At 53.5% G+C, this 57,671-nt stretch carries 44 protein-coding genes (1 of these 44 cut by a window edge); 22 read left to right on the top strand and 22 right to left on the bottom strand.

From position 1 onward, the window contains the following. Window positions 1-6 precede the first annotated feature (6 nt). The 5 genes from OH144_RS11225 (at window position 7) to OH144_RS11205 (ending at window position 6,585) form a co-directional block, all read left to right on the top strand. Window positions 7-996, top strand: coding sequence for a hypothetical protein (locus tag OH144_RS11225; RefSeq protein WP_266202331.1), 990 nt, complete (start codon window positions 7-9; stop codon window positions 994-996). 65 nt (window positions 997-1,061) lie between these two features. Further along, complete coding sequence (locus tag OH144_RS11220) at window positions 1,062-1,742, top strand: tetratricopeptide repeat protein (protein WP_266202330.1); 681 nt, start codon at window positions 1,062-1,064, stop codon at window positions 1,740-1,742. 83 nt (window positions 1,743-1,825) lie between these two features. Next, a complete protein-coding gene (locus tag OH144_RS11215; protein WP_266202329.1) occupies window positions 1,826-2,194 on the top strand; it encodes a hypothetical protein in 369 nt (122 codons plus the stop codon). 471 nt (window positions 2,195-2,665) lie between these two features. Continuing rightward, window positions 2,666-4,597: a M13 family metallopeptidase gene (locus tag OH144_RS11210; protein WP_266206331.1), complete on the top strand. Its 1,932-nt coding sequence runs from the start codon at window positions 2,666-2,668 to the stop codon at window positions 4,595-4,597. Between the two features lie 1,145 nt (window positions 4,598-5,742). Continuing rightward, window positions 5,743-6,585, top strand: coding sequence for a 1,4-dihydroxy-2-naphthoyl-CoA synthase (locus OH144_RS11205; RefSeq protein ID WP_266202328.1), 843 nt, complete (start codon window positions 5,743-5,745; stop codon window positions 6,583-6,585). Window positions 6,586-6,920: 335 nt separating this feature from the next. On the opposite strand, the gene OH144_RS11200 is transcribed toward OH144_RS11205, so the two are convergent. The 3 genes from OH144_RS11200 to OH144_RS11190 form a co-directional block, all read right to left on the bottom strand. Beyond that, a complete protein-coding gene (locus OH144_RS11200) occupies window positions 6,921-8,063 on the bottom strand; it encodes a DEAD/DEAH box helicase (RefSeq protein ID WP_266202327.1) in 1,143 nt (380 codons plus the stop codon). 630 nt (window positions 8,064-8,693) lie between these two features. Further along, window positions 8,694-9,746, bottom strand: a complete 1,053-nt coding sequence (locus OH144_RS11195) for an acyloxyacyl hydrolase (protein ID WP_266202326.1) — start codon at window positions 9,744-9,746, stop codon at window positions 8,694-8,696. A gap of 158 nt (window positions 9,747-9,904) precedes the next feature. Beyond that, window positions 9,905-10,846 carry a DUF5996 family protein gene (locus OH144_RS11190; protein ID WP_266202325.1) on the bottom strand — a complete coding sequence of 314 codons (942 nt, stop codon included), beginning with the start codon at window positions 10,844-10,846 and terminating at the stop codon, window positions 9,905-9,907. A gap of 182 nt (window positions 10,847-11,028) precedes the next feature. Here OH144_RS11190 and ppk1 point away from each other — a divergent pair, with 182 nt between their 5' ends. Further along, window positions 11,029-13,128, top strand: a complete 2,100-nt coding sequence (gene ppk1 / locus OH144_RS11185) for a polyphosphate kinase 1 (RefSeq protein ID WP_266202324.1) — start codon at window positions 11,029-11,031, stop codon at window positions 13,126-13,128. Between the two features lie 143 nt (window positions 13,129-13,271). On the opposite strand, the gene OH144_RS11180 is transcribed toward ppk1, so the two are convergent. The 3 genes from OH144_RS11180 to OH144_RS11170 all read right to left on the bottom strand — a co-directional run bounded on the left by OH144_RS11180 (window position 13,272) and on the right by OH144_RS11170 (window position 16,402). Continuing rightward, the gene (locus OH144_RS11180; protein ID WP_266202323.1) at window positions 13,272-14,171 is read right to left on the bottom strand and encodes a Ppx/GppA phosphatase family protein; all 900 of its coding nucleotides are present in this window, start codon (window positions 14,169-14,171) and stop codon (window positions 13,272-13,274) included. A 110-nt stretch (window positions 14,172-14,281) separates the two neighbouring features. Further along, entirely contained in the window at window positions 14,282-14,485 is a 204-nt protein-coding gene (locus OH144_RS11175; RefSeq protein WP_266202322.1) for a hypothetical protein, read from the bottom strand. Between the two features lie 558 nt (window positions 14,486-15,043). Next, window positions 15,044-16,402: a M23 family metallopeptidase gene (locus OH144_RS11170; protein ID WP_266202321.1), complete on the bottom strand. Its 1,359-nt coding sequence runs from the start codon at window positions 16,400-16,402 to the stop codon at window positions 15,044-15,046. Window positions 16,403-16,581: 179 nt separating this feature from the next. Between OH144_RS11170 and OH144_RS11165 the strand changes: the two genes are divergently transcribed. Beyond that, window positions 16,582-17,415, top strand: a complete 834-nt coding sequence (locus OH144_RS11165; protein WP_266202320.1) for a murein L,D-transpeptidase catalytic domain family protein — start codon at window positions 16,582-16,584, stop codon at window positions 17,413-17,415. Here the strand turns inward: OH144_RS11165 and OH144_RS11160 are convergent. From OH144_RS11160 to treZ, 8 genes are all read right to left on the bottom strand, one after another. After that, window positions 17,402-17,968, bottom strand: coding sequence for a thioredoxin family protein (locus tag OH144_RS11160; protein WP_266202318.1), 567 nt, complete (start codon window positions 17,966-17,968; stop codon window positions 17,402-17,404). The two genes, OH144_RS11165 and OH144_RS11160, sit on opposite strands and share 14 nt — an antisense overlap. Window positions 17,969-18,223: 255 nt before the next feature. Beyond that, window positions 18,224-19,111: a dienelactone hydrolase family protein gene (locus OH144_RS11155; RefSeq protein WP_266202317.1), complete on the bottom strand. Its 888-nt coding sequence runs from the start codon at window positions 19,109-19,111 to the stop codon at window positions 18,224-18,226. A gap of 153 nt (window positions 19,112-19,264) precedes the next feature. Then, the gene (locus OH144_RS11150; RefSeq protein WP_266202316.1) at window positions 19,265-19,765 is read right to left on the bottom strand and encodes a hypothetical protein; all 501 of its coding nucleotides are present in this window, start codon (window positions 19,763-19,765) and stop codon (window positions 19,265-19,267) included. Between the two features lie 96 nt (window positions 19,766-19,861). Next, window positions 19,862-20,584: a hypothetical protein gene (locus OH144_RS11145; RefSeq protein WP_266202315.1), complete on the bottom strand. Its 723-nt coding sequence runs from the start codon at window positions 20,582-20,584 to the stop codon at window positions 19,862-19,864. A gap of 191 nt (window positions 20,585-20,775) precedes the next feature. After that, the gene (gene malQ / locus OH144_RS11140) at window positions 20,776-22,308 is read right to left on the bottom strand and encodes a 4-alpha-glucanotransferase (RefSeq protein WP_266202314.1); all 1,533 of its coding nucleotides are present in this window, start codon (window positions 22,306-22,308) and stop codon (window positions 20,776-20,778) included. Window positions 22,309-22,403: 95 nt separating this feature from the next. Beyond that, window positions 22,404-25,109, bottom strand: a complete 2,706-nt coding sequence (treY, locus tag OH144_RS11135) for a malto-oligosyltrehalose synthase (RefSeq protein ID WP_266202313.1) — start codon at window positions 25,107-25,109, stop codon at window positions 22,404-22,406. 2 nt (window positions 25,110-25,111) lie between these two features. Further along, complete coding sequence (locus OH144_RS11130) at window positions 25,112-27,535, bottom strand: DUF3536 domain-containing protein (RefSeq protein WP_266202312.1); 2,424 nt, start codon at window positions 27,533-27,535, stop codon at window positions 25,112-25,114. A gap of 3 nt (window positions 27,536-27,538) precedes the next feature. After that, window positions 27,539-29,389 carry a malto-oligosyltrehalose trehalohydrolase gene (gene treZ / locus OH144_RS11125; protein ID WP_266202311.1) on the bottom strand — a complete coding sequence of 617 codons (1,851 nt, stop codon included), beginning with the start codon at window positions 29,387-29,389 and terminating at the stop codon, window positions 27,539-27,541. Window positions 29,390-29,603: 214 nt separating this feature from the next. Between treZ and OH144_RS11120 the strand changes: the two genes are divergently transcribed. The 3 genes from OH144_RS11120 to glgB are packed head-to-tail and all read left to right on the top strand — an operon-like array spanning window position 29,604 to window position 37,280. After that, window positions 29,604-31,625 carry an alpha-1,4-glucan--maltose-1-phosphate maltosyltransferase gene (locus OH144_RS11120; RefSeq protein WP_266202310.1) on the top strand — a complete coding sequence of 674 codons (2,022 nt, stop codon included), beginning with the start codon at window positions 29,604-29,606 and terminating at the stop codon, window positions 31,623-31,625. Window positions 31,626-31,648: 23 nt separating this feature from the next. Continuing rightward, entirely contained in the window at window positions 31,649-34,984 is a 3,336-nt protein-coding gene (treS, locus tag OH144_RS11115; protein ID WP_266202309.1) for a maltose alpha-D-glucosyltransferase, read from the top strand. Beyond that, the gene (glgB, locus tag OH144_RS11110) at window positions 34,977-37,280 is read left to right on the top strand and encodes a 1,4-alpha-glucan branching protein GlgB (RefSeq protein WP_266202308.1); all 2,304 of its coding nucleotides are present in this window, start codon (window positions 34,977-34,979) and stop codon (window positions 37,278-37,280) included. The genes treS and glgB overlap by 8 nt, the downstream gene beginning before the upstream one ends. 166 nt (window positions 37,281-37,446) lie before the next feature. On the opposite strand, the gene OH144_RS11105 is transcribed toward glgB, so the two are convergent. Together OH144_RS11105 and OH144_RS11100 are read right to left on the bottom strand one after the other, a co-directional pair. Beyond that, entirely contained in the window at window positions 37,447-38,046 is a 600-nt protein-coding gene (locus OH144_RS11105; protein WP_266202306.1) for a DUF2179 domain-containing protein, read from the bottom strand. Window positions 38,047-38,049: 3 nt separating this feature from the next. Continuing rightward, window positions 38,050-38,337 carry a hypothetical protein gene (locus OH144_RS11100; RefSeq protein WP_266202304.1) on the bottom strand — a complete coding sequence of 96 codons (288 nt, stop codon included), beginning with the start codon at window positions 38,335-38,337 and terminating at the stop codon, window positions 38,050-38,052. A 279-nt stretch (window positions 38,338-38,616) separates the two neighbouring features. On the opposite strand from OH144_RS11100, the gene OH144_RS11095 reads away from it, so the two are divergent. Both OH144_RS11095 and OH144_RS11090 read left to right on the top strand, forming a co-directional pair. Beyond that, window positions 38,617-40,833: a bifunctional alpha,alpha-trehalose-phosphate synthase (UDP-forming)/trehalose-phosphatase gene (locus tag OH144_RS11095; protein WP_266202303.1), complete on the top strand. Its 2,217-nt coding sequence runs from the start codon at window positions 38,617-38,619 to the stop codon at window positions 40,831-40,833. Between the two features lie 264 nt (window positions 40,834-41,097). After that, window positions 41,098-41,955, top strand: a complete 858-nt coding sequence (locus tag OH144_RS11090; protein WP_266202301.1) for a universal stress protein — start codon at window positions 41,098-41,100, stop codon at window positions 41,953-41,955. A 61-nt stretch (window positions 41,956-42,016) separates the two neighbouring features. On the opposite strand, the gene OH144_RS11085 is transcribed toward OH144_RS11090, so the two are convergent. Together OH144_RS11085 and OH144_RS11080 are read right to left on the bottom strand one after the other, a co-directional pair. Beyond that, window positions 42,017-42,433 carry a hypothetical protein gene (locus OH144_RS11085; protein ID WP_266202300.1) on the bottom strand — a complete coding sequence of 139 codons (417 nt, stop codon included), beginning with the start codon at window positions 42,431-42,433 and terminating at the stop codon, window positions 42,017-42,019. Between the two features lie 69 nt (window positions 42,434-42,502). Beyond that, window positions 42,503-43,789, bottom strand: a complete 1,287-nt coding sequence (locus tag OH144_RS11080) for a T9SS type A sorting domain-containing protein (protein WP_266202299.1) — start codon at window positions 43,787-43,789, stop codon at window positions 42,503-42,505. Window positions 43,790-44,078: 289 nt separating this feature from the next. Between OH144_RS11080 and OH144_RS11075 the strand changes: the two genes are divergently transcribed. The 8 genes from OH144_RS11075 to OH144_RS11040 all read left to right on the top strand — a co-directional run bounded on the left by OH144_RS11075 (window position 44,079) and on the right by OH144_RS11040 (window position 54,224). Then, complete coding sequence (locus OH144_RS11075) at window positions 44,079-44,384, top strand: ArsR/SmtB family transcription factor (RefSeq protein WP_266202298.1); 306 nt, start codon at window positions 44,079-44,081, stop codon at window positions 44,382-44,384. 90 nt (window positions 44,385-44,474) lie between these two features. Next, complete coding sequence (locus OH144_RS11070; RefSeq protein ID WP_266202297.1) at window positions 44,475-44,873, top strand: rhodanese-like domain-containing protein; 399 nt, start codon at window positions 44,475-44,477, stop codon at window positions 44,871-44,873. 193 nt (window positions 44,874-45,066) lie between these two features. Further along, complete coding sequence (locus tag OH144_RS11065) at window positions 45,067-46,296, top strand: exonuclease SbcCD subunit D C-terminal domain-containing protein (protein WP_266202296.1); 1,230 nt, start codon at window positions 45,067-45,069, stop codon at window positions 46,294-46,296. Window positions 46,297-46,435: 139 nt separating this feature from the next. Then, on the top strand, window positions 46,436-47,050 hold the full coding sequence (locus tag OH144_RS11060) for a hypothetical protein (protein WP_266202295.1): 615 nt from the start codon (window positions 46,436-46,438) through the stop codon (window positions 47,048-47,050). 36 nt (window positions 47,051-47,086) lie between these two features. Next, window positions 47,087-50,740: an AAA family ATPase gene (locus OH144_RS11055; RefSeq protein WP_266202294.1), complete on the top strand. Its 3,654-nt coding sequence runs from the start codon at window positions 47,087-47,089 to the stop codon at window positions 50,738-50,740. Between the two features lie 160 nt (window positions 50,741-50,900). Beyond that, complete coding sequence (locus OH144_RS11050; protein ID WP_266202293.1) at window positions 50,901-51,119, top strand: hypothetical protein; 219 nt, start codon at window positions 50,901-50,903, stop codon at window positions 51,117-51,119. A gap of 160 nt (window positions 51,120-51,279) precedes the next feature. After that, window positions 51,280-53,286 (top strand): tetratricopeptide repeat-containing sensor histidine kinase, encoded by a 2,007-nt coding sequence (locus OH144_RS11045; protein WP_266202292.1) that lies wholly within the window; start codon window positions 51,280-51,282, stop codon window positions 53,284-53,286. 98 nt (window positions 53,287-53,384) lie between these two features. Then, window positions 53,385-54,224 carry a thermonuclease family protein gene (locus OH144_RS11040; protein WP_266202291.1) on the top strand — a complete coding sequence of 280 codons (840 nt, stop codon included), beginning with the start codon at window positions 53,385-53,387 and terminating at the stop codon, window positions 54,222-54,224. A gap of 88 nt (window positions 54,225-54,312) precedes the next feature. On the opposite strand, the gene OH144_RS11035 is transcribed toward OH144_RS11040, so the two are convergent. The 4 genes from OH144_RS11035 to OH144_RS11020 all read right to left on the bottom strand — a co-directional run bounded on the left by OH144_RS11035 (window position 54,313) and on the right by OH144_RS11020 (window position 56,791). Further along, on the bottom strand, window positions 54,313-54,639 hold the full coding sequence (locus OH144_RS11035) for a HesB/IscA family protein (protein WP_242928515.1): 327 nt from the start codon (window positions 54,637-54,639) through the stop codon (window positions 54,313-54,315). Window positions 54,640-54,651: 12 nt separating this feature from the next. After that, complete coding sequence (locus OH144_RS11030) at window positions 54,652-55,059, bottom strand: hypothetical protein (RefSeq protein WP_266202290.1); 408 nt, start codon at window positions 55,057-55,059, stop codon at window positions 54,652-54,654. Between the two features lie 14 nt (window positions 55,060-55,073). Continuing rightward, window positions 55,074-55,487, bottom strand: a complete 414-nt coding sequence (gene iscU / locus OH144_RS11025) for a Fe-S cluster assembly scaffold IscU (RefSeq protein WP_266202289.1) — start codon at window positions 55,485-55,487, stop codon at window positions 55,074-55,076. An 89-nt stretch (window positions 55,488-55,576) separates the two neighbouring features. Beyond that, complete coding sequence (locus OH144_RS11020; protein WP_266202288.1) at window positions 55,577-56,791, bottom strand: IscS subfamily cysteine desulfurase; 1,215 nt, start codon at window positions 56,789-56,791, stop codon at window positions 55,577-55,579. A gap of 177 nt (window positions 56,792-56,968) precedes the next feature. Between OH144_RS11020 and mce the strand changes: the two genes are divergently transcribed. Continuing rightward, a complete protein-coding gene (gene mce, locus OH144_RS11015; protein WP_266202287.1) occupies window positions 56,969-57,370 on the top strand; it encodes a methylmalonyl-CoA epimerase in 402 nt (133 codons plus the stop codon). Window positions 57,371-57,460: 90 nt separating this feature from the next. Next, window positions 57,461-57,671: the start of an L-threonylcarbamoyladenylate synthase gene (locus OH144_RS11010; protein ID WP_266202286.1), read on the top strand. 365 nt of this gene lie beyond the right edge of the window; the window shows 211 of its 576 coding nt (coding positions 1-211); its start codon is at window positions 57,461-57,463; its stop codon lies off the right edge, out of view.

Raw genomic sequence — 57,671 nt, 5'->3', positions numbered from 1 at the left:
GAATCTATGAAGGATAGCTCAAGCAAATGGAAGGATTTTTTATTGAAGTCAAGCGTCCCACTTGAGTATGAAGTAAAAAGGCTTCTCGATAATTATGGTTGTTTAAGCACGTTTGAATACACTTACTTAAGAAAGGATGAGAATCAAATTCTTAATGAGTTCTCATATGATATTGATGCGTCTTTCATCAAAGGTGCACACTTCTTTGAGTTAATGATAGAGTGTAAATATCGCGACCCTTCCACAAATTGGATTTTCACTCCTGAAAATTATGAAGGCTTTCAAGAAGTGAAACCTTATTCCTTTATAAATCCCGTTGATGCGTTTACAGATTTTCATAAGTTTCGAGATTTAGATTATGAGCCTTTAGCACCTCTTTGCGGGAAAGGGATAGAAATAACATCGGATGGACAAAATCCCAAAACAATTAGCCAAGCAATATATCAGTTAAGCTACGCAATGGCAGAAAAAGTTGTCATTGGGATGGAACATCAATACGAAAAGCTTTTAGGTAATATTGATATGGTTTTTTATCCTACACCAATCATAGTAACTACCGCGAACTTATTTCGCTTGAAGGAAAATGTGACTATAGAGGATATAAAAAAATCAAAGTCTATAGATGAAATAAGTACTAAAGAAGATTGCCTTATTCTTAATAATAATATAGGAAAGAGCTTAGAAGATTTTAACCTCAAGATATTTGATGATTTTATAAGCAAGTATGGTAGGGAAAATCTTAATAAAAAACTTAAGTCCTTTAATAAGGATATAGAATTTGTATGTTCTGTGTTTGCAAAAAATTATTGTCCCTCAGCAATAGCAATTATTCACTTCTCTGAGCTAAATACAGGATTTGAAAAACTATTTAATTTTTTTGAAGAGGTTATTAAACCCTCTGAAAGGATACTTAAAAAGCTCGAAGAGAAGAACAATAAATTGAAAGAGATGTCTGAAAAGTTTGAAGCACTAAAGCAAAATAAAAACAAAGCATAACAAGACCTATAAGTTAGCTACGCCACCTTATAGGCGAGTACGTTGGAGATAACAAAAACAACAAAATGAAGAAAATTATACTTTCAGTTTTAGCAGTACTTGCTACTACAACCCAACTTCTTGCCCAACAGAAAAATCAAGTTGAAGAAACCTACGCACGTGCACTCCAGCTTTATGAGCAGCAGCAAACTGAAGCCGCTGTCTCTGAGTTCGAGAAGGTAATCACACTAAACCCGAGGCACAAAGACGCAATGTATAATTTGGCGGTAATCAATCTTGGTCTTGGTAACAAAGGTAAAGCAGTTGAGCTTCTGCAAGCTTGTGTAAGGTTACGTGATAGAGATGCTGCTAATCTTTTGAAGGAGCAGTTACAGCAGAAGATTGCTTATGCCGACACAATGTTTTTTGAGGATGTGGATGTAATGCCAAAGGTAGTGGTGAACGCTATTCATGAGGATGTGTTAGACGGCAAAGGCTTGAACAAGGCGGTTGAGAAGTCAATACTCAGCGAGCTAAAAAAGTCAAAGTTGCTTCGAAAGCAATTCGGAACGGGCACCATGCTCCCTCTGTCCTTATACTTCGGGAAGGACGGAAGGCTTAATGCTGAGATATTGGGTACAAAAAAAAGTGAAGCCGCTCAACTAGAGATCACAGAAGCGTTCAATAGGGCAATCCAGATTGTCCCTGGCAAACATGAAGGTAAAGAAGTTGTTGTTTGGGGCCTGACACTACCAGTTACCCTGTAAAAATTACTCCAATCAACCCGGCACAGGCTTCCTACTCGGCTACGCCTTTCTCATCTCATGTACGAGACCTTCAAACCCACTCCATGAAAACAGCAGTTCAAATAGCCAGAGTCTTATTAGGGCTGATCTTCCTGGTGATTGGCCTGAATGGGTTTTATACTTTCATCCCAGTGCCGGAGTACCACCCTTTTATGGAAATATTGGTTACGAGTGGTCTCATTCTCTTTATAAAAGCCATTGAGGTTATTGCAGGGCTGTTGCTTTTGCTCAATAGGTTTGTGCTGGCCGCCCTGGTGCTCTTAGGTCCGGTGGTGGTGAATATCGCACTTTACCACCTGCTGATAGACCACCGGAACTGGCCTATCGCTATCGTTAACCTGCTGCTGTACGGCATCCTGGTCGGCAACTACCGGCAGTATTTCAAAGTGTTCCTCAAGCCCAAAGTTAACTGACCGGAATTTTGCCATACCTGAAGCGGCATCCCCCGTTCATACTTATCACCAACCCCGTGTGGCTGGGGCAGCGTCAGAAATTATACTTCCGGATTAAACTTTATACTTCAAAACCACTCTAAGAGCACAGACTGATTTATACTTGCGGGACGCCGAACAAAGTATGGCTATACCTGAAAGTATGAATTTTATGGTAGCCGTTCTTGTTAAAGACGAATAAAAGCTGCTGAAAGACGATTGTGCGCGTCCGTTTTATATTAAAATACTATTTTTAGAGCCGGAAACTGATCTACAAAATCACTCCGGCATTTATCCTTACTTTATAACCTATAACAACCTTCGATGAAAAACATGTCGAACTGGAAGAATCACCTGAGACTACTACTCTTCGGTGCCGCTGTGCTGTATGGCGCAGAAGGTACCGCCCAGCAAAGCGCTGAAACAAAAACACCGTTTATCGACAAGGCCAACATGGACCTTTCGGTAAAGCCAGGCGACGACTTTTATACTTACGCCGGCGGTGCCTGGGTTAAAAACAACCCCGTGCCGGCCAAGGAAACCCGTTGGGGAAGCTTTAACCTGCTGCGAGAGTTTAACATCCAGGCTGTAAAAGACATTCTGGAGGAGGCAGCAGCCGACAAGAGCGCTGCAACCGGCTCTGTGAACAAGCGCGTGGGCGATTTCTATGCTTCTGCCATGGACAGCGCTGCTATTGACAAGCTGGGTTATAAGCCTATCAAAAAAGACTTGAAAAGAGCCGGCAAAGTGAAGAACGTGCAAGGCGTTCTGAATGAGGTGGCTTACCAGAGAACCTCCGGCGTGGGCTCCCCGATGTTCGGCTTCTATGTGGGCCAGGACCGTAAGGACCCTAACACCATGATCCCGCAGTTCAGCCAGGGCGGTACCACACTGCCGGACCGCGACTACTACCTGAAGGATGATGCTCGCACGCAGAAGATCCAGGAGGCTTACAAAACCTACATCACCAAACTGTTTACGCTAACCGGTACTTCTGAAGCCAAAGCCAAGCAGCATGCAGAGACCATCTTTAACCTGGAGAAGAAGATGGCTGAGGCACAGATGGCACGCGTAGAGATGCGCGACCCATACAAAACCTACAACAAGTTTGCCGTTGCCGATTTCAGCAAAACCACCTCTAACATAGACTGGCAGCCGCTGATGGCCAAGATGAAGGTAACTGGCGAGGACACCATCCTGGTGAACAACCCGAAGTTCTTCTCTGAATTAAACGGTCTGTTGGGCTCTACACCGATTACAGATTGGCAGACCTACCTGCAGTGGAACGTGCTGAAGCAGGCTGCGCCATACCTGAGCACCCCGTTTGCAGATGCTAACTTTGCTTATAACCAAGCATTGAGCGGCCAGAAAGTACAGACGCCACGCTGGCAGCGCATGTCGCAGCTGACTGACCGCACCATTGGTGAGTTGCTGGGCCAGCTGTATGTGCAGAAGCACTTTAAGCCGGAGGCTAAGGCCAGGATGAACGAGATGATCGCCAACCTGATCAAGGCTTACGAGATCCGCATCAACAAACTGGACTGGATGAGTGCCGAGACAAAAGAGAAAGCGCTTGCCAAGCTACATGCTTTCCGTCCGAAGGTGGGTTACCCGGATAAGTGGGAGACTTATGAAGGGCTGGAGATCAAGCGTGATGCTTTCTTTGCCAACGTGCGCAACTCCGGCGAGTGGGGCTACAACAAAATGGTGAGCCAATTGGGCAAGCCGGTAGACCGTGAGCGTTGGGGCATGACACCTCCGACCGTTAACGCTTACTACAGCCCGGTGATGAACGAGATCGTGTTTCCGGCTGGTATCCTGCAGTTCCCGTTCTTCGACCCGAAGGCGGATGACGCGGTGAACTACGGCGGTATTGGTGCCGTTATAGGCCACGAGATCTCCCACGGTTTCGACGACTCCGGCAGCCAGTACGACAAAGACGGTACGCTGCGCAACTGGTGGCAGGAAGAAGACCTGGCTAAGTTCAAGGCAAAAGCGAAGCTGCTGAAAGAGCAGTATGACGGCTATACGGTGCTGGACTCTATCAACGTAAACGGCCAGCTGACGCTGGGTGAGAACATTGGTGACCTGGGTGGCCTGGCCGGTGCTTACGAAGCCTTCAAAATGACCGAGCAGGGTCAGTCAGATGAGAAGATCGACGGCTTTACGCCGGATCAGCGTTTCTTCCTGTCCTGGGCACAGGTATGGAGAGGCAACATTCTGCCAGAGGCCGCTGCCCAGCAGATCGTAACAGACCCGCATTCACCTGGCCAGTACAGAACGGTTGGCCCGTTGGTGAACATGGATGCCTGGTACGAAGCGTTCAACGTGCAGCCTGGCGACAAGCTGTACAAAGCTCCGGAAGAGAGAATCAGAATCTGGTAATCCGGATCTGACGCAAGTATAAAGTATGAGAAGCCGCTCTGGAAGTATAACCGGAGCGGCTTTTCTGTTTTGGGTATATCGTAAGTTTACCAGTAGCATAACTTGTGGCTGCATTTGGCGCAAGTTTATAACCTTTTCTTGTCCCGTAACTTTTTCAGATTCCGACCTCTTAGGGTCAACAGTACCAACAGTAGTGAATAACTATCCCCTTGAGGACAAGTGAGAACGAGAGTTTGAAACTCGCGACCATAGGTCATAGGGGTGTTTACACCTGCAGGTTCATCACTTATTACTAGCAACAGCAGTTTGCTTCGTAGCATTATACCCCTGTAGTCCCCTCAAGGGGACAATTCTAGTATATTGGGTTCAATTCCAAGAAAAAAATGAGACAGAATAAGGCTTTAACTTGCTTTCTGCGGGAGCAGGAAAGTATAAATTAGCAGGTTATTCCCCACTTCGGAAGGCCAGGGCCGTTTCACATTCTCTTTCTTTTGTCATCCTGAAAGGATCTTGTTAGCAAATAGCAAAAGCTTAACCTCCCGGCGAAGGGGCCCTCTTTTCAATCAAGTTTCTTAACAGGAAAACAAAGGGGCTGGGGCGTTTCATTCTCCATTAAGTTCTATCCTGATAGCGCGAGCGTCCACGCTCGTGACTGGCTATCGTTGGGCCTCTGGCCCAGTCGGATTGCAAATCCGACAGTATAAGGAGACACGGGTTACATACCCGCGCCAGCAAATGGGAGGGGGTGGGTTATGCTTTGTAGGGACAGGTCGCGACCTGTCCGTGCGAAGGCATAAGCTATGGAACTTATACTTTGAACAAAAATAAATGCAGATTCCCCTCCTTTGATAAGGAGGGGCAGGGGTGGTTGGATATTTTAGGAAGCATAAATGAACACCATCGGCATCGCATACCAAAGTATAGCCATAGTCTTGGCAGCCCTTGCTTTATTAAAGCAAGGCAGTTACAAACTGCCCTCATGTATAGCTACAAGGTACGCTTCGCTAAACTTGCGGCATGTGATGTGGATTTTATACTTTGGCAATGTTCCAGGTATAGCCTAAGTCACCGCTTCTCCCTTAAATCACCAGCGGCATTGTGCACCAAAGTATGAAAAGCCGTATTTTTACAAAAAATCTGAAGACATGAGCAAAGCAAACTGGACAACTGTCAAAGAATACGAAGATATCACCTACAAAAAATCGGGTGGGGTGGCCCGTATCGCGTTTAACAGGCCAAATGTGCGCAACGCCTTCCGCCCTAAAACGGTGGCAGAGCTTTTTGAGGCCTTCCTGGATGCCCGCGAGGATACTTCGATAGGCGTGGTGCTGCTTTCTGCCGAAGGGCCCTCGACTAAAGACGGCGTTTACTCGTTCTGCAGCGGCGGCGACCAGAATGCCCGCGGCTTCCAGGGCTATGTGGATGAGGCCGGTATGCCACGCCTGAACATCCTGGAGGTGCAGCGCCTGATCCGCTTCATGCCAAAGGTAGTGATCGCCGTAGTGCCAGGCTGGGCAGTAGGTGGTGGCCACTCGCTGCACGTAGTCTGCGACCTGACGCTGGCCAGCAAGGAGCACGCGATCTTTAAGCAAACCGATGCCGACGTGACCAGCTTCGACGGTGGCTACGGCTCGGCTTACCTGGCCAAAATGGTAGGGCAGAAGCGCGCCCGCGAGATCTTCTTCCTAGGCCGTAACTACTCCGCACAGGATGCTTACGATATGGGTATGGTGAACGCCGTAATTCCGCACGACGAGCTGGAGGATACCGCTTACCAGTGGGCGCAGGAGATCCTGGCAAAATCGCCAACGTCTATCAAAATGCTTAAGTTCGCCTTTAACCTCACCGACGACGGAATGGTAGGGCAGCAGGTATTTGCCGGAGAGGCCACCCGACTGGCTTATATGACAGAGGAGGCCAAAGAAGGCCGCAATGCGTTCCTGGAGAAGCGCAAGCCTGATTTCTCTGATATCAAGTGGATTCCGTAGCAGGAAGTATGTCCGTAAACAAAGACAGGCGAACCGCAAGGCTCGCCTGTCTTTGTTTACGGACATTTTACAAGCTAACTAATGTGTGCTCATTGTCATCCTGAAAGAATCTTGTGGGCGAGTCAGGTAGACGAAGATGATGCGCCACTACTGCTTGCCACCAGGATTCTTCCGGAACGACAAAGTTAAAAGACTCATCTCTCGGCTTATTATCCCTTGCCATTGTTGGTGTTATTCACCAACAACTTATACTGCAACAGCTGTTTTCTTGTAGGTGATAACACCTGCAAGGGCCTAGTCTCAGGCAACTGTAAAATTCTTAACAGCATCCTTGCTTAAAACCCAGCCAGATCAATCTCATCTGTCGGTGTCATGGGAACGCGCTTGCCCATCTTCTTCTGGATTACCTTAAAATGGTGCTCCTCATCCGGCGAAATCAGCGAAATAGCTTCTCCGGAGGCTTCTGCACGTCCGGTTCGGCCAATGCGGTGCACATAATCTTTTGGTGAGCGCGGCAGCTCATAATTGATCACATGGGGAAGGTATTTAATGTCGATGCCACGGGAGGCCAGATCGGTGGCTACCAGCACGCGCAGCTTGCCGGCCTTGAACTGGCGGAGTGCCTCGGTTCTGGCTCCCTGGCTTTTATCGCCGTGGAAAGCGGTCGCCTCGATGCCATTTTTCACCAGCTTTGCCGCCACGTTGTTTGCGGTGCGGATAGAGGAAGCGAACACCAGCACCTGCTGCATAACATTTTGCTTGATGAGGTAGCGCAGCAGGGGGCCTTTACGCTCCGCCGCCACCTGGTAGGCTGTCTGGTTGATCAGCTCCGGCACCACGGCCTCTTCCTCAATTTTGATCTTGACCGGGTTGTGCAGCATGTCAGCTACAATAAAAGCTACTTCTTCGTGCAGAGTGGCGGAGAACAGGACATTCTGGCGCTTTGCTGGTAGTAAAGAAAAGATCTTTTCAACCTCCTCCTTAAAACCCAGGTTCAGCATTTTATCTGCCTCGTCGAGCACCAGCAGCTTTACCTCCGACAACTGAACCGCCTTGTGCTCCACCAAGTCCAGCAAGCGGCCGGGTGTGGCGATGAGCACGTCTGTTCCATGCAGCTTCATCATTTGGGGGTTGATAGATACACCGCCAAACACAGCCATGGACTTAACCTGGCGTGGCAGCTCCCTGGCAAAGGAGCGCAGCACCTCGTTTACCTGCACGGCCAGCTCCCGGGTGGGTACCAGTATCAGCACCGGCACCGCTCTGCTCTGGCTCGGAGATGCACGCTGCAGCTTCTCCAGGACAGGCAGCACATAGCTGGCCGTTTTACCCGAGCCGGTTTGCGCGAGCCCAAGAATATCCTTGCCCTGAAGCATGGCAGGTATAGCTTCCTGCTGTATGGGATAGGGAGTAGTATACTGTTGCGCTTCAATAGCTCTAACTAGCGGTGCTGAGAGGCCCAGGGATGAGAATGACATATTGCTTTAAATAATGTATTGGGCAAAGGTACGATATAATATTCGCATCAGGATTTTCTGCAGTACCGGATCAAACCACCCCTGCCCCTCCTTAACCAAGGAGGGGAGCCTGTAATTGCTCATGCTGAAGTATAAGTTTCATAGTTGATGCCGGAAGCGGGCAGGTCGCGATCTGTCCCTACAAGTATAAACCCACCCCTGAGAGCTTCGCACGCTAGCTAAAAACTCACGTTTTGGCTAGTCCAGAGGAGGGGAATTGTCAGCAGACGGTTACATCCTCCTACCCTCTTCAAAGGGGGACTTGGCTGAGGCTTCGTCAGCAGCGGCTATCGAACGATTCCCAGTCCTTGGGTTGAGCGCCTTCTATTGATGCGGTGCTGAGCTTGCTCAGCAGCCCGGAGCGAAGCGAGGAGCAGCTTCAATAGACAGCGCGATGCCCGAGGACGAGGCCTCCCGGCCATGAGGGAGCCAAAGTAGGAGATGAAACGAGCAGGTTGTAAAGCCGTGGATGAACGGTGGCTAATAAGGATAGCTTGTGTCCAGTTGCAGAAAGCAGCGGCTAAGTGAAGGCACAAGCGGACGTTGGCGCCAGAGAAGTATAAAGTATGGCCGAAGCAAGTATAACAGTAATTACGTTCCAAGGCGCCACCCCACCCGTACATCCATAAAATCCGCCACATGCCGGTGTGCTTTCAGGTTGATACCGACATACAGGCCGTCGGCAGTATGGTACTCCAGCCCCCAGCGCTGGTACACCGGGTCGCGCGCTTTGTGCGGAGCGTAAATGTAGATACCGAGCATCTGGTTAAACCGGAACCTGCCTATGTACAGTTCGTGACCGGCCAGCATGGCGCCCCGCTGGAAGTCTGTATCATCCTTTTTCTGCTCCAACTCCCTCTTAATAGAGTAATCTGCCACCCACTCGGCCCCGGCTGCCAAGGCGCTAAGCCTGCCGATACGCTGGCTGGCGTACGTTGTGAGGCCCCAGAGCGGCTGCTTGTCCTCAGGGTCTGCCCGTTCGTCTTTTAGGGTGCCCAGCAGCGCCAGCAGGTAATACCGCTCCTGCCTCAGCGGGCCATGCTTTTGCAGGTGCCGTTCGGGAAACGCAGCAGTGCGTAGGGCGTAGTCCACCCCGAGGGTAGCCATGGGGTAGTTTATACCTTTGTTGGGTTGCCGGATGCCGCCGTTGGAGATGTGGCTGTAGGTGGCACCAGCCCGGAGTAGCCAGGTGTCGCTGAGGCGGTAGTTGCTCATCAGGTTCACCGTTAGCGGAAAAGCTATCTTGGTGCTGTAAAACTGGTTTTGCGGATTGCTGATGGAGTCGTACACGTTATCCTGGTGTGAAATCCCCCCACCCAAACGGAACGAAAGGCTGAACCGCTTATGCGCCGACAGAAATGGCTCCACGTATAGCAGGAGCACATAGGCATTGCCCAGCACCTCCGGGTTGTCGAAGCTGGTATAGGCCAAAGAGACGCCCAACCGCGGGTAGCCCTGGATGTACTGCCAGGCCTGCTCGCTGGTAAAGTGCAGGCTCAGGTCCAGCTCCAAGGCCCTGGGGTGGGAAAAGGACACCTCGCGTATGGCCGCCGAATGCGGTATGATGAAGCCGTAATGCGTGCGCAGTCCAATGTGGAGGGCAGGCGCTGAGGCATCGGTTTGTGCAAGGGCAGGTGCAGCCATACCAGGCAGAAACAAGAGCGACACTAACCATCCTAAAAAGCAAACGCTACTCCGGCCTTTGTGCATAGTTAATCGGGTTTGTACTGCTTTACGGCAACTCAGGATAAAATAAGGCGCTAGGGCAGCGCTGGCTATATTTTTATACTTTATCAGTGGACCTACAGCTCACTCAGCGGCTTTACCACCAGTTCCTCGACAGGCCACTTTGCCAGCTTTGCCCCTGCCTGGTAAGCGCTTTCCAGAAAGTGGAGCAGCGCCTGGCGCGGGTTGTCCAGCTGGCGCAGCTCCTCATAGTTAAGGATGGCCATGGGGCTCCCGTTGGTATCTACCCAACTAGCTTGCTCGGGTTGCAGCGGTTCTTTATCCAGACCTTCTGGGGAGAGATATGTATAGGAGTAAAAGGCCGGAAAGCGCACGTCGTTGTCGCCGGGCCAGAAGCCAAAACTGATGATCTCATGGGTGTAGGCGTCTTTCTCCACGATGCTGGCCTCAGGCTTAACCGGGATTTTCTTACCTGAAAAGCGTGTCACCGTCAGGTCGAGGTGGTGCCAGTATAGCTGTACGGGGCAGGTTTTGCCGTAAAAGCGGCCGCTAAACTCCTGTAGCACCTGGTCTACCGTTACCAGCACGCGCCAGTACCGGTGCACCTGCTCGGGGTTATAGGTGGCGTGGGTGTGGTCCTGGGCAAAGGGGATGGCACTCTTGTTATCGTAGGGCTTGCCCAGGATCTCTACCTGCACGCCTAGTACCTCCAGCGCCTTCATCACCTGGGTATAGAACTCGGCCACGCTCAGGCCATCCTGCAAGGCTATACTTTCGGAGGCGCCGGTGCTGGTGTGCAGGTGCAACTGGTGGTCAATAAAATCGAACTCGCAGGTAAGGGTATAAAACGTATACGGCATCGGGCCCGTGCCCAAGCCACGGCTGGTAACGTGCAGCGTCACGTTCCACCAGTGGTTACGCCGGGGCATCAGCTTTAGCCTTATCTTTCCGATTACCTGCAGGTATAAGTGCAGCGTATCTTTGGTGTTTTCCCATTCTTCGAGCGGAAGAGGCGGAAACTCGTCTAGAAGGGGCGGGGTTGCGGTTAGAGAGTTCATGGCAGGATGTGTTGTTTTCCACTGTTGTACGCAGCATTTTTAGCAGCGATACAGCCGGAAACCCGGTGCCAGACAATTTTTAGCTTGTATATGAAGGATAACCTATACTTTATCCTTATATTTTGGAGTTATGATTACCAGGGGCAACTGCCACGGCAGAGAGCCCAAAAAAGATAGAAAGTATGCTTATCAGTAAGGTTTCTGACCAGATAAAGAAAAGTAAATACATTAGCCGCGACCTGAGCTGGTTGCGGTTCAACTACCGTGTGCTGGACCAGGCGCGCGACGCCAGCGAGAGCCTCTTCGACAGGCTCAAGTTTATGGCCATCACCTCGTCTAACCTGGATGAGTTCTTCATGATCCGGGTGGGCAGCTTGTACAATTACCTCGACTACGGCAAGGAGCGCCTTGACTATTCCGGGCTGCGCGAACTGCCGTTCCGCAAGAAGCTGCTCGACTACGCCCACCGTTTCGTCAACGACCAGTACCTCACCTTTAACAACGAGCTCAAGCCCCTGTTCCATAAAAGCGGTTTTGACATCCTGAAGGTGAGCGAGCTGACGGAGATAGAGCAGAAAAAGGCCGACTCCTACTTTAAGAACACGATCTACCCGCTGCTCACGCCCATGGTGTTCGATAATTACCATGGTTTTCCGCTGCTGATGAACCAGCTGCTGACCTTTGGCGTGGTTACCCGCACCACCGACGAGGGCAAGCCGCAGGACCGCGTTACGTTTGTGCAGATTCCGCAGAACCTGGCGCGTTTTTACGAGATCAACCGCAAGGACAGGATCGTATTCGTGCCGATCGAGGAGATCATTCGCTGGAAGATCAAGAAGCTGTTCCGCAACGTGGATATCGTATCCGTAAACCTGTTCCGCATCACGCGCAACGGCGATTTTACCCTGGAGGAGTCGGATGACCTGGAGGCGGACTTTGTGCAGGAGATCAAATCCAAGCTGAAGACCCGTAAGAAGGGACGCGTGGTGAGGCTGGAAATAGAGCGTAACCCTTCGGCCTTTATGATGAAGATCCTGAAGGAGCGCTGGACCATAGACAATGCAAACGTATTCACCATCAACAGCCTACTTGACCTGCGCGCGCTGTGGCAGGTGATAAACCACCGCCAGTTCAGGGACAAGGGCTTTAAGCAGCCTGCTTCTGTGCAGCCGCTAAGCCTGCCAAGCGATGGGGTGGATATGTTTGAATACCTCAAGGAGCACGATGTGCTGCTGCACCACCCCTACAACAGCATGGAGCCGGTGGTGAACCTGCTGGAGCGCGCCGCCGAAGACCCTTCGGTGCTGGGTATAAAGCAGACCATTTACCGTTTGGCCGACCAGAGCCGGGTAACGGCTGCGCTGCTGAAGGCGGCCGAGAACGGCAAGCACGTATCGGTGTTGTTCGAGGTGAAGGCCCGTTTCGATGAGGAGCGAAACCTGCGCGAGGGCGAGCGCCTGGAGAAAGCCGGCTGCTTCGTGATCTACGGCATCAGCAAGTATAAAACGCACACCAAAATGATGATGATCATCCGAAAGGAAGGGGAGAAGGTGACGCGTTACGTACACATTGGCAGCGGCAACTATAACGAGCAAACAGCCCGCCTCTACACCGATATCAGCCTGCTGACGACCAACGAGATTTACGCCCACGACGTGTCGGAGTTTTTTAATGTAATTACCGGCCACTCGCGCCCTAATGAGTATAAGTACCTGATGACCTCACCGAAAGGCATGCGCACGCAGCTGATGGAGTTGATCCGACATGAGGCCCGCAACGCCAAAAAGGGGCTGAAGAGCGGCATCGTGGTCAAGATTAACTCTCTGGAGGATAAGGAAATCATAGACGAGCTGTACAAAGCCTCGAAAGCCGGTGTGCCGATAAAGCTGATCGTGCGCGGTATCTGTTGTTTGCGCCCCGGCCGCCAGGACCTGAGCGAGAACATCACCGTGAAAAGTATAGTAGGCGAGTACCTGGAGCACTCGCGCCTCTACTATTTCCACAACAACGGCGACTCTAAGGTATACAGCGGCAGCGCCGACATGATGGTGCGTAGTTTCGATCGCCGCATCGAGGCGCTCTTCCTGATCACCAACGCGGAGCTGAAGCGGGAGGTCATCAACATCCTGTACTATAACTTGCAGGACAACCAGAACTCCTACATCATGCGCGAGGACGGCACCTACGTGAAACGCCGCGCCGGTGCCAACGAGGAGGTGGTGGACATACATAAGCTCTTCTTCAACAAAACCTATGCGTCTGATGAGGTAGAGCTGGTTTGATTCATTTAGCAGTGATCATTTAACATTTATCAGTAAGAGTTATACTTTGATGAAAATGTAAAACCGGCTGCAGTATACTTCATCAGAAGTGCCTGCAGCCGGTTTTTGTATTGATGACTGTTAATTGATAACTGATAAATGGACTAGCTGATGCTGGTAATAACAAACCGCTCCGGGTGGTAGCGTTCGTAGAGGGAGTGCAGCATACCGTCTTTCAGGCCCACGGCCGGCACAATCATACTTTCCAGCTTGGCCCACTTCATGGCAGAGAGGTAAATTTCGGCAGCTGGCACAATCACGTCGGCGCGGTCGGGGTTCAGGAGCAGGTCGGTCACGCGCTGCTCCATAGTCAGGCTGGCTACGTAAGAGGCTACTTCCTCCATCTGCTTCCGGAAAATGGGCTTACCCGGCGCTTTACCGGCTATCTCGAATAGCTTGTTGATGTTACCCCCCGTACCTATGGCCCGCGACAGGTGATACTTTTTGGCGTTTAGCTCTATCCACAGCCGCATGTTGCCCCAGAGCTCTTCGGAGTCGCGGCCCTGCATGTGCCGGATGGAGCCCTGCTCAAACGATTGGGAGGCCACTTTTTCACGGTTCACGTAAATGTTGAACTCCGTGCTGCCGCCGCCCACGTCGATGTGCAGGTAATTGCGCTCATCCAGGAAATTATAGATGACTTTGTTGATGAGTTCGGCCTCTGCTTCGCCGTCTATGACCTGTATCTCCAGGCCAACTTCCTCGCGCACCCGCGCAATAATCTCAGGGGCGTTATAGGCGTTGCGCATGGCAGAGGTGGCGCAAATCATATGGTGATTTACGTCGTGCACATCCAGCAGCAGCTCGAAAGCCTTCAGTAGCTTCACAAACTTCTCGATTTTCAGGTCGCTGATGTAGCCGGAGCTGAACACATCCTCGCCGAAGCGGATGGGGTAGCGCACATACTCCACTTTTTTAAAGAACACTCTCCCGTTCTGGTTCAGGACACTGGAGATCTGGCATCTCGCCGCATTCGACCCGATATCTATGGCTGCTAACTTCAAAGGCAAAAGGTTTAGATTCTGACTTGATTGTAAATATAAGAATTATCGGGTATTGTGAGGGGGTGGGAGGGGGAGAAACAGTTTCTTAATCGCAGCTATACCTTTATACTTTAGCTGGAGGTCTTCCGGATATCCGTGTCTGGAACCTGAAAGAGGGCTCCTACCCCCATCTGCTGCTGTTCTCCGGATACGCAACAGGTCGTTCTTTTATACTTCGGCCATACTTTTATACTTCCTTGGCGCAAGCGTCCGCTTGTGCCTTTCATACTTTGCTCAGACTTCAGCCATACTTTCATAGCCGCTGCTTTCTGCATCTTGAGCTAAGCTACCCTTACTAGCCACCGTTCATCCACAGTCTTACATGCCTATCGTTTCACCTCATACTTTGGTGCTCTCCAGCCCGGGAGGGCTCGTCCTCGGGCATCGCGCGGTGTACATTTCCTTTGCTTGACCTGCGGTCTCCGCAATTTCGCTGAAGCGAAACCGTAAATCTACAAGGCGCTCCACCCAAGGACTGGGATCAGATTCGATAGCCGCTGCCATTGCTATGGAACAAGTATAAGTCCCCCTTGGAAGGGGGCAGGGGGATGATAATCAACTGCGGAGAATTCCCCTCTCGGGAGGGGCTAGGGGTGGGTTTACACGTGTAGGGACAGGTCGCGACCTGTCCACGCAACGGTAGCAACTATGAGACTCATACTTCAGCAGTAGCAGTTACAGGCTCCCCTCCTTAGACTACCGAGAAAGAGAGGTCGAAGGTTGCGAGCGTAACTCTGAGGGGCAGGGGTGTTTGACCCGTTCCCGCGAAAGCGAGTCATTGCAGGTACGGAAGAGCATATAAAATCATCTCTACCCTCATCTTCTTACTAACCCTACCGCGCACTCACGGTCAGTTGTGGGTTAACCCAGCCAAGTTCTCCGGATTCGTTCCGCACAAAATCGAAGCCCTGGTAGCTGCCAAGTATGGCGATGCTTGTGCCGGCGGGGAGACTGTCTTTGGTGGCGGCAAGGGGGTGTGCCTGGTCCAGCAGGTTGGTGTCGGAGGCAAGCTTTTCATACTTTACAGGTTTGGTGGCGGACTCTACCACGCTGCTGGCAATATACGCCTCTTTGCCATCGGGCAGCGCGATGCGGTACCAACCGGAGGTGCCGCCGGTAACCTGCAGCGGCGTGTGCTGCGGCAGCGAGCGGTACACGCCTGAATTCATACTTGGCTGCAAGCGCACGTTGGCGTTTCGGCTTGCTACGCGCACCCAGTTTCCTAGCAGCTCCCCTTTAATCTTAACGGCAGGTATCGGAGCGGCAGACTGGTGCACGTACGGGTAAGGATTGGTGGCACCACGGCCATAACGGTAAATGCCAAAATGCAGGTGCGGCCCTGTGGTGCGCGCGTTTCCGGTGTTCCCGATCAGCCCCAGCGTATCACCGGCCTGTACCTGCTGCCCTACCTGCACCAACTGGCTGTCGAGGTGGGCATAGTATAAACTTTGCCTGCGGTTAAGGTCGGTGAACCAGACTACCTTACCTCCGCGCGGCGTGGTGGCCACCTGCCGCACAATACCGTCAGCGGCGGCAAGGGCCGGCGTGCCGCGTTTGGCAAAAACATCGATCCCTTCATGGCTGCGGGCACCGGCATCGCGCGGGTCGCCCCAGATGCTGGCAATGTGGCGGCTTGTTTTGCCTGCTACCGGAAAAGCAAGTATGGGCTCGGCCTGAATGGTAACCGTGTACTGCCCGCTGCGCAACAGCTCCGGCTGCACCCGCAGGATATGTGGCTGGTCCTCGTCCACCTCATAAGCCAGTGTGGAGGCGGCAGTGTCGGCGGAGGCTACATGTTTTGGCTTGCCGCCCTCCGTCTCAAACAGATCCATGAATACCTGTAGCTGCTCACGTGACTGCACCTCCAGGCTCACGACCAGGCGCTGTCCTCGCTGGGCAGGTATGCGGTAACCAAGTGCGCGCGGCTTATCGGCGGCAAAGTAGCCGGTTTCCTGAAAAGGCAGGGTAATGGTGATAGAGTCTTGCAAGGCCTGCTCGCCAGCCTGTAGCCAGGCATGGCCCAAAGCCGTTTCATGCAGGTTGGCGTCCTTTAGTTTGGCTGCGTACTTCTCGTGCGGCGTCTGGTTTTTGAACACGCCGCGCAGGGTATGCTGCTGGCTGCAGCTGGCCGTCAGAAGTATAAGGAAAGTATAAAACAGGAAGCTTGTATACCTGGTTCGATGTAAGGTCATATAGGAAGTGTTTCTCAGCGTATGTCTAACACGAAACAAGGCAGGAATGGTGCCTTTATAAGTATAAATTGTTGATGTTTAGGTTGTTGATGATGATGAAGACGCAGCAGGAAGAATACAGGATGCTAAACCGTGCACGCCTCTTGCCGTAAAATCAAGAAGTACAAAATTATGGAGAGATGAGAAAACCGAGATGGAGATACTTACGCCGTAAGCTAAGCCGCAAGCTGCTGCCGCTTTTTGCGCCGCTTGTACTTACCCCCATGGCCACGCCCGCAAACCCGGGTACCGCCATGCCAAACCCCGATGCTGCTACGCTGAAGCGCAAAATGACAAATATCAAGCTGATGCGCTTTAACCAGGTGGCGTATAACCTGTACAGCAACATGGGGCTGCAAGAAACAGGGCTCAGATTCGAGGTGTTTAATAAGGCCCTTACCGGCTTTTACAATATGCGGCATAACAACGAGGTATCGGGCAAGCCCTATATCACCATTGTGGACTTCACCAAGTCATCGAACGAGAAGCGCCTGTGGGTGGTGGATGTGGAGAAGAAAGAGCTGCTGTTTAACACCTATGTATCGCATGGGCGTAACTCCGGCGATGAGTTTGCCACAGAGTTCTCGAACGAAAACAAGTCGTTTATGAGCAGCATCGGCTTTTACGTAACGGAGGGCACCTATACGGGGAAGCACGGCCTCTCGCTAAAGCTGAACGGGCTGGATGACGGCTTTAACACCAACGCCAAGGAGCGCTACATCGTGATGCACGGTGCCGAGTACGCCACTGAGGCATTTATAGAGCAGGCGGGCCGTTTGGGCCGCAGCCTGGGTTGCCCGGCCATACCGCTGGGAGAGCACGAGGAGATCATTGATACCGTGAAAGGCGGCACCGCCATGTACATACATGCCGCCAATGACCAGTACACATCACATTACCTCGACCACGTAAAAGCGATGACCGAGCTGGTAAGCGAGAGCAAACCAGATGCGCCGGTGCCTACGCAGGGCTAAGCGCGCGCCACTTTATACCGCATCCAATACCAGGCTGCTGCTCCTCAGGCACGGGCTGCCCCGCCAATAGCGCGTCCAGCGCCTGGCTCAAGTCTTGCCCGGTAACCGGCGTGTCGTTCTTTGGCCGCGCCCCGTCGAACTGGCCGTGGTAGGCCAGGCGCATGCTGCCGTTGTATACAAAAAACTCCGGCGTGCACTCAGCGTGGTAGTTGCGCGCTATCTGCTGGGTTTGGTCGTAGAGGTAGGGGAATGGGAACTGCAGTTGCTTGGCCAGCTCTTTCATTTGCTGCGGCCCGTCCTGTGGATTCCTGGCAGCATCGTTGGCGTTGATGGCGACAAAACTTACGCCCAGGCTTTTATACTTGCCGGCTAGCCGCACCAGCTCCGGCAGGATGTGCTGCACGTAAGGGCAGTGGTTGCAGATAAACATGATAACCGTGGCTTTGGTCGAGGCCACATCCTGCAGCGTCACGATCTGATCGGAAACTGTATCGAGGAGGGCAAAGTTGGGAGCCCGTGTGCCAAGGGCAATCTGATAGCTTTGCTGTGCCATAGTATTTATGCATTAGAGGATGGACTGTGGAGCCTTCTGCTACCGTGCTATGGTACTAATATAAGCTTTTGCCCAAAGATAACCAACAGAAGTTAAGTAGATTAGATATTGGCAAAGTATAGCTAAACATCAACGTATAGGAAATGCAAAGGCGTGGCCGGAAACCCTGAGGTGTTACTAGCCACGCCTTTGCATTTGAGTAAAGTATAAAATCTAATCCTGAAAGGCTGTCAGTCTGAGGTCAGTAAGCTGAACCTACTTCAGCTTCTCCTTAAAGAAATCAATGGTGCGCTTCCAGGCCAGTTCAGCTGCTTCTTTGTCGTAGCGCGGGGTGGTGTCGTTGTGGAAACCGTGGTTGGTGTTGGGATAGATGTAGGCTGTGTACTCCTTGCCATTTTCTTTCAGCGCCTCCTCATAGGCTGGCCAGCCCTCATTTACGCGCTCATCGTGCTCGGCGTAGTGCAGGAGCAGGGGAGCCTCAATCTTTGGAACATCCCCGGCGGGGGCCTGTCCTCCGTAAAAGGGAACGGCTGCTGCCAAACCGGGAACACGCACGGCCATCATGTTTGCAATCCACCCGCCAAAGCAGAAGCCCACCACGCCCACCTTGCCATTACAGTTTTTGGCGTCTTTCAGGTAATCATAGGCAGCTATAAAATCCTCCAGCATCTCGTTGCGGTCGCGCTTGCTCTGCAGTTCACGGCCCTCATCGTCGTTGCCGGGGTAGCCGCCAAGCGGAGTCAGCGCATCCGGAGCAATAGAAATAAAGCCGGCCAGGGCAGCTCTTCTGGCTACGTCCTCGATGTGCGGGTTCAGGCCACGGTTCTCATGCACCACCACAATACCTCCCAGTTTCTTCTTGCCACTTGCCGGCATCGTCAGCAGCGCCTTTATTTTGCCGCCACCCTTCGGCGACTGGTAATAGATATACTCTGACTTGATGCGGGGATTACCAGCCTCCACCTGAATCGCTCCCTGGTAATCGGGCATCAGAAAGCTCATGAGCGAGCCAACTGTTAGCCCACCCACGGCATAAACAGAAAGATTCTGCACGAAGTCGCGCCGATTGATGCGGCTGTGCGCGTAGTCATCATAAAGATCAAACACTTCCTGCTTGATGTCTTCTTTTTTGATTTCGTCCATGGTGGTTGTGTTAGGAGGTTATGGTAATGGGGTGTTTAAGTGGTTGGTATAGCTGTGGGCGTAGGTTTGTTGGGTTATAGTTGTTTTGTGGATTTGGTTAACGTGCTGGGCTTTGCGGTGGCACAGCTACCGTAAAGGTATTGTTAGCCTACGTTATTTTTTACTTAGCATCCGCTTCAAATCCTCAAAGCTTTTCCAATTTTTAGAAGGATAATCTCTAATCAAAAGAGTTGAGTCGCTTAATACTGCAAAATTGAGAATTCCCGAATGTCCTACAACAGGATAGTTTCCACTCACTAAAGTCATTTTCATTTCTCTGAGTTCTTCAATGCACTGGTGGACTAGCTCTTGTTCTTCTGTCGAAAGAACTACTTCAACTCCTACAATCTTTTTTGGCGTATTCTTCATTCCATAGGGATCTGAGCAATCTTTGATTGTCCTCTCTAATTTCGCAACGAAAGGCCCTTCTAAATCTCTCCTATATATTGTTATCTTCTCCACATCTCCACCCCATTCACCACATCTATCATCCTCATGTTGAAGAACTAATTCTTCACCATACCCTATCCACCTCAAAGTTTGACAGTTACCTTCATGAATCAGAATGATTGATAATAACAAAAGAATTAGTGCCGAGAATAAAGCTTTGTGCATATTAATGACTTTTTATGAAGGCTAACGGATTGGTGTATACAGCGTGCAAGGCCGTCGGCTGGCATGATGTATACACTTGGTTAGGGGAAATTCTTTTTATATCCAAGTCATGCTACCATCATTCCTTTTGATGTCTGTAACAATAGTTGTAATATAATTTAGAAGAGAAATCGCTTTATAGCTATTCTTTTCATTTGCATACTCCAAATCTCTTCCATGCAGAATTTTGTTCCGGTTTAATGCATGTGGATACTCTCTGCTTTCATCAAAATTAGCTGCTAAATACTTGTTGTTTCTCAACGGCTCTAAAAAGGATATCCGAAAATTATCTATCTGCAACTCTTCAACCCAATGTTGAGGTATATTACTTGGAATAGACTCATTTTTCTTTCGTCTTCCTTTACTAAAAAGGTCTTTTTCAATTAAGTCATAGCAAATACCATCAATCTGACCTAACATTATTGGTATAGATAATTCATAAATCTTATTACTGTGAGCCTTGAATGCAGCCTCTAGAATATTTTTCCTTGTGGGATAACTAGACACTATATTTTTAGATAAACCCTTTATTTTAGTTTTGTAATACTTCGTTAAGTAGCTATCTAGATATGTCTTATTATGATAATCTAATAGAAGAAGTTCAGCCAGAGTCGGTAAAGCTAATCCGTAATCAATATACCATCCAGCTAATGCAAGTTCATCAAGTAAGACTTTATATTGGTTAGGCAAGTCTTTTTCAAAAAGCTGCTTTAAAGATTGCATTGATTCTAAAATCATTACTGATTCTTCATAACTAATATTTTTATCTTCAATAGACATAAAATATTATTTTCTCTTAATTAAGAATTGCCCCTAACTACTGGATATGCGTAAACATACGCTTATCTGCACTATGTGTGGAGTTGACCTGCTTTAAATTTCTCCATTAACACAGCCTCCTAAGCAAGATACCATAATTCCAACAGACATAAAAAAAGTATAGCCAACCCCTCAGCTATACTTTTACCTTCTTATTCCTCTTCTTCCGGCTCCTGCCACCGACCATACCTAATAGCCATATCTTTCAACTCTTGTATATGGGCTTGGTTGAACTGTTGGGGTTGCAAGCGCCACTCCCAGTTGCCGTTGCCAGTGGAGGGTTTGTTCATGATATGTTCGTGTCCCAGGCCCAGCACATCCTGCATGGGCAGCACGGCCAGCTGCGATACTGAACTGTAGGCCAGCCAGTTCATAATGCTGTGCACGTTGCCCTGATTGATGCGGTGGGTGCTGTAGGTGCGCAGGCGGCGTTTATCATCCCTGGAGGCATCCTTGTCGTACCAGCCGCGCACGGTGTTGTTGTCGTGGGTGCCGGTATACACAATGCTATTTTGAGTGTGATTGTGCGGGGCGTAGAGGCTTTGCGGCAGGTCCTCGCCGAAGGCAAACAACAGCACGCGCATGCCCGGCAGCTTGAATTTCTCCATCAGGTCGCGCACGGGCTGGTCTATTTCGCCCAGGTCCTCGGCCACGATGGGTAACTCCTTGAACTGTTGCTGTACCAGTTTCAGAAGGGGAGCGCCGGGGCTTTTTACCCATTTACCGTTGATGGCGGTTTCCTCGCCGGCAGGTACCTCCCAGTAAGCCGAGAAGGCGCGGAAATGGTCGAGGCGCAGCAGGCCAAAGAGTTGCAGGTTGTGCTCAATGCGGTGCAGCCACCAATCGAAGTTCTGCTCCTTCAGCGCTTGCCAATCGAACACCGGCGTACCCCAGAGCTGGCCTGTTTCGCTAAAATAGTCCGGCGGAACGCCCGATACGGCCGTGGGCAAACCGTCGCGATCCAGTTTAAAGATACTAGGGTGGCTCCACACGTCGGCGCTGTCGTGGCTCACATAGAAAGGCATATCCCCGAAGAAAAGTATGTCTTTGCTGCTACAGTAGTCCTTTAGCTTTTGCCACTGGCGGTAAAACAGAAACTGCAGGAACATCTCGTACTCCACCTGCTCGCTCAGCTTTTCGGCCAGCTGCTCTACGGCCTGCTTGTCGCGCCACTTGATCTCCTCAGGCCATTTGGTCCAGTTTTTATTTTTGAAATGCTGCCGGAAGGCTACAAACTGTGCGTAATCCTGCAGCCATAGCTTATGCTCTTTCTGAAAGTTAGTAAACTCCTTCCAGAACACATCGGGCAGTTCCTCACTGAAGTTCTCGTAAGCCTTGCGCAGCAGTTTCATTTTATACTTCGTCACTTGCTCGAAATCCACGCGGGCATCGTCGAACTTCTCCTTGTGCTGCAGGTCATTGCTGCGCAGCAGTCCATCGCGCACCAACTCCTCGGGGCTGATGAGCAGCGGGTTCCCGGCAAAGGCAGAGTGGCTGCTGTAGGGTGAGTTACCCGAATTTATTTCGGTGGGGTTGAGCGGCAAAATCTGCCAATACCGCTGCCCTGCCTGCTGCAGTTGGTCGGCAAACGTATAGGCCTCCGGCCCCAGGTCGCCGATGCCGAAGCGGGAGGGAAGTGAGGTAATGTGGAGCAGAATGCCTGCACTACGCTTTGGTACAATCATGGGAGAGTTAGAGAGTTTAGGAGTTAGAAAGTCAGGGAGCTCGCAACTAATAACCAGCCCCTAACAACTAATAACTAACAACGATTAACGAATAACTAAGAACCGGCGGTTAAGAAAGCTACCGGGAATGATTTAAAGACCTCTGCGACAGGCAGGGAAGAGGCTGCTTGCAGCGTGCCTTTGCCCAGCACCTGCTGCCAAGCCTGCGGTGCATTGTCCGGCAGCTTTATACTTGTGTCCTGCCATACTTCCGGGCCCTGCGGCTGTTCGTGGCTATCTACCAGGCTTACCAGCAGTAGCGGCACAGCCACTAGGGCCCACTGCCCCTGATAATGGCGGGCAAAAGCCAGCACATGCTCCTGCTTCGGTCCCTGTACCTGCAGCGGTATATATTCGCCTTTGTCGAATAGCGCCTGCATGTCGCGGCGGGTGGTGAGGGCTTTATGTAGCAGGTAGAGCTTTGCCTTGGCGTTCCCAGGATGATGCAACAGTTCCTCATGCAGCTTTTCTATACTTTGTCCTTCGGCCTGCTGCAGCTCCTGCAGGTAGCGGCGGCGCTGTTCGTAATCCACGGGGCGGCGGTTGTCGGGGTCCACCAGGCTCAGGTCCCATAGCTCGGTGCCCTGGTACACATCCGGCACGCCGGGACAAGTGATTTTGAGCAGCGTCTGGCCGAGCGAGTACAGCCAGCCATAGTGCGCCACTTTCAGGAAGAAGGGTTGGAAGGAGTGCATAAAGTCCTCGTCCTGCACCAGCAGCTGGTGCACCAGGTCCTTCATGGCCTGCTCATACTTTTCGTTCGGTGCCGACCAGTCGGTTTTGTTCTTGGCCTCGCGCAGGGCCTTTTCCAGGTACTCCTGCACCCGCTTCACCAGCGTTTCGTCTACTTCTCCGTTCAGCGGCATCACACCCACCAGGGTCTGCAGAAGGAAGTATAAATCGTTCTCCACCGGCTCGGAAGTATACTTTCTGCTGATCTCCATCCACTGCCGGGCTTTCTGCTCCCACTCCTCAGCCAGCTCAGTAAGCACGCTGAGGCGCAGGCGGGCATCCTCGCCGCGCTTGGTATCGTGGGTGGCGGTGGCGTTGATAGAGTGCGGGTACGTGCGTTGGCGGTACTGCATGCGCTCATGGAAATCCTGCGGACTCAGGTGAAAGATAGCAGGGCTGTTGCCCACCTCGTTGAGCGAGATGAGGCGGTTGTAGTTGTAGAAGGTGGTATCCTCCACGCCCTTGGCCGCCAACGGACCCGTAAACTGCTGGCTGCGCATGACAAAGTATAACTTGTGGTGTTTTCGCCTTTCGGTATCGTCCGGGGCAAGTATAAAAAGTGAGTGCAGGTGCTGCAGCTGTTCTGCCAGCTCGGGTGCCTGTTTGCTCGCTTCCGCAAAGGCTTCATCTACCACCTGCATTTCCTCCTTCGGGATAGGTAAATCGTTGCTGTAGATGCGGTACACCGGCCAGGCGGCCAGCATCACGGCCAGTGCCCTGCGCCACTGTTCCTCCGGCTCCAGCGGCACGAGTTGGCGCTCCTGCAACAGGCGCAGCAGGTTTTCCAACTCCCCCTGCATATAGGTGGTCAGGATAAACATTTTCTTGTCGAACACCAACTGCCCGTAATCGGTGGCGGCATCAGAAACGAGGCGGCTGTATACCTGCGTAAGCTGCTCGCGGGCCTTGCCGGAAGTATAGAGGTTGCTCACCCAGGCCAGGAAATCGTAGCCGCTGTTGCCCTGTATCGGCCAGTGCTCGGGCAGGTTTTCCTCGCCTTCCAGGATCTTTTCCACCACCACGTACTGCTCCGGGCCGGCCAGCTGGCGCAGGCGCTTCAGGTAAGTGGTAGGGTCAAACAGGCCGTCTACGTGGTCCACGCGCAGGCCCTGCACCAGTTCCTGGTCGCATAGCATTTTAATGAACTGGTGGTACTGCTCGAACACCTCCGGGCTCTCCATGCGCAGGCAGATCAGGTCGTTGACGGTGAAGAAGCGACGGTAGTTTATCTGTTTTTCCGTTTCCTGCCAGTGGCAAAGTATAAAGTGTTGCTTCTGCAGCAGCTTCCGTAGCTTTTTATCCTTGCTGTTTATACTTTGCAGCACCTGTTCCAGCGCCTGCCGCAGGGCCCCGTTTTTGTAGAGCCTCCGCTTAAAATTGCCCCAGGCGGCCGGGTTTATACTTTCCTCGGCCTCGTGCAGGGCCAGTTCCTTCAGGCTTTGCGCGGCCTGCGGCGTCACCTCCGGGTTGCCCGATACTTGCAGCGCCTCCTCCAGCAACGTACGGTAGCTCGAAACACTGACCGGGTATACATTATCAAAATAATGCAGGGCGATGCCTTTTTCGGTCAGCTTCAGCTCCAGTTGCCCCTGTTCCAGTACCTGCTCCAGCGGCTCCCCCAGAAACGGCACCATCACCTGCCCGCTAAAGTCGGGGTGGTGAAAGTGGATGTCGAAGAACGTATAAAAGTGTGACTGCGGTCCCTTCTCCAGCGCATCCATCAGCCACACATTGTCGGGGTGGAAGGCCATGTGGTTGGGCACGATGTCCTGCACCCAGCCCATGTTCCGGCGTTTCAGCTCGAGCGCTATCTCCTGCAATTCCTTCTGCGTGCCGATCTCCGGGCTGATGTCGTAGGGGGCGGTCACGTCGTAGCCGTGCTCGCTGCCGGGGCGCGCGCAGAAAAACGGAGCCGAGTAGATGGTGCTGATGCCCAGTTCGTGCAGGTAGGGGATCAGCCGTTTGATATCGCTGAGCCGGAACTTTGGCGATGTCTGCACCCGGTAGGTGGCCGATGGAATATAGGTCATGTTTATACTTTCAGGTTGAGGTTTTGGTAAAGTTTATCGAACTTCTCGATCCAAGCGGCGGCGGCCTTGTCGCCCTGCTCGCTACGCTTTTTGATGTCCAGGTAGCCGTCCTGCTGCATCCGGAAGGCGATGTTCTGAGCCTGCCAGTAATCTGTTTCCAGTTTGGAGCCGTCCACTACCTCCAGCAGTTCTATCAGCAGGTCCATGGTGGCAGCATCCTGTGGGGTATCCGATAACTTCTTCATCAGCAGGCCTACGCGTTGCGCCAGGGCAAACTCCTGGTCTTCGTAGTTTAGGGTCACGTTCATGCGTTGCACCTCCTCCAGCAGGCGCTTCACCTCCTGCGGGCTTGGCTCCTCCGACCTGAACTCTTGCAGCAGGTGGGTGTTCACGATATAATCCACGGTAGTTTGCAGGGGGCGCGGCATCTGCATGCCGATGGTGTGGATGGCTGAGATGAGGGAGTAGTTGTTGTCGTAGAGCTGCTTGAAATCGCTTTCCATGTTCTCCATCGTCTGTGCCAGCACCTGGTCGAGTATCTTTTTCTGATCATCCTTAAACAAGTGCCAGAACGAGTAGTTGTGCGACTCGAAGTGCTTGTCGAGGAGCATGATCACCTCGCTTACGTAGCCACGGTCGAAGGCGCTCTTGAGCTCCTGCAACAGCCGCTCGTAGTCCTCCTGGCTCATAAACTCGCGCACTCCGCCAAACAACTGATGGTCGCCCAGATGCAGCACGGCAAAGGTGACGGTGAGTTCCTCCCAGGTTACCTTACTCTTGATGCGGGCCCGACCCACCGCCAGTTTCTGACGCCCTGCCTGTATGTACTCATAGGCCTCGGAGGTGGCGGAGTAGCTGTAGAGCTCCATCACCTCGCTCTGATCCCGGAACAGGGAGGCTACCGCGTAGTGGGCGCCCACGCGCAGCAGGTCTATCATCGTAGGTTTCACCGTGCGCGCATAGGCAGTAGCGGCGTCCCCGCGCTCCCGGTAGTTGCTCTTGGCAAGGCTCAGGCGCGCTACAAATTCAGGTTCCAGGTCGCGGCTACCCAGGTCGTGGGCGAGCTGGAGTACGCGGGCGGCGTAAAGGATGTCCTGTACGGTTTCGATGCCGGTCACCTCATCAAAAAACCAGCCGCAGCTGGTATAGATCAGCAGGGCATGGTACTGCATCTCCATCAGCTTGAGGAAACGCACCTGCTCCTCCTTTGTCAGCTCCCGGGAAGTATGGGTTTTGATAAAGTCAGCCACATTCTCCTCCGAGCGGTCCATGATCACCTGGATGTAGTCGTTGCGGGTAGCCCAGGGATCGGCGCCGAGCTTGGTAAGTTCCTGCTCATAGAGCGGCGTGATCTCATCGCGCAGCCAGTCGAAGGCCTCGCGGATAGGCTTTCGCCACTCCTGGTTCCAGCTGGGGTGGCCGCCGGTGTTGCAGCCGCAGTTGCTGCGCCAGCGCTCCACGCCGTGCGCGCAGCTCCACGAGCTGGGCTCTATAAGCTGGGCTTCATACTTGGGCGGGTGTTTGGCCAGGAACTCGCCATACACCGTTACCTGCGCCAGTTTTTCCTCCTGGATGTGGTGGAGGGCGTAGGAGAGGGCCATCTCGCCAAAGCGGTGGTGGTGGCCATAGGTTTCGCCGTCTGTGGCAATATGCATCAGCTGCGGCTCCTTACTGCCCTCCTCAAAGGTGCTGCCAAGGCGGTCGGCAAAGTCCTCGCCACGCTCCAGCAATCCCTCAAAGGCAATGCCCTGCGACACCGGCCCGTCATAGAAAAACAGTACGATCTCCTTGCCGGAGGGTAGCTTGCAGAGGTAGGGGCGGCGCGGGTTAATGTTGGCTCCCGCCGCGTCTGTCCACTCCTTATCCCCGATCTTGCGGAAGGCCCTGGCCTGGTAAGGTGAGAGGATGGTGAACCGGATGCCATGCTCGGCAAGCACCTCCAGCGTAGGCACGTCGGCGGCGGTCTCAGCCAGCCACATGCCCTCGGGGGCGCGCTCGAAGCGTTCCTTAAAGTCGTAGATGCCCCAGATAACCTGCGTGTGCTTGTCGCGCTCGTTGGCCAGCGGCATGATGATGTGGTTGTATACCTGTGCCAGCGCCGATCCGTGGCCGGAGAAGCGTTTCATGCTTTGCTTATCGGCATCCAGTATGGCCTGGTAGGTTTCCGGGTCCTTTTTCTGCATCCACTCCAGCAGGGTAGGGCCAAAGTTAAAGCTGATGTAGCTGTAGTTGTTGATGATGTCGACAATGTTGCCCGCGCCGTTCAGCATGCGCGCGGCCGAGTTGCGCGCATAGCACTCGTCCGAAATGCGCTCATTCCAGTCGTGGTAGGGGGCGGCAGACTCCTGCAGCTCCACCTCGTTGAGCCAGGGGTTCTCGCGTGGCGGTTGGTAAAAGTGCCCGTGTATGCAGATATACTTGTTCATACGCTAGTGTTGTTGCTGAAGTATGAGAAGGGATTTCGGAGGCAACGTGATCGCTGCCTTCTGCTCCAGGGTGTCAGGAAGCTCGGCGCCGGTGCCGCCCCATTCCGCCGAGGCAGAGTGAAGTATGGCTTTCCAGTGGCCGGAGGTTTCCAGGGCTGGCGCCAGGGTTATACTTTGCCCGGCGTCGCTCAGGTTAAACAGGCAGTACAGGTTTGGCTCTTTGGTCTGATGCACCAGGTGCAGCACCATGTCGTGCGCCTCCATACGGGCCGATACCTTATCCTTCTCCGGTTTGGAGAGGGCGGCGGATTGCTTGCGCAACTGTATCAGGCGCTTGTAAAATGCACGTAGTTGGTGCTGCTGCGCATCGGAAGTATAGCTGCGGCTGAGCTTGGAGCGGTTGAAGGTATCCTCGCTCTGCGGGTCGGGCGCCTCGCCTTGCCAGGCAAAAGCCTTAAACTCTTCGCGGCGTCCCTTGCGCACCGCTTCGATCAAGTCCTCATCCCCGTGGCTCACAAAGTATAGAAACGGGTTTTTCTCCCCGTATTCCTCCCCCATAAACAGCATCGGCGTAAATGGCGAAAGTATAACCAAGCCTGCTATTACCTTTAGCGTCTCAAAGTCCACCAGGCCGGAGAGGCGTTCGCCCAGCATGCGGTTGCCCACCTGGTCGTGGTTCTGGGAACAGACTACAAACTGTTCGGCGCGATTGTTTTCGGTGCTGCTGCCGAAGGTGCGGTGGCGGTGTTCCGAGTACAGGCCATCATAAACAAAGGCGCGCTCCATTACCTTGGCCAGCTGTTCGGGTTTGCCGAAGCCCACGTAGTAGCCTTCCTGCTCACCAGTCACCAGGGCATGGATCACGTGGTGGAAATCATCGCTCCACTGGGCGTCTAGGCCGTAGCCGCCGCGCTCCATGGGGTTAATCAGGCGCACGTCGTTCAGGTCGCTCTCGGCGATAAGTATGAAATCGCGCCCTACCTGCTCCTCCAGCTCCTGCACGTGCTCCTGCAGCTCCTGCAGAAAATGTTTGGCGCCCATGTCGTAAATGGCGTGCACGGCATCCAGGCGCAGGGCGTCTATGTGGTACTCGCGCAGCCACATCAGGGCGTTCTGGAAGAAGTAGTTGCGCACCGCATCGGAGTGGTTGTCATCAAAGTTTAGGGCCGAGCCCCAGGGCGTTTTATACTTGTCGGTAAAGTAGGGGCCGAAGTCGCTGAGGTAGTTGCCCTCGGGACCCATGTGGTTGTAGACCACGTCCAGCACCACGGCCAGCCCCTGCTCGTGGCAGGCATTTACCAATTTCTTCAGGCCCTCGGGGCCGCCGTAGGAGTTCTGGGTGGCAAAAGGCAGCACGCCGTCGTAGCCCCAGTTGCGGCTCCCCGGGAACTGCGCCACCGGCATCAGCTCAATGGCCGTTATGCCCAGGTCCTTCAGCTCCGGCAGGCGCTCAATGATGCTTTCAAAAGTGCCCTCGGGGGTGAAGGCGCCCACGTGCAGCTCGTAAATAATGTACTGGTGCAGCGGCAGGTTCTTCCAACTCCTATCGGTCCAGGCAAAGGATGTTTGGTCTATTACCTGGGATGCTCCGTGCACGCTTTCAGGCTGGTAATGGGAGGCCGGGTCCGGGTGCTCTGTTTCCCCATCCAACAGGATGGTGTAGCGGGTGCCGGGGTTGGCGAACTCGCTCAGGGCGGTCCAGTAACCCATAGCCTCCTGCTGCAACGGCACCTGGATAGGCTCGGGCTTGTGCAGCAGCACATCTACCTGCTTTGCCTTGGGTGCCCATACGGTAAAAACGGTTCCTTTCTTCTCTGGGGAATACTGCGCCCCTATTTCTCTAAGTATGGCCATAAAAACGGGGTTTTACTCAGCACGTATTAACTGACTTAACGGGCTTTAGGTTGTGTGTTTCTGTTGGAGTTTGAGCTTTGGGCGATGGTTTTTTTAGGCCCTGGATGGCCTAAAGGGCCAGTAGGATGGCTTCTGCGGCGCCTTCTCCAAGGTAGAGCGAAACCTATTCCCCTCAGATTAGTACCTACAACGGTTAAAGCAGAAGTATATCTTAATGGAACAGCTGGAAGGAACAAAACGAATAGTTATTGAAAATGTAAAGCCTCAGATTAACTGCGGCAGGTTTCCGGCAAAGCGTGTGGTGGGGGAGGAGATAGTGGTGACGGCCGATGTGTTTGCCGACGGGCATGACGAGGTGAAGGCGAGGGTGCTGTACCGCCACGCCCGCAGGAAGAAATGGGAGGCGGTGCCGATGGAGTTCTTAGGGAACGACCGCTGGCAGGCCTCATTCACCCCGGATACGATGGGCCGCTTCGAGTACACCATCGAGGGCTGGGTGGATCATTTTTACACCTGGCAGAAGGGGCTGAAAAAGAAGTTTGAGGCAAACCAGGACGTAACGGTGGAACTGCAGATAGGGGCGCAACTGATGGATGCCGCCGCCGATAAGGCCAAGCCCGGCCAGCAGAAGCGCCTGCGTAAATGGGCCGAGCAACTGCGCAACAGCCACTCGCACGCCGATGACGTGGCCTTTGCCACCGGTCACGACGTGAGCGAGTTGATGAACGCCTGCTGCGAGCAGGAGAGCGTGACCACCTACGACAAGGTGCTACAGCTGGAGGTGGAGCGTCAGAAAGCGCTTTTCAGTGCCTGGTACGAGTTTTTTCCGAGGTCATCGTCACAGGAGGCCGGCCGCCACGGCACGTTTAAAGACTGTGCCCGCCTGCTGCCGCGCATCGCCGAGATGGGCTTCGACACTATTTACCTGCCGCCTATCCACCCGATCGGCCGGGCTTTCCGCAAAGGCAAGAATAACTCCGTTACCTCCGAGCCGGGTGAGCCGGGCTCCCCGTGGGCCATCGGCGCCGCAGAGGGAGGCCATGATGCCGTACTTCCTGAATTGGGCACACTGGATGATTTCCGCGAGTTTGTGCAACAGGCGCGGGAGTATGGCCTGGAGGTTGCTCTGGATTTTGCCATCCAATGCTCCCCGGATCATCCCTACGTGAAGGAGCACCCCCAGTGGTTTAAGTGGCGCCCCGACGGCACGGTGCAGTACGCCGAGAACCCGCCTAAAAAATACCAGGACGTGCTGCCTGTGAACTTCGAGACCGAGGACTGGCCTAACCTGTGGCGCGAGCTCCGGCGCGTGCTACTGCACTGGATAGAGCAGGGCGTGTTCATTTTCCGGGTGGACAATCCGCACACCAAGGCCTTCGGTTTCTGGGAGTGGGTCATCGGCGAGATACACAAGCAGTACCCGCAGGTGATCTTCCTGAGCGAGGCCTTTACCCGCCCGCGCGTGATGGAGCGCCTGGCCAAGATCGGTTTCACGCAGTCCTACACCTATTATACCTGGCGCAACTCAGCCGAGGAGATACGCCAGTACATGACCGAGCTGACGCAGACCGAGCTGCGCGAGTACTTCCGCCCCAACTTCTGGCCCAACACCCCGGATATTCTGCCTTACGCGCTGCAGGAGGGCGGCGAGCCGGCGCACATCACCCGCGTGGTGATGGCAGCTACGCTGTCCTCCAACTATGGCCTTTACGGGCCGGTGTATGAGTTCGGCATCAACCAGGCGGTGCCGGGCAAGGAGGAGTACTACAACTCCGAAAAGTATGAAGTGAAGCACTGGGACTGGGGCAAGCTGACAAAGATACGAGAGGTGATCTCGCTCATCAACAAGATCCGCAAGGTGAACCCGGCCCTGCAAACCACCTGGAACATCCAGTTTGGTGACTGCGACAACCAGGCCATCCTGAGCTATGCCAAGTGGAGCAGCGACTACAAGAACAAGATTTTTGTCGTAGCGAACCTGGACCCGCACCACACGCAAAGCGGCTGGATAAAGGTGCCCCTCTGGAAGCTGAAGATGAAGCCGGACCAGCAGTACCTGGTGCACGACCTGCTCACCGAGCGCAAGTATACCTGGACCGGGGAGTATAACTTCGTGGAGCTGCGCCCGCATGAGATGCCCGTGCATGTCTTCCGTATAGAAGAAGCCAGCCCCGGCATGGGGCACGATAATTTAGACGACACCTGGCTGCCATCCGAGCACCACACCAACGAATAAAAAGAACCCTTGTAACCACAACTATGGCAGACGAAAAACTCGAGCTTGACGACAACATCCACTGGTACAAAGACGCCATCATATATGAGCTGCACATAAAAGCCTTCAAGGATGGCAACGGCGACGGCATCGGCGACTTTAAAGGGCTGATGCAGAAGCTGGACTACCTCGAAGACTTAGGTGTAACGGCCATCTGGCTGCTGCCCTTTTACCCCTCGCCCCTCCGCGACGACGGCTACGACATTGCCGACTACCTGAGCATTAACCCGAACTACGGCAACATGCAGGACTTCAAGCTGTTTGTGCGCGAAGCGCATAAGCGCGGGCTGAAGGTGATTACAGAGCTTGTGATCAACCACACCTCCGACCAGCACCCGTGGTTCCAGCGCGCACGCCGTGCCAAGCCTGGCTCTAAATACCGCGACTGGTATGTATGGACCGACGACCCAACTAAGTACAAAGATGTACGCATCATCTTTACTGATACAGAGCAGAGTAACTGGAGCTGGGATCCGGTGGCCGGGCAGTATTACTGGCATCGCTTTTTCTCGCACCAGCCCGACCTGAACTACGATAACCCTGCCGTGCAGAAAGAGGTATTTAAGGTGCTGGATTACTGGTTCGACCTGGGGGTGGATGGTTTCCGGCTGGATGCCGTGCCATACTTGTATGAACGTGAAGGAACCAACGGTGAGAACCTGCCCGAGACGCACGACTTCCTCAAGAAGCTGCGCGCCCACGTGGACCAGAAGTATACCGGAAAACTGCTGCTGGCCGAGGCCAACATGTGGCCCGAGGACTCCGCCTCCTACTTTGGCGACGGTGATGAGTGCCACATGAACTACCATTTCCCGATCATGCCGCGCCTGTTCATGTCGGTGAAGATGGAGGACCGCTACCCGATCATCGACATCTTCAACCAGACGCCGCCCATACCCGAGAGCTGCCAGTGGGCCATGTTCCTGCGTAACCACGACGAGCTGACGCTGGAGATGGTGACCGACGAGGAGCGCGACTACATGTATAAAGTATACACCAAGGATCCGATGGCCCGCATCAACCTGGGTATCCGCCACCGCCTGGCCCCGCTGCTGGGCAACGACCGCGCCAAGATTGAACTGATGAACGTGCTGCTCTTCTCGATGCGCGGAACGCCGGTGGTATACTATGGCGATGAGATCGGCATGGGCGATAACTATTACCTCGGCGACCGCGATGGCGTGCGCACCCCGATGCAGTGGAACGACAACCGTAACGCCGGCTTCTCCGACGCCAACCCGCAGAAGCTGTACCTGCCGGTCATCATCGACCCGGAGTATAAGTATGAATCGGTGAACGTGGAGACGCAGAACCACAATGCCAACTCGCTGCTCTGGTGGATGCGCCGCACCATCAACATGCGCAAGCGCTACAAAGCCTTCGGCCGCGGAAGTATAAAGTTCCTGAACCCGAGCAACTCCAAGGTGCTGGCCTTCGTGCGCGAGTACGAGGACGAAACCATCCTGGTGATCGCCAACCTCTCGCGCTTCCCGGAGGCGGTGGAGCTGGACCTGCCTGAGTACAAGGGTTACGTGCCGATGGAGGTATTTAGCAAGAACAAATTCCCAAGTATAAAGGACGAGCCATACCTGTTCACCATCGGTGGCCACGGCTACTACTGGATGGAGCTGCGACCGCAGGAAGTGGTGCAGGAGTCGGAGCGGGACCAAGCCCGGCCAGCCATGAAAATAGGGAGTCTCCGGCAGCCCTTAGATGCCCGCTCCCTGCGCGAATTGGAGAGCCGCGTGCTGCCGAACTACATCTGGCAGCGCCGCTGGTTCGGAGGCAAGGCCCGCACCCTGCAGCGTATGCAGGTGATGCAAAGTATGCCAATGCCGATGAGCAAGGGCGGCGCGGCGCTACTGTTTGTGGAGGTGAGCTACAACGAGGGCCTGCCGGAAGTATACCAGCTGCCCATCGCCTTCGCCACCGGAGAGCAGGAGCAGGAACTGCGCGACCACAACCCGAACGCCGTCATCGTCCGGGTAAGTATAGACAACAAGGAAGGTGTTCTTTACGATGCCCTCTACAGCGACGATTTCAGGCAGATGCTGCTGCAGCTGATGGTGCGCCGTAAGAAGCTCCGCCACGACGGGTCAGAGCTGGTGGGCTTCAGCCACCGGGAGGTGGGCACGGAGCTTAAGAACCAGGAAGGGCCGCTGACCTCTAAAATCCTGTCGGCGGAGCAGAGCAATACCTCCATCATCTACAACAATGCCCTCTTTATGAAGGTATACCGCAAGCTGGACCGCACCTTGAACCCGGATGTGGAGGTGGTGCAGATGCTGACCAAGCATGCGGGCTACGACCATGTGCCGCGCTTCCTGGGCTCGCTGGAGCAGCAGGAAGGCAATAAGCCGCCCATGGTGCTGATGATGCTGCAGGAGTTGGTTCCGAACCAGGGCGACGCCTGGAGCTACTTTGGCGATGCACTCAAGCGGCTTTACGAGCGCCTCAAAACCCAGACCGAGCGCCTGAAAGTCAATGGGGTTTCCGGCTCATTGTCGCGGCCGTTGGCTTTCTCTGAGGTTCCAGAGGAGGTGCAGATGCAGATAGGAGGTGCCCACGTGGAACGTGTGGAGCTGCTGGGGCAGCGCACTGCAGAGATGCACCTGGCGCTTGGCTCCATCACCGACCGCAAGGATTTTACGCCGGAGAACTTCTCGCTCCACTACCAGCGCTCGCTCTACTCTTCGCTCACCTCCCTGGTGCGCAGTAACTTCGATAGCCTGCAGAAGCACCTGCCGGAGCTGCCGGAGCATGTGCGCGGCGAGGCAGAGGAGGTGCTGCAAATGCGCGGCGAGATTCTGGAGCGCCTCAAGATGATCTTCGCCCATAAGATAGATACCCAGAAGATCAGGACCCACGGCGATTACCACCTGGGCCAGGTACTGTTCACGGGCAAGGACTTCTACATCATTGACTTTGAGGGCGAGCCGGCCCGCTCCTTCAGCGAACGCCGCCTCAAGCGCTCTGCCCTGCGCGACGTGGCAGGCATGATCCGCTCGTTCCACTATGCCGCTTACAGCGCCCTGTTCCAGGAGGAGGGGCTGCGCAAGGAGGATGTGGATTACCTGGAGGCCTGGGCCGAACAGTGGTACCACTACGCCAGCGGCTTCTACATGCATGCGTACCTGGAAAAGACCATGGGTACCAGCATTGTGCCAGCCAAGGAAGAGGACTTTGAGATACTCATCCATACTTACTTGCTGGAGAAGGCCATCTATGAGTTGGGCTATGAACTGAATAACCGTCCGGATTGGGTGCTCATCCCTATCAGAGGCATCAAGTACATCATGAAAAAGTATAAGAATGGCTAAGAGAAAAGAAAGCATAACCCCCGAGACTACCGAGCAAAACAAGGTAACCCCAGCTAAAACCGGCACCTCCAGGAAAAAGAAGGAGGAACCGAAGGCGGCTGGGGAAACGGAGGCTGCAGCCAAGCCTGCCGCCAGCCGGAGCCGCAAAAAGGCTACAGAGGATACCGCCGCCGGAATGGGAGCCGCCACGACGGCTAAGGCAGCCGCACCCGCTAAGAAGCGCGGAAGACCCAAAAAAGGGGAGGAGGTGCCGGTGCAGGTAGCCTCTAAAGATGGCGTGCAGGAGGTGGTAAAGGCAAAGACCAGCACCAGGGCTAAGGCTACTGCCACCAAGGTGGTAGAGGCCGGTGATGTGATTGCGCCGGCGCAGCAGTCAGACCAGCCGGTGTGGTATGCCAGTCTTTTCACGGACTTCGATATCTACCTGTTCAAGGAAGGAAAGCATTTTAGCCTGTACCTGAAGCTGGGCTCGCACCCGATGGAGCTGCATGGGCGACAGGGAACTTACTTTGCCGTGTGGGCTCCAAACGCGGATGAGGTGTCGGTAATGGGCGAGTTTAATGGCTGGAGCCGCGAGAGCCACCAGCTGCACATTCGCCACGATGGATCGGGCATCTGGGAAGGGTTTATACCGGACGTGCAGACAGGCATGATGTACAAGTATCACATCAAATCCAAATACCACCTCTACCACGTGGAGAAGAGCGACCCCTTTGCCTTCTGCCGCGAGGTGCCGCCGCAAACTGCCTCCATTGTTAGCGAGCTAAAGTATGAGTGGCAGGACCAGGCCTGGATTGACGAACGCAAAAACAAGGCAGGGCAGCCGCAGCCCTACAGCGTGTACGAACTGCACCTGGGTTCCTGGCGCCGCAAGCCCGAAGACAACAACCGCCCGCTCACTTACCGCGAGCTGGCCGAAGAACTGCCGGCCTATATAAAAGAAATGGGCTACACGCACGTGGAGCTGATGCCTGTGATGTACCATCCGTTCAGCGGCTCGTGGGGGTATCAGATCACCGGTTACTTCGCGGCGCATAGCCTGCTGGGCTCCCCAACCGACCTGATGCACCTGATCGATGTGCTGCACCAGCACGGCATCGGCGTGATCATGGACTGGGTACCCTCGCATTTTCCCTCGGATGAGCACGGGCTGGCCTACTTTGACGGTACGCACCTGTTCGAACACGCCGACCCGCGCAAAGGCTTCCACCCGGACTGGAATAGCTACATCTTTAACTACGGCCGCAATGAGGTGCGCTCCTTCCTGATCAGCAACGCCCTGTTCTGGCTCGATAAGTACCACGTGGATGGCTTGCGGGTGGATGCGGTAGCCTCCATGCTATACTTAGACTACAGCCGCAAAGAAGGCGAGTGGATCCCGAACGAGCATGGTGGCCGCGAGAACCTGGAGGCGATCTCCTTCCTGAAGGACTTTAACCATGCCGTGCACAGCAACTTCCCGGAGGTGCTCACTATTGCCGAGGAATCGACGGCATGGCCAGCGGTGACGGGCCCGATCGAGCAGGGCGGGCTCGGCTTTAACATGAAGTGGATGATGGGGTGGATGCACGACACGCTGCACTATTTTTCCAAAGACCCGATCTACCGCCGTCACCACCAGGGCGAGATAACGTTCAGTATGGTGTATGCCTTCTCTGAGAGATTCATGCTGCCGCTCTCCCACGACGAGGTTGTGCATGGCAAAGGGTCGTTGCTGGGCAAGATGCCTGGCGATGAGTGGCAGCGCTTTGCGAACCTGCGGGCGCTTTATGCCTACATGTATGCCCACCCGGGCAGCAAGCTGATGTTTATGGGGGGCGAGATTGCCCAGGGCAGCGAGTGGAACCACGACAGCAGCCTGGATTGGCACCTGCTGCAGTACCCGCCGCACCAGGGTATACAACAGCTGCTACGCGAGCTCAATGCCATCTACAAGGCGGAGCCGGGCATGTACCGGCATAGCTTCAGCCCTGAGGGCTTCGAGTGGGTTGACCTCAACGATGCCCACAACTCGGTCATGAGTTTCCTGCGCAAGGCAGACAGACCCGAGGAGGAGATCCTGGTGGTGTGCAACTTCACGCCGGCGCTGCACGAGCACTACCGCATTGGCGCACCGCATGCCGGCAAGTGGGTGCAGATCTTCAACTCAGACGACAGGCGCTATGGCGGCAGTGATGTGCATAACCTGGACCCGATCCAGACGGAGGCGGAGCCGTTCCACGGCCAGTCTCACTCCATGACCATTAAGCTACCGCCCATGGCTGTGGTATACTTTAAAGCGACCAACGGCGGGTAAGCCGGGTAATTGAACGTGAATCCGTTTTGGGGAGCGACTCCTTTAGTAACGTATAAAAGGGAAGGCCGCCAAAGTGTAAATTATACTTTGGCGGCCTTCCCTTTATCGGTTTAAAATAGAGGAAGTTTAAACTTGTTACCTGTGGCAAGCAGTACTTAGCCTCTGCCTACTTGCCTTTCCGCAGCGGGAATAACCTGCGCAGGCTTAGCTGTCGCTGCTCTTCTGCCTGTGGCACCCCCACATCGGCAACAGAGCGCACATCCTCCACCGAGTAAAAGGCCTGTGGGTTATAGCTTCGGATGATGTCCAGTACGTGCTGTAGCTTTTTACGCTTCACGATCATAAACAGCAGGTTTACACTGCCCCGGGTGCCACGTGCATCCACGCAGGTGAGGCGATAGCCGTGGCCGGAGAGTCGCTTGATAAGCTCATCGGCGGGCTCCACGGTGATAACGCGCACCACCATCTGGCCCAGTGCCAGCTTCTGCTCCACCCGCAGGCCCAGAAAGTTGCCCATCGCAAAGCCGCCGGCCCAGGCCAGGTACGAGGCCACGTTGTCCAGGTTCTCCATCACCTGCGTAATGGCCACCAGCCAGATCAGCACTTCCAGGAACCCAAGTATGGGCGACATCACTTTGTCGCCCTTCGACACGAACACGATGCGGAGGGTGCCCAGGGTAACGTCGCAGATGCGGGCAAGGAAAATAAGGGCAGGGATGATCACCCAGTCAACGATCACCGGGTCTATGCCTTCGAAGAAACTCATATGCTATACTTTTGTAATCGGCAGCTTCAAGTTACAAAGCTTCGCCAAAGGGGGCAACTTATTAGCCACATACTCGCTGCGGATCGCAGCCAGGGCCCCGTGCGTGTCCGCTTCAGGAACGGCATCTGAAGAAAATAGTTTAGCGGCTTTACCGGGAGCGCCCACCGCGGCCTGAAGTATAACGGGTATCCGGCGCGGGAGCGGGTTTGCACCTGTCTGGTTACCAGGCAGGTGCTCCCTGTGACCGCTGTTATTGAAGAGGCTGTCGCGGTAGAGTGCCCTGGCTTGCACAGGTGCATTGCATCGCCGGCTTCGCTCACGCTATCCTGGTGCTGCCCCGCTTTGCGGGCCGAAGGGTATCCTGCGGGGAGGACGCCCGTGACCACGCCGGGTTTATTTATTAATATATATTTACCTATATTATAGAACGTGCCGCGCAGATTATACGTATGTGAGGTAGGTTGATATGTGTCAACCGCTGGAGATAAACCAATACCCGGCTACAGCTGCAGTGCTTTTCTGCGCCTGAACCACTTGCTGCACTGCCTGCCGGGGAAAATACCACAGAGCATGGCAAAACTGATTATTGTTTCTAACAGGTTACCTGTAAAACTGGAAGAGAAGGACGGAGAATTTAACTATAAGACGAGCGAGGGGGGCTTGGCCACCGGTTTGGGCTCCATCTACAAAGAGGGGGATAACCTCTGGATTGGCTGGCCCGGCCAGGTGGTAACAGAGGAGGAGAAGCAGGGGCAGATTGCGGTGGATCTGAAAGCGGAGAACATGCAGCCCGTTTTCCTGACCGAAACAGAGATAAAGGAGTTCTACGAGGGCTTCAGCAACGAGACGCTCTGGCCCACCTTCCACTACTTCAGCCAATATGCCATTTACGACCAGCAGCTCTGGGAAACCTATGTGGAAGTGAACCAGAAGTATTGCGAGGCGGTGGTGGCGCAGGCAGGCCCGGAGGACACTATCTGGGTGCACGACTACCAACTGTTGCTGCTGCCAAGCATGCTGCGCGAGAAACTGCCGGAGAGCACAATAGGCTTCTTCCAGCACATCCCGTTCCCGAGCTACGAAGTGTTCCGACTGCTGCCCTGGCGCAAAGAGTTGCTGGAGGGCATGCTAGGCTCCGACCTTATTGGCTTCCATACCTATGATGATATGCGCCACTTCCTGAGCTCGGTGAACCGCCTGGTGGGCTACGGGAGTATGCACGGCTGGATAAACACGCCCAACCGCTCTCTGCTTGTAGACTCGTTCCCAATGGGCATCGACTATGAGAAGTATGCCGGCACTGCCGCGATGGAGGAGGTAAAGAAGCGGGAGCGCATCTACCGGGGCAACCTAAACGCAGAGAAGATCATACTTTCCATCGACCGCCTCGACTACTCCAAGGGCATACCGCAGCGCCTGCGTGCCTTTGAACTGTTCCTGGAGAAATACCCTGAGTTCCATGACAAGGTAACCTTGCTGATGCTGGTGGTGCCAAGCCGGGATGCCGTGGAAAAGTATAAGGAGTTGAAAGAGGAGGTAGACGAACTGGTGGGCCGCATCAACGGCAAGTATAGCCACATCAGCTGGAACCCGATCCAGTACTTTTACCGCTCTTACCCGCTGGAGACGCTCTCCGCCTTTTACCGTATGGCCGATGTAGCCTTGGTAACCCCGATGCGCGATGGTATGAACCTGGTGTGCAAAGAGTACGTGGCCAGCAAGCTGGACCAGAAAGGCGTGCTCATACTTAGCGAAATGGCCGGGGCCTCCAAAGAGCTCTCGGACGCCTTGCTAATAAATCCGAACGACATCAACCAGATGGTAGACGCTATTTACCAGTCGCTGGTGATGCCGGAGAATGAGCAGCAGCAGCACATGGCCAACATGCAGGAGTCGCTGAAAAGATACAACATCCACCACTGGGTAAGTATGTTCATGGATCGCCTGTCTTACGTAAAGATCAAGCAGCTGTCGCTGGCTACCACCTACCTTGACGAGTCTACCTTCCTGGAGATGAGCAACGCTTACGAGTCCGCCAGCTCGCGCCTGTTCTTCCTGGAGTATGACGGAGCCCTGGTCGATTACCGCCACCGCCCGCTGATGGCACGCCCCGACGACGACCTGATGGACCTGCTGGAACGCCTGAGCAGCAACCCCAAGAACAGGGTGGTGGTGATGAGCAGCCGCGAGAAGGCCACCATGCAGGACTGGCTGGGCCACCTCAACATCGACATCATTGCCGAACACGGCGTCTGGATAAAGCAGCGCGGCACCGGCTGGCAAACCATGCTCAGCCTGATGGACGACTGGAAAAAGGACATCCGCCTGATCCTGGATTTGTACGTAGACCGCACGCCGGGCTCTTTTATTGAAGAGAAGGAGTACTCGCTGGTGTGGCATTACCGCCGCGTAGAAACCGGTTTGGGCGAGCTTCGTGCCCGCGAGCTGGTGAGCCACCTCAACTTCCTGGCCTCTAACAGTAACCTGCAGGTGCTCGACGGGCAGATGGCCGTAGAGGTGAAGGCGCAGGAAATTAATAAAGGAAAGGCCTCAAGTTACTGGCTCAGCAAGTTCCCGCACAAGTTCGTGATGGCCGTGGGTGATGACTGGGGCGATGAGGATATCTTCAAGGCCATGCCGCGCAACTCCTACACCATAAAGGTGGGAAATGCCTCTTCGGTGGCCAAATACCACGTGGATACCTGTCAGGAGGCCCGCGAGATGCTGGACCGCCTGCTGCAGAGCAGCACACAGGAACAGGCGTCCGGCGCACTCATGACAGGTTGATAAAGTATAAAAGTAGAAAAGCCCCGCTTGCTAATATAAATGCAAGCGGGGCTTTTACCTTAATTGTACTCAGGCTGGTTGTATGTCTTCTGTTAGGAGGTAGCATACTTGGATTTTATTCTGCATAAATCGAATATTTTAGTTCGATCTTAGTATATAAGCTATGAGAAGCCTGAAATAAGTAAGATATCCCTTTGTGATTTCACGTGTACATAGTAGTATGCCGATATAAACACACAAGCAAAACCAACAACCAACGCTAAAATGAGAAAAATACTATGTCCAACGGACTTCTCCGCTACTTCGGACAAGGCCTTGGAGTATGCTGTACACACAGCGCAGCATGCCGGGGCACACCTGACGCTGCTGCATGTCGTGCATCTGCCTATCGTAGACACGTCAGAGACGGCACTGGTGGCAAGCGAACTGCTGGGGGAGCAGATGCGCAATGCCGCTGAGAAGCTGAAAGCGACTGTACTGCGCCTGGAGGAAAAGTATGGGGCTAACCGTGATGGCGGCTTCTCCTGCGATTACCTGCTGAAAGAAGCGCTGCTGACAGACGTGGCCGAGCATCTAAGCAAACAGGAAGGCTATGACCTGATTGTGATGGGTACCACCGGCCTCGACAGCACCATGGAGGAACTGCTGATAGGCAGCAATACGGAATCCGTGATGGAGGAGGTGAGCTGCGCGGTGCTCTCGGTGCCGAAGCATGCGCCCTCCCCTAAAATAGAGCGTATTGTTTACGCCTCCGATTACAGCGAGGAAGACGTACACGCCATGGAAGAGGTAGTGGAGTTGGGGAGCTGCTTTGGGGCCAAGATCGATGTGGTGCACATCGTGAAAGACCAGGGCAAACAGGACGGCGAGGAGGCAGCCGCCTTTAGGCTGGAGTTGCAGGGGCTCTTCCCGGACGTGCCGCTTTCGTTCCAGGAGCTAACAAACAAGCACCGCGATGAAGGGCTGATGGCCTATTACACCCAGGCAGGAGGCGATGTGATGGCGTTGGTACGGAGGGAGAAGGGGTTTCTGAAGCGCTTGTTCACCCAAAGCCTTGCCGAACGCATGACCTACCAGGCAAAGGTGCCGCTGCTGGTGCTGCACGGCAAAAAGAAAGCATAAGCAGCACGTATGGAGAACACGTTACACAAATAGAAAAGTCCCCGCCACGGCGGGGACTTTTCTATTTTCTTCCGATTTCTCTTACGGCATCCTTGTCAAAAATAAGGTCGAGGTCTTTGCTGCACTCCTGGCAGTTGTAGCGGCCATAATCCTCCACGGCGCGCGGCAGTATCAGGTTTCGAAACGAGCCTTTGCCCTTGCACTGCACCAGGATGGGGCAGTCGTGCTGCACATGGAAAACATCAGACTCACTGTCCTCGCAGATCCAAACGCGTTTCCGCGCCATGTCCTCCGGTATGATAAAGAATTCAGGCGCCGGCCTTTTTGCAGCTGCAGCCGTTATGGTTTGCGCAGGCTGAGTAGTGGCGGCTGTGGTTTTTTCCTGCTGTCCGGTTTCCGTGGGTTGGCAGGCAGCAAAAACGGATAGCACAAGTATAAAGGTTGCACCCTGCAGGTAAGTACTTAGGCTTGGTTTCATTTTTTTGAGGCTTGGCAAAAACCAAAGGTATAAAATTTAGCGTGAAAGCCTTCGCCGGGCTACCAGATTCTAGCGCCTCACAAACCTGCTTACGTGGCGCTTGCCACCTTCATCCAGCAGCACCAGTACATAAGTTCCTCTTTCCAGGCGGCTCACATCCAAAGTATGGCTGGGGGTAATCTGCTGTAGCTGTTGCTCCAGCAACTTTCGTCCCACGGCATCCACCACCATGGCCTGCTGCAGCCGCACACCGGATTTTACCTGCAACTCCCCATTGGTAATGGTCGGGTACACGCTTACCTGCTGTGCAACTTTTCTGTTAACGGAAACTATTTTGGAGTAAGTATAACTCTCGTCCTCATCCACCTGCTTTAGCCTGTAATAAGATGTCCCGGCGAGCGGCACCTGATCTACGTAGGTATAGTTGGTGGTTTGTGCGGTGGTGCCGTGGCCGGCCACCATACCTATCCCTTCATACGTTTTGCCATCGTGGCTGCGCTCCACCACAAAATGGCTGTTCTGGTCTTCGCTGGCGGTTTGCCACTGCAATTCTACCTGAGTACCTTTTATACTTACATTAAAATAAGCCAGCTCCACAGGAAGCGGCGCCGGCATATCCACGGCTTGGGCATGCCAGGTTACGGTTACATCGTCTAGGGCCAGGCCATGGTCGGCTTCGGTCTCATCGGCATCCTTCCAGCGCAGCATCAGGTAGTGCCCCTCCGGAATCTCGGTCTGGATGATGTGGTGCAACAAAGCCCGGTTCTCAGCAGCATTACCGTTTACTGGTCCTCCTGCTGAATAGAACTTTGGACCGTAGAATTTTAGCTCCGGCACCTCCGTCCAGCCCTTATTATTGGTAGGAGTTGTGTTCACACTTGCTGGGTCGCTGGTGATGGCATACCAGAACGAGAGAACATGTTGAGGCGCGGTGATGTTAGAGATTCGCCATTGCTCTCCGGTATAATCCACCTCCACCGATTTTATAGGACTGCCTGTATTATTCTGCAGCAGCAGATTGTAGGTAAATTGGCCGGCGTTTGTAGACGCAAGAGACCCCAAAGCCCTATCTGTAGAGCCAGTTGCTCCATAACTGTAGAGGCCGCCCGTATTTCCCTGGCCTGTGTTCGCTGTGATGATAGTGTCTCCTTTTGTCCGGTAAACAGCCCATCCCGGAAAATATTCCTGGCCACTTTTCCAGGTGGCAGTGCCCGTGGCAGGTAATCCATCGAAGCTCTGGGTATAACTATTCTGGCGTGGGCCCATACCGATCTGGGCATGCGTTGTAAGCGGGAAGTAAAAAATAGCGCAGCAAAGGGCAATTACGCGCCAAGGCAGGGTAAAAACTGTTTTCATTTGCTTGGAAAGGGTTAAGTGGTTAACTGTCAGGGTATAGCATGTGCTAAATTAATATTGCCCAAACCTACGTGATCTTATTAAAGTTCAATGATATTCTTAATATTCTTCAGTTTATCAGGTGTAGGATTATTTTAACAGACCCAGCTTAGAAAGTGATAAAGGTAAAATGAGCCTGCTAATACCGCAGGGAGGAGCGCAATAAGGAACTATAAGTATGTCGGGGTTGTACTAAAATAACGTACATGAAGATATGTTCATGTACTTTCCCAACCTAATATTACCTTACATGAGTACCTTAAAAGTCCGGGTGGACCAGAAGAAGCTGGAGCGGGCGGCTTATGTGCTGAAGTGCGTGGCGCATCCAGTTCGCATCAGTATCATAGACCTGCTGGAGCAGAAAGAGCGGCTAACGGTGAGTCAGCTGCAGGAAGTGCTACAAGTAGAGCAGTCATTGCTGTCGCACCACCTTACCAACATGCGCGACAAAGGCCTGGTGGAGACAAGGCGCGAAGGCAAGAACGTGTACTATTCCCTTTCCGACTCTGCCATCACCCACATCATCAGCTGCATACACGGCTGTAAAAATTTCTGAGGCAGGTAGCGGTTATCCTTTCAGCAACCGGAAAAGTAAAAGATGCCAGATGATGCGTACCTTTACAAAGTATAAATAAAGTATAAAACCATGAGAATCTTAGCCACTAGCCTACTTGCCGCGCTACTGTTTGGCTGCGCCGGCACGCCCCAGCAGGTGTCCGCGCAGGTGCAGCACATGACGCCAACCGAATTCAAAGAGCAGAACCTGAACAGCAAAACCGTGGTAGTGGACGTGCGCACGCCGGAGGAATATGCCAGTGGCCACCTGGATGGCGCTAGGCTGTCCGATTTCCGTGGCGGCGAGTTTGCAGAGGAGATGAAGAACTGGGACAAAGACAAAGTATACTACCTGTACTGCGCCTCCGGCAACCGCAGCGGGCAGGCCGCCGAACTGATGAAACAGGCCGGCTTTAAGCACATCTATAACCTGGGCGGTTACCAGGACCTGAAGGAGGCGGGCCTGCCAACCGAAGCCGGGCAGGAGTAAAAGTATAAAGCGTTTGCCGAAAGGGCAGTAGTGGCCGTAAAGCTGTTTCTGCCCTTTTTTCTTTGCCGCCAAGTATAAAGCCCCTGCCGCCGTTTCTCCTCAATTTAATACTTCAGGACGATAATCAACAGAATTTCCTTGCCATATTCCTATATTCTGATGTATCTTGAACCGGAATTGGAGAAGAAGAGCTATGCGCGTACTACACACCTCAGACTGGCACCTGGGCCAGCGCCTCGTTAACCTGGAACGTACCGAAGAACACCAGTATTTTCTGAACTGGCTGCTGCAAACCATCGAGCAGGAGCAGGTGGAGGTGTTGCTGATGGCCGGCGATGTGTTTGACAACGGCGCTCCCTCCAACACAGCCCTGAAGCTATACTATGACTTCCTGCGGAAAGTATGCGCCACCTGCTGCCGACACATCATTATCACGGGAGGCAACCACGATTCTGTCTCTACCCTGAACGCCCCCAAAGAGCTGCTCGAGTGCTTTAACATCCACGTTATCGGTGGAGCCTCATCCGATCCGCTGGATGAACTCATCGAGCTGAAAAACGAGCAGGGGGAACTGCAGCTGGTCGTGTGCGCCGTGCCTTTCCTCCGCGATCGCGATGTGCGCCTCTCGGTGCCTGGCGAGAGCTTTGAGGAGCGGGAGCAACGCATCAAGCAAGGCATCGCCGCGCATTACGAGGCTTTTGTGCCGCACATCCAAAAGTATAAACAGCAAGGAATTCCGGTAGTAGCCACGGGGCATTTGTTTGCCGCCGGCGGCTCCGCCTCCGAAAGCGAGAAGGAGATACATGTGGGCAATCTGGGCCAGATCGGTGCCGAGCAGTTTCCGCAGGAGTTCGATTATGTGGCGCTGGGCCACCTGCACCGCCCGCAGCAGGTCAACAACCGTCACCACATCCGCTACTCGGGCTCGCCTATTCCGCTTAGCTTTAGCGAGGTGACGGACAAAAAGGTGGTGTTTATACTTGACTTTGAGGCCGGCAGGCTGGCTGACCTGCGTGAGGTGGAGATACCCTGTTGCCGCAAGCTCGTGCGTTTTAAAGGGCCGCTGGAAAAGGTAAAGCAGCAACTCGCCGTTTACGACAACAGTGCCTACACGCTAACGGCCTGGGCTGAAATTCAACTGGAACTGGAGTCGCACTTGCCGGACCTGAACCAGCAGCTGGAGGAGGTGCTGAGCCTGAAAAAAGACGAGCTGAAGCTGCTCATTCACCGCCCGCCTATCATCCAGAAAACCGCCCAAACGCTGGAGCAGCAGGTACAGCAGGAGGCAGACCTGCACACCCTCCGCGAGCAAGACGTGTTCCTCAAACGCTGCCAAAGCGCCTACCCGGATTCGGATCACGCTGAACTGGTAGCCACGTTCTCGGAGCTGCTGGAGCTGATGGGGCAAGGGCAGGAAAGTTAGAAGGTTAAAAAGTTTGGAAGTTGAAATGAGCTCATAATCCTTTTTGACATGTGGGTGTCTGTCAATCAGAGTATAACAATCCCGATCATCCGAAGAATGCTGCAAATCCGGATTCCGGTATGTATAAAGTATAGCAAACATGAAAACCCTCCTGTTACTTATACTTCTGTTGCCATGTTTGGCAAAGGGACAAACCCTGAAGCCAAAGGAGCTGTGTGGTAAGTATAAAAATGAGTATGTGCATCATTTAATAAACGGGTCTTTTACAACTGCGGCCTACACGGTTACCTTAAAGGATGCGGGGGAATTTCCGCTGGAAACAGTTCATGAAGAAGCGGCTTTACAACACCTACGAGAAAGGGCAGCATGTGCAGAGGAAAGTTTTATCAAAAAGCAGGTCAGAACAAAAAAGCTTCAGGCGCAATTGAAGCAGAACCATACAATACTGGAAGAGAAACTTTACAGGACAAAAGACAACCTGCTAATCGGCGTGCTAAAATCCGTGTCCGGTGACACTTACAAGTTCTACTCTAATACGCTTATCCTGGTGGATGGGGCCACTGTCCATAGTTTTACAGACCGCGGCGAGGAAGATTTTAACATTGCCCTACACGGAGCGGAAAAAACGGGGGATTATTATGTGCTTTATGGAGTGGAAGAACAAAACCAAGGTTCTTCATACTTTGGCAAATTTCTTATTCTATCCAACTCGGAGGAACAGATCAGGTTTTATGAAAAGTACCTTGAAAACTAACTACAGAATTTACTTGTAAACACCCACAGTTCACCCATGAAAATCCTCTCCGTACGCTTCCAGAACCTGAACTCGCTGAAAGGTGAGCATGAGATCCGTTTCGACCAGAGTCCGCTGGCGGAGGCGGGGCTGTTTGCTATTACGGGCCCCACGGGTGCGGGCAAAACCACCATTCTGGATGCCATTACGGTGGGCCTTTACGGGCTGGTGCACCGCCACAGCAACGACAAACCGCTGGAACTGATGACGCGCCACACGGCCGAGTGCTTTTCGGAGGTGGAATTCGAGGCTAACGGCAGGCGCTACCGCTCCAAGTGGCACCTGCGCCGCAGCCGGGGCAAAGTGGAGGGCAACATTCAGCCGGTGCACATGGAGCTGTATGCCTTTGAGAAGGATGAACTTTTCGACCTGAAACCCAGTGAGGTGCCGGGCAAGGTGGCCGAGTTGTGTGGCCTCGACTACAACCAGTTTCTGCGCTCGGTGATGCTCTCGCAAGGCGATTTTGCACGTTTCCTGAAAGCGAGTCCCAATGAGCGCAGCAGTCTGCTGGAGAAGATCACCGACACAGGCATCTACACTGAGATCTCCAAATTTGCTTACGACAAGGCAAAGCAGGAGCGGCAGAAGTATGAGGGGCTGGAGCAATTGCTAAAGACAACCCAACTTTTACCTGAGGAGCAGCGCGAGTCCTACGAGCAAAGTATAAAAGAGCTGACCGATCAGGAGGGCGCACTTCAAAAGGATATTATAAAGCTGCAGGAGAAGGTGCAGTGGCTGCAGCAGGTGGCACAGCTGCAGGGCAGGCAGCAGCAACACCAATCAGCGCTGCAGGTGCAGGAGCAAAAGCTAGCGCAACTGCAGCCCGATTTTAACAAGCTGGAGCAGCACAAGCAGGCACATCAGTTCGTGGGCGAGTTGGCCGAGATCCGCAGCGCCGACAGCAAAGTAGCCGAGGTGCAGGAGCAACTGCACACGCTGCAAAAGCGCGTGCCGGTGCTGGAAGCAGAACTGGAAGCCGCCGGAAAAATTGCCATAGAAGCCACCAGGGCATACCAGCAACAGGAAGAGGCGCTGCAACAGCTGGAGCCACTGCTGGCACAGGTTTCAAAGCTGGACCACCAGCTCAGTACCATCCGCGAATCCTACAGCAAAAACAAGAACGCCTACCTCAGCTTTGAGCAACAACTGCAGCAGGAGCAGACCCAGCTGCAGGCCAAACAACAGGAGCTGGAAAAGCTGACGCAGGAGGCGACAAGTATAAAAGCATGGCTGGAGCAGCACGCGCAGCTGCAGGACCTAAAGGAGCACCTGCCCGAGTTCAGAGCCACCCTCCGCGATCTGCTGGAGGTGGAGCAGCGCATCGGGCGCAACCAGCAGGAGCAGCAGGAACTGATTCAGCAGCGGGAGCGGGAGGCAAAGCAGTTGGCCGAACTGCAGGAGCAACAGTCGCAACAGCAGGCGCAGCAGCAACAGCTGCAGCAGCAGAAAGAGGAAAAGCTAACCGCACTGCAAAGTATACTGGCTGCTAAAAGTATGGAGGAACTGGAGCAGGCAGCGCAGTCGCAGCCGGCGCTGGTGGCCAGGTATGAGCGCCTGCAGGAGCTGGCGCAGCAGCATGCCGGACATCAGCAAAAACTCCAGCGCACAAACGAGCAGCTGGCGCAGCTAGGGCAGCAACGGGAAGAGGCAAGTATAAAGCTTCAGGAGTACCAGGCAAAGTATAAACAGGCTGGGGAGCACCTGCAGGCGCTGCAGAAACTGGTAGCTTTGCAGCAACAGATACAGCAGTACGAGGAGGCGCGCCATACTTTGACCGAGCATGAGCCTTGCCCGCTGTGCGGCTCTACACACCACCCTTTTGCTGAAAGCGGCTATGCGTTCGATTTGCCCGAGGAGGTGCAGAAACGCGACAAGCAGCAGGAACTGGTAAAGGAGCTGGAGCAAAGTATAAATCAACTACAACTGCAACTAGGCTCGCTGGAGCAAAAGCAGCAGCTAGGGCACTCTGCCAAATCAGAAACTGAAGATGAGTTAAAGCGCCTGAACCTTACTTTTGAGCAGCAATCGGAAGGGCTTCCGGAAAGTATAAGTATAACTGAAGTTGATAAACTGGCGCAGTTAAAGCAGACACAACAACAAGCAGCTACCTCCTTACAGCAACAACTGGCGCAGGCACGCAGCCTGAGTCGCGAGCTGGAAAGTATAAACCAGCAAAGCCAGCAGCTGCGGGAGGCGCAGGTACAGGCGCAGGCCACCTTGAACCAGTTGCAGTTATCTGACAGGCATCTACAAACGCAGCTACAGAAGCTGCAAGTTATACTTGCCGATGAGCAGGAACAACAGCAGGTGCATACCCAGACGGCCGAATCGTCTGCCGCCACCTTCGGGTTGAAGTATAAACCGGAGGAGCGCCAGATTCTGCTACAGACACTGGAGCAGCAGGCAGCGGCCTATGTCCAGAAACATCAAGCGTTGGAAAGTAAGCGGGAAAAGTATATCGAGCTGAAAGAGCTGGTGAAAAACCTGAAAACTAACGAAGCGCAGAAACTGAGGGAGCAGGAGGAGCGAAAGCAGGGACTTAAGGAAGAACATGAACAGCTTTCACAACTTAAAACGGAGCGCCAAACCTTGTTTGGTGAGAAGGGCACGGAGCAGGAGCGTGCCGCAGCGCAACGGGAGCTGAAAGCGCGTGCCGCGCAGGCCGAGGAAGCCCGCCGCGCGCAGCTGCAGAAGCAGCAGGAACTGCAGGAGGCCCGCGCCCGGCAGACGGAGTGCCTGCAGAAGCATCAGCAGAACAAATCTGTTCTGGACGAGCTGCGGCAGGGATTACTGCATGTGTTGCAGCAGAAGGGCATCGAAACGATTGACGCCCTGAGCCAGATGCTGCTTCACCGCGACGAGGCCGACCGCCTCGCCAACCTGAAGGCGCAAACCGAAAAGCACCTGACCGAGCTGCGCAAGAGCCTGAGCGATGTGCAGCAGGAGCTGGCAACGCTACAGGAACAGCAGCTGACTGGCGAAAGTATGGAAGCCCTGCAGGCGCAGCACCGCCAGAAAACGGAGCAGCAGCGCGAGCTCATTTCGCAGCGGGCGCGCCATCAGCAGCTGTTGGAGCAGGATGCGCAGCAACGGGAGAAAAATCGGGAACTGGCCGGGCAGCTCCAAACGCAGCAACAGGTATGCCACCGCTGGACCCAGCTGGCCGATCTGATAGGCTCTGCCGATGGTAACAAGTTCAGCCGCTTTGCGCAGGGGCTTACGCTGTCCAGGCTGGTGGAACTGGCTAACCGCCACCTGCAAAAGCTCAACGATCGCTACCGTATTCTAAAGTCCGCTGCCGAAGACCTGGAGCTCCTGATCGTGGATATGTACCAGGCAGAGGCCATCCGGCCGATGAACACGCTGTCGGGTGGCGAGAGTTTCCTGGTGAGCCTGGCGCTGGCGCTGGGGCTGTCTGACCTGGCCGGTCGCCGCACACAGATCAACTCGCTTTTTATAGATGAGGGCTTCGGCACGCTGGATGCTGAAACGTTGGATTCTGCCATTTCTACGCTGGAAAACCTGCAGGCCAGTGGCAAGATGATCGGCATTATCTCGCACGTGGAGGCGTTGAAAGAGCGCATCGGCACACAGATTAAAGTACAGCGGCAGGCAGGGGGTGTAAGTAAGGTGGAGGTGCTAAGCTTGTAAATTTTTTCTGTTGGCGTGCCAGGCCTCCAGCGCAAAGTATAGTTTAATATGCAGAGAAACCCTCCAGCTCAATCAGTTGGTGGTTTTCTGTTTGTGGCTATAAAACATTCATCTCGATTCGGTTGATTCTGCGTATTTATACAAAAATTCGATCAGACAGATGAAAAAGCACTTATACAACTTGCTCCTTATATTTATACTTTGTGCAGGAGTTGCCTGTGGCGGCAGTACGCAGGAGCAAACAGAGGGAGGCAAGGCACCCGTCTCAGCCGACGACCCCAAAGCTCCTACCATGGCCCCCGATAAACCTAGCACTAACATTGGCGATGGCTTAGAGGATTCTGCCCGTCAAATAGAGCAGTCCACAGATAGCCTGTAACTTAGAACCTGAAACAGCAAGAAGCAGCTTTATGGCTGTAAACACTTGTTGGTCAGTGTCTTTGACTTAGGAAGTTAGTTAAGCATGGATACTTATTGCAGAAACTATATATATATTATTTATAAATAATTGTATATTGGGGGAGGCTAATGCGCTCCCGATGAAACAAATCTTACTACTAAGCCTATTGCTGGCCTTTTCCACAGTTCACGCCCACACCGATAAGATTGCAGAATTGAAGGCTAAACTGGAAGCCACCCAGGTGGCAGAAGAGCGGGTGTATATTTTGTGTGAGCTGAGCAAGCAGTACTGGAACTCCTCTTTCAGCACTTCCCTGAAGTATGGCAACAAGGCGATCATACTTGCCCGTGAGCTGAACAACCAAAAGGCATTGGCGCTGGCCTACAACAACATCGGCGTAGCCTATGACATCTATGGCAACTACAGCGAGGCGAGCAGCTACTACTATAAGTCGCTGCGGATACGGGAGTCGATCGGGGACTCTGCCGGCCTTAGCGCCAGCTACAATAACATAGCCACTGTTTTTGCCACGCAGGGTGATTTTGAGAAATCTATCGACCTTTACAACAGGTCAATGGAGATTTCCAAAGCCATCAACGATACCAAGGCGGTAGCGCTGGCGCTAAGCAATCTGGGCGGCATTTACCAGGAGAAAAAGGAACTGGATAAGGCGCTTGACTACATCTTGCGCGGGCTGCAACTCCTCAAGCCCGACGATGCGTCGACGCTCATCAGCCTGAACAACATCGGGTTTATTTACTCAGAGAAAGGGGAGTGGGGGAAAGCGCTCTCCTACCACCACAAGGCGCTGAACTTCTCCCGGAAGGTTGGCAGCGCCGTAGATGAGGCTTACTCGCTGAGTGGGCTGGCAGAGGCCTACATGGCCGGTAACCAGCCGGAGATGGCGCTGCCTTACGCCCTGCAAAACGTGGAACTGCTGCAGAAGCTCAACTCCAAAGATGAAGTAAAAAATGCTTCGGAGCTGCTGAATAAACTGTATATCAAACTGGGAGATTACCAAAATGCACACAAGTACCTCACGCTCCAGAACCAGTACGCCGACAGTGTGCAGGCAGCATCGGTGAAAACACAGCTGGCGGAGCTGGAATTTAAGTATGAAAACGAGAAGGCGGCGCAGGAAAACCTGTTGCTGAAGGCGCAGACTAATTTGCAGCAACAGATGATTGAGCGCCGAAACACGGCCCAGATGTTTACCGGCGCCCTGTTGCTGCTTGTTGGGGTGCTGGCTGTGGTGTTTTTTCTGGGGCGCCGCCGTATGCACCGCCTTAACGACCTGCTGGTACAAAAGAACAGGGATGTGCTGGAGCACAGCACCGCCCTTACCCTGCAAAAAGAACAGCTTGCTGGCCAGGCCGCCCTGCTGCGGGAGCAGAAGGAGGAACTTGAGAAACTGAACTCTGTAAAGGATAAGCTCTTCTCCGTTATCGCGCACGACCTGAAAAGCCCGCTGACATCACTTCAGGGGTTGCTACAGTTAATTGCCAAGGGCGCTGTGCCGCAGGAAAAGCTGAAGCCGTTCATGGCCTCCCTGGAAGCCAGCCAGCAGAATTCCCTCTGGTTGCTCGAGAACCTGCTGCTGTGGTCTAGGATACAGATGCGCGGCCTTTCGATAAAGCCTGAGACGACCGACCTGAGTGGGTTGGTGCAGCAAAACATACACCTGCTGGAGCCGCAGGCAGAGTTTAAGGAACTGCAATTTACCTGCGACATCGCCGACACCCACAGCCTCTTCGCCGACAGGGAAATGGTCAGCCTCATGCTGCGTAACCTGATCGCCAACGCCATTAAGTTCAGCAAAAGGAGTGGCCGTATCCACATCGCCTCCAGTTTAAAGGGAAACTGTGTCACTATTTCGGTGCGGGATACCGGTATTGGTATGACCCCGGAAAAGCTCTCCTCGTTGTTTAGCGGCAACAGTAGCAGCAGCAGAGGCACCGCCGATGAGCGGGGAAGCGGGCTGGGCCTGCAGCTTTGCCAGTACTTTATTGAGCGCAACAGCGGCAGCATCTGGGCAGAGAGTGAGGTAGGCAAAGGCAGCACGTTCTATTTCAGGTTGCCGGCTGCCTCTGTTACTCAGCCAGATGAGCATGCCCCAGCGGTAGCAGAGGCTGTGGAGATGGCTTAAAAAGCTGAAGGTTTAAATTTGTCGCTCACTTTCATCGTTATACTTTTGTACCAGCCTGTAAAATTTTGCCGTACCATCGTATAACTCCTTACCACATCATGAAAAGATTCCTGTACCTGCCCCTGGCGCTGCTTATCCTGTCCTCCTGCAAAAGCGACCGCAAAGATGCGCAGGAACAGTTTAGGGAGCGGCAACAAGCTATTTTAGAACGCGACGGGCAGGAGGAGGAAGACCGTGTAACAGCAGCTGACACCGTTGTTAAGGAAGCCGAAAAGGAAGGTGCAGCGGAAGCCTCCAAAGGGCCTGATGCCACCGCCGGCGATAAAGTGGTAGGGGTAAAGGATGGCGATACCGTCGTGCTGCTGCGCAATGGCGAGGAGGTGACCGTCCGTTTATATGGCGTGGATACCCCTGAGAAGAACCAGGCCTACGGCCAGCGGGCTAAGCAGTATACGTCGGATCTGGTCTTTGGCAAAAGCGTGCGCCTGATCGTCAACAACAAAGACCGTTATGGCCGCACCGTGGGTACGATCATACTTCCGGACGGCAGAAACCTGAACGAGGAGCTGATCCGAAACGGTTATGCCTGGCACTATAAGGAATACTCCAAGGATCAGAACCTGGCGAACGCCGAAGTGGATGCCCGCCGCTATAAGCGGGGCCTGTGGCAGGATTCGAACCCCATAGCCCCCTGGGACTTCCGGAAGAACCAGCGCACGGGTAACGCCTCCGCCAACACAGCCAATGCTCCCGTGCCTGCCGGGGCAACCAAGCGCACCGTGTATATCTGCAACAGCACCAGTTCCGCCGTCTACCATTACGATAGCACCTGCCACGTACTAAAGCGCTGTAAAGATGAAGTGATAAAAACAACGGAGGCTGCGGCCATCCGGGAGCATGGGCGCCGGGCCGATAAGACCTGTACCCCTAAAGTATAAGCCAGTCTGTAAGGCACAGCTGAAAGTATAAAAAAAGACTCTGCCGCAGTGGCAGAGCCTTTTTCATAAGTATAAGTTCTGTTGATATCTAAACAGAGAAGCTGTCGCCGCAGCCGCAGGTACGGGAGGCATTGGGGTTGTTGAAGAAGAAGCCCTTGCCGTTCAGGCCGTCAGAGAAATCTAGCTCTGTGCCTGCCAGGTATAAGAAGCTCTTCATGTCTACCACCACCTTTACGCCCTTGTCTTCAAACTCCTGGTCCATCGGCTTCACCTCGTCGTCGAAGTCGAGGTTATAGGACAGGCCGGAGCAACCACCACCCGCAACAGAGGCACGCAAGCGGAACGTGTCGTCCAACTGAGCATCCTGCTTCAGCTTTATTACCTTCTCTTTTGCTTTGTCTGAAACTGTGATCATAATCTTTAAATTTTAGGAGACCGGGTTTAGCACCACACTAAAAACGGTGATAGTGTTCATGTCCCGGCCAAAGTATAACTTATCCAGCGCCTCATACATATTACGCGCCCGGAAATAAGAAGTGTTCAGCTCCTTGTCGTCGCGGGCCATCCACTGTATCGTGAACGAGCTTTCCCGGTCGCGGTAGCTCTGCACATAAGTCAGCATCTTGCGCAACACATCCAACCGGTCGTAGCCTTCTTCGGAATGGAAGAGGAACGACTGCTGGTGGCGCGGGTTCACCGTTACCAGGTCGAGGCGAATCTTATTGTCGAGCTTCCGGAACTCAAAAAGCAGACTGCTCCCGCTCATGCCTAAGTGGTGCTCAATCTGCTTCTGAATACGGGCACTCTCTACGTGCACATCCGTAGTTGACTCCATAGAGTCTGGTCTTCTTAGTGGTGAGACTTAGGCATTTCCAGCTCCGGAAGGCCGTTCTTTACTCTGTAGTCGTTGATAGCCGTTTTGATGGCATCCTCGGCAAGTACAGAGCAGTGGATCTTAACCGGCGGCAGGGCCAACTCTTCCACAATCGCCATGTTGTCGATGGCCAGGGCCTCGTCAACCGTTTTTCCCTTCAGCCACTCGGTAGCCAAAGAAGAGGAGGCAATGGCAGAGCCACAGCCAAACGTCTTGAACCTGGCATCGGTGATGATCTGGTTCTCATCTACCTCAATTTGCAGGCGCATCACGTCTCCACACTCAGGGGCGCCAACAAGGCCGGTACCAACGTTTTTCTTTGCTTTATCTAGTGTACCAACGTTGCGTGGGTTGGTATAATGGTCGATTACTTTATCTGAATAAGCCATAGCTTTTTTATGATTACTAATTGTTAATGATTAATGACTAATATATTCCGAGTAATCATGCATTACTCATTATACATTATTAATTACGCTTAATGTTCTGCCCACTCAATAGAGTTCAGGTCAATGCCTTCCTTGAACATTTCCCACAGTGGAGAGAGTTCGCGCAGTTTTGCCACAGCCTCTTTCACGTGGTCGATGGCGAAGTCAATCTCCTCCTCGGTAGTGAAACGGCTAAGGCCGAAACGCAGTGAAGAGTGAGCCAGGTCGTCGCTCAGGCCCAAGGCCTTTAATACGTAGGATGGCTCCAAAGAAGCGGAGGTACAGGCAGATCCGGATGAAACAGCCAGGTCTTTCACGCCCATCATCAGGCCTTCGCCCTCTACATACTTAAACGAGATGTTAGACACGTGCGGCAGACGGTGTTCCGTAGAGCCGTTCACGTAAGACTCCTCGATTGTGGTCAGTTCACGCTCCAGCCTGTCGCGCATGGCGGAGATACGCTTAGAGTCTGCTTCCATATCTTGCTTGGCAACTTCAGCGGCTTTGCCCAAGCCCACAATACCAGGTACGTTCAGCGTACCGGAACGCATGCCGCGCTCGTGTCCGCCACCGTCCATCTGGGCCGTAACCTTCACGCGTGGGTTCTTACGACGCACGTACAGGGCGCCAACACCCTTAGGGCCATACATTTTGTGGGCAGAGAAAGCCATCAGGTCGATGCCATCGGCCTCTACGTCCACCGAAATTTTTCCTACGGCCTGCGTAGCGTCTGTAAAGAACAGGATGCCGCGCTTTTTGGCGATGGCTGAGATCTCACGGATAGGTTGGATAACGCCGATCTCATTGTTGGCATACATCACAGAGATAAGGATCGTCTTGTCTGTGATAGCTTCTTCCAACTCCTTTAGGTTGATCAGCCCTTTCTCATCCACCTTCAGGTATGTAACCTTGCCGCCCATTTTCTCGATGTGCTTACAAGGGTCCAGTACGGCTTTGTGCTCCGTGGTAACGGTAATGATGTGGTTACCCTTCGAGGCGTACATTTCGAACACACCCTTCAAAGCGAGGTTGTCCGACTCAGTGGCGCCTGAGGTAAAGATGATTTCCTTAGGAGAACAGTTGATGAGCGCCGCGATCTGCTCACGGGCGTAATCAACGGCCTCTTCGGCCTGCCAGCCAAAAGCATGGTTGCGGGAAGCGGCGTTGCCGAACATGTTAGTCATGTAAGGCATCATGGCCTCCAACACGCGCGGATCTAACGGCGTAGTGGCATTGTTATCTAAGTATATCGGTAGTGTTAGCATAAGAACGTCAGTTTCTTTAATAAATAGCTCTTTGTTATCAGGTAAACAGCCTGTTGCCTGTTTTGGTTCTAATTCCTCAACAGTCGGAAGCTGAAAGAGTTTAAACGAAATATAGTAGTTTTGAATCCGGCACAAAAATAGTAAATATTCTCTACTTAGACTAATTACAAACTATAAATGAAAAACGTAGAACATATAGGGATAGCTGTCAGGAACTTCAGCGAAGCCAATGCACTGTACTTTAAACTGCTGGGCGTGGAGCCTTACAAAACAGAGTATGTGGAGTCGGAGGCGGTGAACACCTCCTTCTTTAAAGTGGGCAACACCAAGATAGAATTGCTGGAGGGGACCACCCCGGAGAGCGCCATTAGCAAGTTTGTGGAGAAGCGAGGCGAAGGCATCCACCACATCGCCTTTGAGGTGGACGATATATACAAGGAGATGGAGCGCCTCAGAAGCGAAGGCTTTATACTTCTGAACGAGCAGCCCAAGAAAGGTGCCGATAACAAGCTGGTGTGTTTCGTGCACCCGAAAAGTGCCAACGGCGTGCTGGTGGAGCTGACCCAGGAGATCAGGTAAGTCGTTATTTGTTGTTAGTTATTCGGGTACGAATTGAATTACAGAATTTACTAACAACTAAAAACCAACAATCAATAACTAAATAAAACTATGAGCCAGTTAGTAAAGGAAATACAGGCGGCGGAGGAAGAGGTGCTGCTGGGCAACGTGATCCTGTACCCAACCGATACGGTGTGGGGCATCGGCTGCGATGCCGAGAACGCCGAGGCCGTGCGCAAGATATTTAAGATAAAGGAACGCGAGGAGTCGAAGGCGCTGATCCTGCTGGTAGCCGACCAGGAGATGCTGCAGCGGTATGTAA

Source organism: Pontibacter kalidii, from assembly GCF_026278245.1.
Taxonomy (GTDB): domain Bacteria; phylum Bacteroidota; class Bacteroidia; order Cytophagales; family Hymenobacteraceae; genus Pontibacter; species Pontibacter kalidii.
This window is presented reverse-complemented; position numbering and strand designations above follow the sequence as displayed.

Bases quoted from the DNA above. Each gene is read 5' to 3' on its own strand.
- OH144_RS11220 (WP_266202330.1), top strand. From the start codon at position 1,062: ATGAAGAAAATTATACTTTCAGTTTTAGCAGTACTTGCTACTACAACC.
- OH144_RS11190 (WP_266202325.1), bottom strand. From the start codon at position 10,846: ATGAACTCTCTAACCGCAACCCCGCCCCTTCTAGACGAGTTTCCGCCT.
- OH144_RS11215 (WP_266202329.1), top strand. From the start codon at position 1,826: ATGAAAACAGCAGTTCAAATAGCCAGAGTCTTATTAGGGCTGATCTTC.
- OH144_RS11205 (WP_266202328.1), top strand. From the start codon at position 5,743: ATGAGCAAAGCAAACTGGACAACTGTCAAAGAATACGAAGATATCACC.
- OH144_RS11020 (WP_266202288.1), bottom strand. From the start codon at position 56,791: ATGCTAACACTACCGATATACTTAGATAACAATGCCACTACGCCGTTA.
- OH144_RS11065 (WP_266202296.1), top strand. From the start codon at position 45,067: ATGCGCGTACTACACACCTCAGACTGGCACCTGGGCCAGCGCCTCGTT.
- OH144_RS11225 (WP_266202331.1), top strand. From the start codon at position 7: ATGAAGGATAGCTCAAGCAAATGGAAGGATTTTTTATTGAAGTCAAGC.
- OH144_RS11095 (WP_266202303.1), top strand. From the start codon at position 38,617: ATGGCAAAACTGATTATTGTTTCTAACAGGTTACCTGTAAAACTGGAA.
- OH144_RS11055 (WP_266202294.1), top strand. From the start codon at position 47,087: ATGAAAATCCTCTCCGTACGCTTCCAGAACCTGAACTCGCTGAAAGGT.
- OH144_RS11035 (WP_242928515.1), bottom strand. From the start codon at position 54,639: ATGATCACAGTTTCAGACAAAGCAAAAGAGAAGGTAATAAAGCTGAAG.
- treY (WP_266202313.1), bottom strand. From the start codon at position 25,109: ATGACCTATATTCCATCGGCCACCTACCGGGTGCAGACATCGCCAAAG.
- OH144_RS11200 (WP_266202327.1), bottom strand. From the start codon at position 8,063: ATGTCATTCTCATCCCTGGGCCTCTCAGCACCGCTAGTTAGAGCTATT.
- OH144_RS11040 (WP_266202291.1), top strand. From the start codon at position 53,385: ATGAAAAGATTCCTGTACCTGCCCCTGGCGCTGCTTATCCTGTCCTCC.
- OH144_RS11170 (WP_266202321.1), bottom strand. From the start codon at position 16,402: ATGACCTTACATCGAACCAGGTATACAAGCTTCCTGTTTTATACTTTC.
- OH144_RS11130 (WP_266202312.1), bottom strand. From the start codon at position 27,535: ATGAACAAGTATATCTGCATACACGGGCACTTTTACCAACCGCCACGC.
- OH144_RS11075 (WP_266202298.1), top strand. From the start codon at position 44,079: ATGAGTACCTTAAAAGTCCGGGTGGACCAGAAGAAGCTGGAGCGGGCG.
- OH144_RS11070 (WP_266202297.1), top strand. From the start codon at position 44,475: ATGAGAATCTTAGCCACTAGCCTACTTGCCGCGCTACTGTTTGGCTGC.
- iscU (WP_266202289.1), bottom strand. From the start codon at position 55,487: ATGGCTTATTCAGATAAAGTAATCGACCATTATACCAACCCACGCAAC.
- treZ (WP_266202311.1), bottom strand. From the start codon at position 29,389: ATGGCCATACTTAGAGAAATAGGGGCGCAGTATTCCCCAGAGAAGAAA.
- ppk1 (WP_266202324.1), top strand. From the start codon at position 11,029: ATGCTTATCAGTAAGGTTTCTGACCAGATAAAGAAAAGTAAATACATT.
- OH144_RS11145 (WP_266202315.1), bottom strand. From the start codon at position 20,584: ATGTCTATTGAAGATAAAAATATTAGTTATGAAGAATCAGTAATGATT.
- OH144_RS11160 (WP_266202318.1), bottom strand. From the start codon at position 17,968: ATGGCACAGCAAAGCTATCAGATTGCCCTTGGCACACGGGCTCCCAAC.
- treS (WP_266202309.1), top strand. From the start codon at position 31,649: ATGGCAGACGAAAAACTCGAGCTTGACGACAACATCCACTGGTACAAA.
- OH144_RS11165 (WP_266202320.1), top strand. From the start codon at position 16,582: ATGAGAAAACCGAGATGGAGATACTTACGCCGTAAGCTAAGCCGCAAG.
- OH144_RS11120 (WP_266202310.1), top strand. From the start codon at position 29,604: ATGGAACAGCTGGAAGGAACAAAACGAATAGTTATTGAAAATGTAAAG.
- OH144_RS11030 (WP_266202290.1), bottom strand. From the start codon at position 55,059: ATGGAGTCAACTACGGATGTGCACGTAGAGAGTGCCCGTATTCAGAAG.
- OH144_RS11150 (WP_266202316.1), bottom strand. From the start codon at position 19,765: ATGCACAAAGCTTTATTCTCGGCACTAATTCTTTTGTTATTATCAATC.
- OH144_RS11105 (WP_266202306.1), bottom strand. From the start codon at position 38,046: ATGAGTTTCTTCGAAGGCATAGACCCGGTGATCGTTGACTGGGTGATC.
- OH144_RS11050 (WP_266202293.1), top strand. From the start codon at position 50,901: ATGAAAAAGCACTTATACAACTTGCTCCTTATATTTATACTTTGTGCA.
- OH144_RS11085 (WP_266202300.1), bottom strand. From the start codon at position 42,433: ATGAAACCAAGCCTAAGTACTTACCTGCAGGGTGCAACCTTTATACTT.
- OH144_RS11210 (WP_266206331.1), top strand. From the start codon at position 2,666: ATGGACCTTTCGGTAAAGCCAGGCGACGACTTTTATACTTACGCCGGC.
- OH144_RS11060 (WP_266202295.1), top strand. From the start codon at position 46,436: ATGAAAACCCTCCTGTTACTTATACTTCTGTTGCCATGTTTGGCAAAG.
- malQ (WP_266202314.1), bottom strand. From the start codon at position 22,308: ATGATTGTACCAAAGCGTAGTGCAGGCATTCTGCTCCACATTACCTCA.
- OH144_RS11080 (WP_266202299.1), bottom strand. From the start codon at position 43,789: ATGAAAACAGTTTTTACCCTGCCTTGGCGCGTAATTGCCCTTTGCTGC.
- glgB (WP_266202308.1), top strand. From the start codon at position 34,977: ATGGCTAAGAGAAAAGAAAGCATAACCCCCGAGACTACCGAGCAAAAC.
- OH144_RS11155 (WP_266202317.1), bottom strand. From the start codon at position 19,111: ATGGACGAAATCAAAAAAGAAGACATCAAGCAGGAAGTGTTTGATCTT.
- OH144_RS11045 (WP_266202292.1), top strand. From the start codon at position 51,280: ATGAAACAAATCTTACTACTAAGCCTATTGCTGGCCTTTTCCACAGTT.
- OH144_RS11090 (WP_266202301.1), top strand. From the start codon at position 41,098: ATGAGAAAAATACTATGTCCAACGGACTTCTCCGCTACTTCGGACAAG.
- mce (WP_266202287.1), top strand. From the start codon at position 56,969: ATGAAAAACGTAGAACATATAGGGATAGCTGTCAGGAACTTCAGCGAA.
- OH144_RS11195 (WP_266202326.1), bottom strand. From the start codon at position 9,746: ATGGCTGCACCTGCCCTTGCACAAACCGATGCCTCAGCGCCTGCCCTC.
- OH144_RS11175 (WP_266202322.1), bottom strand. From the start codon at position 14,485: ATGCAGAAAGCAGCGGCTATGAAAGTATGGCTGAAGTCTGAGCAAAGT.